This window comes from Neolewinella aurantiaca (assembly GCF_008014675.1).
GTDB classification, from domain to species: Bacteria; Bacteroidota; Bacteroidia; order Chitinophagales; family Saprospiraceae; genus Neolewinella; species Neolewinella aurantiaca.
Map to the genome: position 1 here is coordinate 1 of NZ_VOXD01000040.1, position 51,221 is coordinate 51,221.

The window sequence follows — 51,221 nt, forward strand, 5'->3', positions numbered from 1 at the left end:
AAGTGGATGGTGAACCAAACAAGCGTTTCTTGGGTCAGGAATCTGATCGACTCCAGGTAATGGATCAAGGGGGAGATTGGTCGTTTCCTTATTTTGCATGACTCAATAACGGAAAACAATCCCGGCTAGATTAATTTTATAGTATGCGTTAGCCCTGCCCCCGGCCCCTCTCCTCGGGAGAGGGGAGACGTGACAAGCGGCAAGTTCGTGATAGTAGTGCATCTCGTGATACACACGGAACTCGAGGGTAATGTGAATAACCAAATGCACAACGAAAACGCGGAGACAGGGCCCCACGCTACAAGACAGGGCCTTCCGGCCCTAAGCAAATGCTCAACCCGTTATGTTAGCGAGAGAGTAGAAGATGACCCAAGCTAACTGCTTTGGCGTTCGGCGCTGAACAGTTCAGCCAGCAGATCTGCCATCTTTGCGGACGCTTCGTTAGGGCTCATGACCTGGTACTGCTTTTTGACGTTGACCGTTTTGAAAAAGCGATCGAGGTTGAGGTAAACGGGGACAATGGCAGCGGGGGACACCTTGAGAGTGACTTCGCGTTGCGAAGCAAACGGCCCCTGGAAACCACCGACATGAAACTGGAAGCGGTTTTGCCGGACGGGGCATTCGGGGTCAGTTCCTTCGAGTTTGAAGTTGATGTAGCCGGAGCGCCAGGTCCAGTACATCCCCCTGGTTGGGTCAAGATCGCCGCCGAAGGCGCCGGATGCTGCGGTGAGACTGTCTACCCCGAGGGTGAAACTCACTTCGTCGTAGTTGAGCCCGGGGGGTGTTGCGAGCTGCAGATTTAACCCAGCGGGAGCCTCGAGATCAAGGAGGTGGTGTCGTTTGGCAGGGGTGAAAACCGTTGTGCCATCTTGAAGAAACCTAATGTCGGAGAGGTACCAACGGAGTACTTCAACCCGCCTTGCACCTGCGACCGCGCCATCATGACCTGCTGCATTATCGGCCCCCGAACGGAGCACTCGTCCGTCCAGTATCGGCCGGAAGCTCAGGGCTGTCTGTGCCGGGAGCACAGAGGTGAAGAAAAGTAAGGCGAAGAGGATACGGAGCATAATGAACCATTGAGCGGCAGGGTGGGGCTTTACCGATCGTTTTTCTTCTCGGGCCGTTCACCGTCGTTGCGTCTTCCGGGCTTCGGCTTTTGCTGTCCTCTCTTTAATACCTGCCTGATAACATGATCGATGAAGCCGGGATACTCTGAGAGTTGCTCGGGCGTGAGAATGTTTTTGACGGCGAGGAAATGATCGTAAGTAGATTGTATTTTCTGCTCTTCGAGGGAAATGATCTCCGGCGGCACGGGCTGCGAAGTAAATACAGTTGGGTCCTTTAGGGCCCCGAAGTAATTCTTCAGAATCTCGCGCTGATTCATATTGACTTGCTGCGTAATTGCCTTATGCTTTTCGACGGATTCGAAGAACTCGCTCTTTTGCTGTTCGTTGAGACCGAATGGCTCCTCGAAAGTGCCCGGGCCAAACTGGGCCGAGGGGCGGCCGAACCAAAGAAAAGCCACAAGGATCAGGTTGAGAAGAAGTAAGCCAGCGATGGTAAATTTATACAGAGTAACCTTCTCCATTAATAGTAGATTTCGTAATCTGAAATGATGGTGTTTTCGACCGCCGCCATTCCCGGAGAGGTTTCCGGCTGCGCTTGCGAGTACTGCACGATGGCAGCGACGTTGATAGCCGCCAGGATTACCGCAGCGGCAGCAAACTGGCGCCAATCGGCCAGCGCGACAACCTTTGCCTGCCCGATTTTTGCCTCGATTTTGTCGAACAACCCTTCGGGAGGGACGGCCCTCGGGAGGTTACGGAGATGATTATATGTTTTGTCTTCCATTGTTATTTAAATTGTCGCTATATGTTTTGACTTTTAGCGTTCGATTGTATTGCGCAGACTTTTCTTTGCCCGCATAAGAAGGCCTTCAACGGCTTTGAGGCTCAGCCCCATAATGTCGGCGACTTGCTGGCGGGGCAATTCTTCGACGTAACTGAGCACAAAGGCCGTTTTCTGCCGGTCGGGCAAGCGGTAGATGGCCGAAAAAATGGCCTTGTTCTCTTCCCGCTCTTCAAGTTTAGCTTCCGGATGATGAAAATCAGGCGGATCCTGCCCGGGATTGATCATCCCGAAAATGCCGCGCCTTTGCTTTTTCTTAAGCGCAGTCAGTGAAGTATTGACCGCAATCCGGTACAACCAGGTCGTTACCTGGCTTTCTGCTTTGAACCCGGCTGCAGACCGCCAAACCTTGGTAAATACATCCTGACTAACTTCTTCTGCATCCGTTTCGTTTTGAAGATAAGTGAGTGCCGTATTGTAAACACGACTACTGTGCCGGTTGTACAGCTCGCGCAGGGCCTGGGCATCGCAATTAGCGATACCGGCGATGAGGGCACGATCGGTAGTGTTGGGCATATAAGCCATGTTCGTCTGCTTCTTGGACGCCCGCAAGGTAAAAATCCTTCGCCTGAAGAGGAGGAAAGACGACTTCTTATTGGAAATTAACCTAAAACTACCTTTTGAAGGCCGACGACGAGGGAAGTTTCCTGGTCCTTAACCAGGCTAGGAGCAATTGTGTGGATTGCTTGGCTCCGACTAAAACTGTTAAAAAAAGCCGCTCACGGAAGAATTACAGGGCTTGCCTGAAAAAAAAGTGAGCGCAGAGGGCCAGTACGTAACTTTGAAAAATGTGTGATTTTAATATCGTGCCAGAATACCCGGGCAAGCCCGGAAATCATGTTCTTCTTGTCGAAAAAGACCCGCTTCAACGTTACTTGTTGGAAGTACTGCTTAGTGAAGCCGAATGGGTGGTCAGATTGGCGAAAGACCCTGAGGATGCCCTGAATTGCTGCGAGTATGACTTTTTCGATGCTGCTATCATCAACTCGCATTATTCCGAAGGACAAACGGGCTGGGCCCTGGCAAAGCGGTTTCGGGAAGACTACAATCTCCCCTGCCTGATGATTACATCTTCGCGGGTTACGGAGTTGGAGGAGCTGCCAGATTTTACCGAAAGGCAGGAGCTGCTCTTCAAGCCCTACCGGCTGATGGAATGCAGGCGGCGTTTGCAGGAATTGATCAGCCAAAGGTGATGATGGTATAGACGTATCTGCTCTCTTTTCGGGATACGCGTTGTAACGCCTTTAGTGCGGATAGTCAGTAAATACTAAGCTTTTGTCTGTGAATACGTAACTTGTGCTGATTATCGCAGTGCAAAAAAAAGATCGCAGCTGCGTTGCAGCCTATAATTAACTTGCAGTCTCCCAGCATAAATGTCCAGAATTAAATACATCATTATACTGGGCCTCTTCAGTTTTTTTCTGAATGCACAATCAACAGCAGTAAAGGTAGATGCTATACTGGCTGGCCCCAGAGACACGCACCAATTGGGGATACTGATAGAGCTGTTGGCGGATATGATCAACGCAGGGGATATTATACCTGATACGGTATTTGATCAGTCGCAGGATATGGCGTGTGAATTGGAAGATTTCTGGAGCCTTGCCGCGATCTATTCTGACCGGAGTATTTATGATCTGAATACAGGGCAGATAGAAAAAGGCCTGGTACACGTAGACGAAGCCATCGAATACGCTGAGATAAGTGAGAAGAATTACCTGATCCCGGACTGTTATGCGACCAAGATTCATCTCTTGATGATCGATGGACAGACGAAAGAAGCCGCAGAGCTGGCTTCTGGGTTAGCCAAGACATACCGCGCCGAAGGCGATTTGTACAACGAAGCCATAATTTACCAGTTGCTATCGAGCATAAGTTCGGGGTTGAGAGACCACGAACTTACCAGGTTGTACGATTCTACGGCCGTTGAACTGGCGCGGCAAAGTGGTTACGTAGACGTATTATTGTCGGTGCTGAGTACCAGGGCGGAGAACCTCAACTTACTCGGCTATCCGGAGGAGGCATTAGAGCAGTCTGAAGAGGCGTTGGCGATGGCGACGGAGCACGAAATGGAATTTGAAATCGGAAATGCCCTGAGTGCACGTGCCGTGGCGAATACCACCCTGGGGAATTACGCTACAGCCCTTGAAGACTTCGAGAAACTGACAGAATGGTACGGCGATCAGAAATTCGCCTGGGTCATGATCAGCGAGGGAATACTTCTGCAGCGGATTGGCCGGCATGACGATGCACGGGAGTTGTTACTGGAAGCCAAGACGTTGATCAAAGAAACCTCAAACGACCACCTGGCGCTGAAAAGGTGTTACCTCGCGCTGCAAACGGTAGGGTTGAGTGCTGCAGAATATGATACCGTTGTTATGTACACCAGGCTTGCGGAAATAGAGCAGGACTCACTGCAAATCGCAGAGAATATGAAAAACCTGCTGGAGCTGGAGAAAAGATACAAGACGGAAGAGAAAACAGCTGAAATCAGTAAGCAGCAGGCTGAGTTGGCACGGCAGCAAACCCAGCTTTACGTAACGATCGGAGGGCTGTTGGTCGCCCTTTTGGTGGGGGCAGGGTTTATTCTGTTCAGCTGGAACCTCAGAAAACGCAATGCTGAAAACCAACAGCTGATAAAAGAAAAGGAAATCCTGATCGGGGAAATCCATCACCGGGTAAAGAACAACCTCCAGGTTATTTCGAGCCTGCTGCAGTTGCAGCGCCGGGGCCTGGAAACCAACGATGAAAAGGGTAGGGAAGCCCTGAAAGAAAGCCAGAACCGGGTAAACTCGATGGGGCTGATTCACCGGAAGCTCTACCAGGGTACGGAGGTGACTTCAGTAGATATGGCAGCGTATCTCAAAGACCTGGGAGAAACCCTCCTCGATGCCTACCAACTGGAGGACCAGGTGGATATTTTCTACGATGTAACCGAAATTAAACTCGACGTCGACGTAGCGATACCGCTTGGTTTGATCGTAAACGAGTTGGTAACCAACTCCCTGAAGTACGCATTCCCCAACGGTAGGGAAGGTTTGATCGGGATCTCGTTGCACCCCGAAAAAAAGCAGTTGCGCCTGACAGTAAACGACGACGGTGTAGGAGCTGCCGCCGCCGCTACACGCTCCGACGGAACTTCTTTTGGCAATAACCTCATAGAACTGCTTACCGAAAAACTCAAAGGAAGGCTAACGAAACTAAGCGGACGGGGATACGGTGTGGAAATTCTGTTTCCGGGGTAAACGCGGCATTCACGAAATTAACCTGCCGCTCCGTGATTTGCTCGCAATGACTGAAAAGAGGGCTGCTCCTGAGCGGGCATTTTACTTTCCACCCGCTACCAATTGCCTGAGGGGTTTGTGCAGAAACTCGGCAGCTAAAGGGCTGCATCGGGAATTTTTATGGGCAACATTCAAACACAGATACAACATTCAATTTTGTGTGTGTATTGTACATGGATTTGGTGGCTAAATGTTTTTAATGTAATTTTAGGTGGTGTAAATGGGTGGTTAGCAAGTGGTTGGAGAATCTGTCCTTCAGCAGGAAAGAAAAGTTCAAAAAGGAGGGTCGACCTTTTTAGACCTTCAAAAAGGTTACTTTAGCCGCTACTACTCGTAATGAGTAGCACGCAGACATAGATGACACTTTATACCTAGATTCCAAAATCAATGTATTTTATTCGTTTTTCGCTACTGATCTTCAGTATGGCTTTTGCCGTACTGCTGCACGGTCAATCGTCCACCGAAGAGCGGCTGGACAGCATTCTGGCTACCCCCGCAGACACCTCTCAAGTTCGTGCACTTATCCAATTATCATATAACCTGGCGGAGACAATGTCCGACATCCCCGATCGGCTCTATGATCGTGGCATAGAACTGGGCGTAGAACTGAAAGACTACCGGGGGCTTGCAAACCTTTACAGCGAGTTGTACATCAACTGCCTCAATAATGGTGATGCCGATAAGGGCCTGCCGGCGGTGGCAGAAGCCATCAGGTATGCCGGGTTGAGTGGATTGAAGTCTATGGAAAACACCGCGAGGGTTCATGAGACCATCCTGCTTATGATGAGCGGTGCGACGAAGAAAGCCTCGGAAAAAGCTGCGGTACTGGCCAAACAGTTCAGAGCTGAGGGGAACGTAAGAAGCGCCGCCGAAGCGTACTACTTTCTCTCTACGCTCAGCTCTGGCTTCGGTGACAAAGAACTCACCCTGACCTACGACTCGCTTGCTGTGGCCCTGGCCAGGGAAAGTGAACACGACCGTACGATTGCTTCAGCAACGGCACTCGCTTCGATCAATTTCAGTATGATGGACCTGCCCGAAAAAGCCCTGGCGATGGCCGAAGAATCCGTTATTGTGTCCGAAAGGATCGGCAGTAAAACCTTACTCGATAATGCCCTTAGCGCAAGGGCGCTCGCCAATACGACGCTCGGCAACTATGATCGTGCTTACGAAGATTACAATTTGCTGCAAGTAGGGGAGGGTGATCAAAAATCGCCGTGGCGAATGACCAACAAAGGGGTTCTGTTGCAACGAACTGGCCGCCATGAGGAGGCGCGGGAATTGATCCTGGAAGCAATCAATATCCTGAAACAAACCACCAATGACCCCGTCGGGCTCAGCCGAAGCTACATGGCTTTACAAACAGTAGGCCTCAACGAAGCCCAGTACGATACCGTAGTTTGGTACGGTAAGCTCATGAAGGCTCAGGCCGATTCGTTGCAGGCAGCCGAAAACATTAGGAACCTGCGGGAGATGGAAGAAATCCATAAAACGGAGGAGAAAGAGAGGGAGATTCTTGACCAGCAAAAGGAAATTGCCAACAAGAGGATTCAACTCATCATCCTGTTCGGCGGATTGCTCGTGGCCCTGGCCGGCGTGCTAAGCTATTTCCTCCTGAGCAGAAGACTGAAAAAGAAGGTTGTAGAAAATGAACGGCTCATCTCGGAAAAGGAATTACTGGTCAGCGAAATCCACCACCGGGTGAAAAACAACCTCCAGGTAATTTCGAGTTTGTTGCAGTTGCAACGGGGCGGACTGGAAGCCAACGACGAGAAGGGCAGAGAGGCGTTACTGGAAAGCCAGAACCGGGTTAGCTCGATGGGCCTGATCCACAATAAACTTTACCAGGGAACGCAGGTAACCGCGGTCAATATGCCAGATTACATCAAGGACCTCGGAGAAACCCTGCTCGATGCTTACCGCCTTGAAGAACAGGTCGAAATTTTCTACGATGTGGAAGACATGAACCTCGACGTGGACCTGGCGATTCCCCTCGGCCTCATCATCAATGAGTTGGTTACCAACTCATTGAAGTATGCTTTCCCCGGAGGCCGCGAAGGACTTATCGAAATATCGCTGCACCACACCAACGAGGAGGTGCAACTTGCCGTGACCGATGATGGAGTAGGCGTAGCGGGAGCCTCTAAACGAAAAGACAGTACCAATTTCGGACAAAGCCTCATCGGGCTTCTCGTTGAGAAGCTGAAAGGATCGTACCGGACGTCGACGGAAAAAGGGTACGGAGTCGTGATTTCGTTCCAGAAATAAGCGATGCCCGCTAGCAGCCCGCCTGGCCGGATTACATATTATTGACCAGCGCAAGAATCTCGGCCCTTTTCGAACGGCTGATGGGGACCTTGTGCTTGCCCAGGTACACGTATCCATCTCCGATTTCGGTCACCCGATTCAGGTTCACGACGTAGGAGCGGTGACAACGGAAGAAAGCTAATTTAGGCGGAAACTGGGCGCACAGTTTTTTCAGGGTCTTGGTGGCGAGGTAACTGTGGTCTTCGGTGTGAACTTTGCAGTAGTAGTCGTCGGCTTCCAGGTAGAGAATGTCGGAAAACATCAACCGGACCAGGCGGTCTTTCACCTTGATGAACAAGCGATCGTTGTGGGCAGAGGAGGCTTCCTTTCGTTTCGTGCCCGGGGCGGGCGTACCCGGTGCCGACTGGTTGATCGCCAGCGTTATTGCGTGCTCGAGGTCCCTGGTGCGGTAGGGCTTGGAGAGAAATGCCTGAGGTTGAACGCTGCAGGCCCTGCGGAAGGTCGGATCGTCGGAGTTACTGGTCAGAAAAATTAATGGAGATTTTATGATTTTTTTCAGCCGTTTGGCTGTTTCAATCCCGTCAAGCGCGCCCGAAAGATGAACGTCCATCAGGATGAGGTCGGGGGTCCGGTTGCGTACGGCCCGAATCGCCGCTTCGCCCGAATCAACGGCTGCGAATACTTCGTACCCCATATCAATCATTCTGGCTTGGAGATCTGCAGAAATGATTGTTTCATCTTCAATGATTAAAATGCTTTTTTTGGTCATGGGAAGCCTCTTTAGGCAGAGTAAGATACTTCAAGTCTCACTTATTAATAGGTTTCATCAGGCGCAGCAGACCAGCTTAACGATAAATACACATCTGTGTTTCTCCGGCAAAAAAGAACGGAGCAGGCTTTTTAGCCTGCTCCGTTGGAAGGAAAGTACGTAAGTGCTTCTAAAAACAAGTGTTGTTCAAATTGAAGTTAAGTGTCGTAATTCAAATGCTTGCCTCAAAGCTAAGGCGGATAGTATTAACGGCACCTATGTTTTCAGGGAAGGCCGCAGAAAACTCAGGGAACGGCAACGATCTTTCAGGGAAGTGATTTTTCCGGCCGCTGAACTGTTGGCGGAGCCGGATTATGCACCAAATCTCCTGCCCCAAAAACAGAGCCGAAAGGTGCTGAGCCCCCGGATTTTCAAGCTCGTCATCACTTTATGCGTCTTGTTATTCAATAAGTTAGTGGCGCGGCCGCGGGTGCAGAGAAGGGTTAAAGGAGCCGGAGTACCAACCGCCAAAGCTCACCTGGTGCTCTGTTAATGCTCAATTTACGGGTTGGGTGCTGGTAGATTTGAGTAACGAAGCCAGTCGCCAAAAGACACCGCAGCTAACCCGGAAATCTGAGCTTGACAGAGTACTAAGGGCCGTACTACCGGACATTTCGCTTCACGGCTTTTTCGGGGTTTGGTTCCCTCTCCGCTGAGCCTTAGGCGAGCACGAAGTATTTGTATCATTACAATGCGCCAAAGTTAAGCTGGCTTGGTGGTCAGAGGAGGCGCTGCGAAGCAAACCCTGCTGGAAAGGGCGGAGGGTGAGGTGGAAAATCAAAAATGTCCGGTAGTATGACTAAGGGCATAAAAAAAGCCCCGCCGGGACGCGGGGTCCGACGGAGCTTTTGAATGCCTCAATTTAGATTAGGCAGGCGTGTTGTTACCCACAAACGGGCGGCGTTGGACGCCGTAGTGATCGTAAAGGCCATTCCAGAAATTTGTGTTGCTGGTTTCCGGCCAGTTGTTCTTATCGAACCCGGGGGCATTCTCGAGGACATCCTTCTGGACGTTGAGGACGAATTTCTCCGTCGCCTCGTTTACCGTGAAGGCTTCGAACGGGATGGCAAAGTACTTATCGCCTAGGCCGAGGAAACCGCCGAAGGTTAGTACGGCGTAATTCACGGTGCCGGTGCTCGTGTCGATCATGAGGTCTTTGATCTCACCGAGGCTTTCGCCTTTATTATTGGTTACGTTGGTTCCGGTGATGCTACTTGAACTTAAAATTGGGGAATTCATAAATCTAAAAATTTTACAGCGGGTCAAACAAAAAAATAAAATCGTTAATAAGGGTTTCAGCCCCGCTTCGTTGCTTAATACACTACTATAACAACGTCAAAGTGTTATTTGTTCAATGTGTAAAGTGTTTATTATTAATAGTGTAGGAATAACATGGTGTTTACGTCTAGGGGCAGGAAGTTTTAAGGTTGCTAAGCCAACGGCTGAAGCCGTGGCTACTATCTCTGGCAGGCCCGTGCTTTAGCCGGAGCCTTTAAAAAAAACACCGGCTGAAGCCGGGGCTACTGCAAGCACTTCAAAACCAAAACTTAACCTTCTCTCTACCTCTGATTAACGGCCGTGGGCGTCATTTACACTTCACAAATACATAACTATGAATCGTCTTTTGACCCTGCTCTTTCTAACCTTTTTTTGCACCTGCGCCAGCGCCCTGATTACCTGCGCCATTGCCGGTCCTGATGCCTGCAACGGGCTGAGCGCCCAGCCCGCCGGCCTTGAAATCAACGTACCCGACGGCCCGCTGCCGTGGACCTCGCTCGACATCGAAGCGCCCGACGGCCAGTTCCAGTTCGCCATCGTGACCGACCGCACCGGAGGCCTGCGCCCCGGCATTTTCTCCGAAGCAGTAGACAAACTCAACCTGCTGCGACCACCTTTTGTGATGAGCGTAGGAGACCTCATCACCGGTTACACCAGAGACCTCACCGAACTCAACCGGCAATGGGACGAGTTCGACGCAATGGTGAACCGCCTGGAAATGCCTTTCTTCTACGTGCCCGGCAACCACGACATCACCAACGCCGTGATGGACTCGCTGTGGACCGAACGCCTGGGACCCAAATACTACCACTTCGTCTACCAGGACGTGCTCTTCCTGTGCCTCAACTCCGAAGACCAGTACCGCGGAGCAGGCAAGGGAACCATCTCCGACCAGCAGTACGACTACATCGAAAAGGTACTCGCCGATAATGACGACGTGCGCTGGACGTTCGTCTTCCTGCACCAGCCCCTCTGGGACCAGGAAAACGCCGAACGCTGGGCCGACGTGGAAACCCTGCTGAGCAACCGCGAACACAACGTCTTTGCCGGTCACGTGCACCACTACCAGAAGTTCCAGCGCAACAACGGCCGCTACTACACCCTGGCCACCACTGGCGGCGGCAGCGGGCTGCGCGGCCCGCGCCTCGGTGAGTTCGACCACGTGAGCTGGGTAACCATGACCGCCGACGGGCCCGTAATGGCCAACATCGCCCTCGACGGCATCCATTCCGACAGCATCACCACCCGCGAGGATTACAACTTTTTTACCAACATCTACCGCAGCAATCCGGTCCGCTTCGAGCCCATCCTGGCCGGCAGCGCACCCTCCGGATCCGAACGGGTGAAAATGCAGTTCCACAACCCCGCCGACCTGCCGATGCACGTAAAGATCAACCCCGGTTTCAGCTTCGATTACCTCAGCGAACTGCCCATCGATACCCTCACCGTTCCCCCCAACAACGTGGTCGACTTCAGCTGGGAGATCCGCAGCCGCAGCGCCAGCAACCAACCCGCTGCCAACGGCAGCGTACCCCTGAAACTGGAACTGAGCTACGATTACGCCGGTAGCGAACTGACGCTGCCCCTGAAGTATATGGTCGCACCCCAAATGCGGCGTAAACTGAAGGAAGCGCATAAAGAAATAAAGATAGACGGAAGCCTGAGCGATTGGAAGCCCGAAGCTATGACGGAATCGTTCGGCACGCCGGGCACCGATGGCCACGTAAGCTGGGGCGTGAAAACCGGTAAAGACCACCTCTACTTCGCCGTGAAGGTGCAGGACGCGGACGTGGTGGTCAGGGCCAACGAAACCGCATGGCAGCAAGACTACGTCGCCGTGCTCGTCAACGCCGATCCGCTCGCCAGCAGTATGATGAACACCGGTCCGCGTTGGTACCGCGACTCGTACATCCTCCTCGCATCGCCCGATACCGACGCCGCCGCAGGCGGCAGCGCCTACCAGGACCGCTACGAGGACCATCCCGCACAGTACGTATGCCGGGCGGTGCCCGGCGGCTACGTCATGGAGGCCGCCATCCCCCTCGCGTACGTCACCGAACGACAAGGCGACAACTGGCGCAACCTGCGCATCAACATCTCCACCCAGGACGAAGACCCCGGTAAAGACTCAAAACCCCGCAACAGCTGGATGCCCGATTGGCGTGGCGCCAATAACGTCATCGGCAGCGGCCTGTTCTTTAAAGACTAAACATCCTAAAGCAATCACTTGTACTGCAAGCCGACCCAAACCCGAAAGGGGGAGGGGCGGCTTTTTTTTGGGGGGGGGGGATTTCTATGGGGTGGTGTATTTTTACAAAAACCAGAATGCAATGTCCCAACCCAGTCTATTCCCCGAACCAGAGAAGCAAAAAAAGCTGGGCCATGCGGAGCTCACTTACAAGAACGCTTCCTCCATTATTACCAAAGCCTCCGGCTTTGTCGACAGCTACGACTTTACGATCAATCCTTATTCTGGCTGCTCATTTGGTTGTACTTATTGTTACGCTGCTTTCTTTAGTCGTAACAGTGAAAAAATGGACAATTGGGGTTATTGGGTTGACGTTAAGGAGAATGCACTGGCTTTGCTCCGAAAGAAGCGTAAAAAGCCGATGGACGGAAGCCGAATTTATATGAGTACGGTAACCGATCCGTATCAGCCTATTGAAAAGAAGCTGGAAACCACCCGCGAAATTTTAAAGGAGTTACGAGACTACCATAATGTCCGTCTGGTAATCCAGACCCGTGCAGCTCTGGTCACTCGTGATATTGACATCTTTAAGGGTTTTGAGACTTTGCAGGTCAATATGACCGTCACAACCGACAGTGAACGTGTTCGCAAGGCCTTTGAGCCGCTTTGCCCCAGCAATAAGGTTCGGTTAAAAGCTATTCAGGAAGTTCACGATGCAGGAATACGTAGCTGCATAACGATAACTCCTTTGCTACCCGTTGAAGACCCTGAACAGTTTGCGCAGGATTTGAAAGCCACCGGTATCGATAATTTCATAATCCAGGGGTTTCACCGCAAGAAAGGACGATTCGTAAAGGGAACTCGTGACGCAGCGACGACAATTTTGGACGAATTCAACTGGGGCGAGGAGGAGTATCAAAGAGTTTTACGTATATTTAGGCGATATATACCAAGTATTGGAATAGGGCAAGAGGGGTTTAAATCAATTTGATTAACCCACCATTTAGAGATGACACCAGATAAACTTATCAATTGGGTTGTCGGTCAAAAAGATCGGATCGAAACCGCTATTGTAACTTCCGTAGACACCTTTTTGGAAAAACGCAGAATAACCCATGGCTATTCTAACGTCGTGTATGACCTCCGACAAACCCAGGAAGAAAGCACCTTACTCGCAAAAGGAGGCGATTTTTGCTATGACCGTTTTACTACTGGAGCACTTTACGGACTGTTCTATCAGGGGCGGCGAATAAATACCTCCCTTAAGTTTGCAGCCGGATTTGTCTGTGAGGCCATCACCGATAAGAAACCGATTGAAATATTTGACCTTGGGGCTGGCGCGGGGGCTGTTCACCTCGCGGTCGCGCTTTGTGTTGAAGGGGCCATACAGATGGGGGTAACAGCCTTACCTGCGATCAGAATCATTAACATCGATATCAGCCCCGTGATGTTAGACTTCGCGGCCAATTACTCCGCTCCCGCCTTTAATCAACTGTTTCCCGAGGGCTTCGGTCATGTGATAGCGGAGTACGAAAGTGTTAGCTGGACAAATAGCATGGGAGTTGAAATCGTCAATCCATACATCGTTGCCAGCTATGTGTTTGACCATTCCGACAACAAAGAAGCGGTCGCAAAAACTTTTCGCGACATCGTCGAAAAGTTTGATCCTGAACAGGTCGTGCTTACCACCAGTTGGAAAAAGCAGGAGTTGGTAGAAAGCTTCGCCCAAGATGAGCAGTTGAGTAAAAAGTTCATCTACGAAAAAATACCGTTCAAGTGGGACTTGCCTATCAAAGGTCCTATGTCTACCCTACAAGACTATCGTAAGGAATTGAACGCAATGCATGGAGCAGGTCTGATTAACCACGATCTTGTAACCTGGAACGAAAAAAGCTTCTATGGTGCCATCTTTCGCCGCCGTCAGGCCAGAATGGCTATCGCCTTCGAAGAGAGCGATACGTCTCCGGTAAACAAGTTAGACCTTTACCAATCGAGGGTCAAGATTCGCCGTGACCTGGTGCTAAGCCAGACACAGCTTAAAGCTGCTAAGCCCGATGGCCGGCCAACAATAATCCTTGGCTCCGCTGGCTCTGGAAAAAGTGTCGTCATTACGGAACGCATCAAGGAAATAGTAGAGCAGCAGAGTTATAACCCCAGGCTATCTATCTTGCTTACTACCTTTAACAAATCACTGGTCTCGTACCTGATAGATTGGCTACGAAACTTGCTAGACGACGATAAATACCGTTTTTTGGGTAATTCAGAAAACGGTCGCTTCCGCTTCACCGGCAGCACTATTGATAATATCCGAGTACTCAACTTTGATAAACTACCGACTCAGATAGGTGGGATTGGAGGTAATCTCGAAACAGGAAAATTCGGCCTGCGCCGCCGAATGGAAGAAGCCGTCAACAGGGTAGTGGAGCGAAGAAGCCTCGACCGGACCAGGTACAAAAAGATTCTTGACCCGGACTTCCTACACCTGGAGTACATCCGGGTAGTTTACGGGCTGCTTTATCTGGATCTGGAAGAGTACCAGAAAAGCGAACGAACGGGCAGAGGAGCCACCCCGCGTCTGCTGTACAATTCCACTGAGCGAAGCATTATCTGGGACTGCGTAAAGGAATACCTGGTGATCCTGAACGATGGCATGCCAGGTTTTTCCACTACAGACACCATTTACACCCGTCGCCAAAAGCTGTATCGCGGATTGGAGCACGACCTTCCCGCCCGGTTCACTCATATCTTTGTCGATGAATTTCAGGATTGTACGCTAGCTGATTACCAACTTTTTTATGGCCTGGCTAAAGACCTCAACGAAGTTGTGCTAACCGGAGACTACGCTCAGGCGGTTCATTTAGGAGCCTCCAGCCAGGCACCAAGAGCTATGGAAATATTCCAGGAGGGTAAGCCGGCAATGAAACGACGGAATATCCACCACCTCAAAGGGTCATACCGGCTGCCCTTCAGAATCACCGAATGTTTACGTCCTCTCTCAGAGCACATCAATAACAGCCGTTCGGATGTTGATGTTAACATCATAAACCCCTACCGTGGCGCGCCACCGGGAGCAAGACCAATCCTTGTGTATGCATCCTCAGAAGAGCAGATGATGACGAAGTTGTCCTGGATACACCATCACTACCAAATATTTAATTTCGAAGGCTTTGGTGCGGATGGTAAACGCTTCATCACCATTCTGGAGAACGATCAGCCATTGTGCGACCGGATTAACAACAAGTACGCAGATCTGGCCACCACCGATACCATCCTTCGCCTCAAAGGCATGGAAAAAGACTGTATAGTATGGTCTACCAGGGTACCGGTAAACACCCCCGGCGACGAAGACTACTTCGTCTACACCATTCTTACCCGCACCCGGTCCATCCTGATCATTGCCATGTTCGATGAAACCATTCCCCGTTACCGGGAGATCGTGAAACTCTTCCCAAAAGACCGGCTTATGATCTGGGATGAGGAAACAGAGCAGTATTATCAAAAAGAAATCCTGAATCTCCCCGCTGCGGAAGTGATGGCATAACCCGGATTTTCAACTTGTGCACTTCTGGTGCACAAGTGGCTCCTACCTTTGTAAGGTCATGAGAAACGAACTACGGTAAAGCGGTTGCCTCCTATGGGAGGGACACTCCGACGCGTTTTCCGTATTTATTTCTTAGCCCGTCCGGAAATCACCTGAAACCCAAATCTTATGAAATCAATCCTGTCACTCTTTTTAATCACCTTCCCCTTACTGCTTGCTTGTCAGACAATGCCCAGGTTTGATCTTGAAGGAGTAGCAACTATTGAGGTCTCATCCGCAATGGAACTACAGAACGACGCTTACCGCAATGCGGCGAAATCTTACTATGACCAGCACAACTTCGTGCCGGTACCTGGCAGAGCCGTATTTCAGCAGTCGGGTGTTAACGAAAGAAAGCAAGATGCACTTGCCTTGTACACGCGCATCATTCACGAAACGAAGCGGGGAGCCAAAGGAGACTTTCCCCGACTCGGGGAGGACCCGGAAATGAGCCTGCAGGACATTGAAGAAATAAATGCGGTCATGAAAGAGCAAATGATGGCACCGCAGCCGATGGGAATTAAAATTACCAAATGGCTCGGCACTAATATCGTAAACCTGAACGGTCAGTACGCGCTCCATATCGCTTACGAGCGTCAGATGAAGTCAAACCCGGTTGTCCGGGTAGATCGATACAGTTTTTTCAACGATGACCTGCTACAGGTTCTTACTATGTCTTACCGTAAAACAGAAGAAGACCGCTGGAAGAAGATTCATGAGCAGGCATTAGCATCTTACCGGGTAGTCAGGTAGACCTGAAAATCCATTTCATCCTTTTTTCATTCCTGCTGATTGGTCAGCAATCAATAAACAACACTAGTTTATGAGCACTGTTATTAAGATCATCCTTACGGGGGTGATCCTTTTTGTATCTCTCGCCCTGGCCGGGGTATCGCGAGAACTGGCTGGCACCTCATTGATCGGCGTGGCCGTTCTGTTTGGGGCTTATGCGGCCATCAAAGCGGTTTGGGCCTACGGTAAGGAAGAGATTCTTGAAGATGATGCACTCCCGACAACAGAAGTCGAAACTCACACCCTCGATAAATCCTGATCACGTGGAGTTCATCGATTACTACCATATACTTGATATTACCCCTTCCGCAACTACGGAAGAGATCGGTGTAGCGTTCAAAAGGCAGGCCATCAAATGGCACCCCGATAAAAACCCGGGGACGGATACAACCGAAAGGATGCAGCGAATCAACGAAGCTCGGCTCATCCTGACGGACGAGGATGCCCGCAGGCGTTATGATGCAGAATACAACCGTCATGTACGGGAGGATTCCGCTAATAGCCGCACTACGGCCGGCAGGGGAGGAGCTTCTTACCAGGCATCGCGGCAAGGTGTAACGGATGACGACCTCGCCCGCTGGATGGAAAATGCGCGCCGGCAATCCGTTGACCTTGCCCGACAGACTGCTAAAGACTTCGCCGGTATGTCCAAAGTCGCCGCTAAGGAGGGAGCTAAGGCTTTTGGGATGCATATGGCAGGGTATGTTCTATCCGGGTTGTTCTTTATGTTGTTATTTGCGATGATGAATGGTTGTAATTAGCCGAAGACTCTTTATTCCTTCCGTACCTTGTGGCCATCATCTAAACATCTCTAATCAAGAATCAGGAATCAAATACCCCGTACCCCCTCTCCTTCACCGCCGCAGCCCTCTTACCCGAAGAGTCTGCAACACTGGCGGGCCTGTTCCTGGAACGCCAGGACTGGGAAGAGGTGTACGACGAAATAGATACCAATGCCTTGTTCAACCGGCAGAAAGCCGCCACCCGCCGTCGCTTATTCAACGAGCTCAGCCTGCGGCTGAGAACGCTGGCCGGAGAAGAACTGAAGCTGCTTACCGACGGCAGCGACGAAACCCGCCGCCTCCTGCTCTGGCAGGCCGTTTGCCGGGCTTATCCCTTTGTCGGCAATTTTGTGCGCAAAACGTTGCGACCGAAAATTAAGGTGTTCGACTACCGCCTCCTCCACTCCGATTATCAGAGTTTCTTCCGGGAAGAAGCCGAACAATACCCCCGCCTGGAAGAACTGGCAGAATCTACCCGGGAAAAAATTCAGTCCCGGCTGTTCTATTTTCTCGAACAAGTCGGTATCCTTACGCCGGGAGACGAGCCGAGCATTCATCCCCTGCTCGTTCCCACTTTTCTTTGCACCTGCGTCAGCGCCCAAAATCCCACTTACCTGGAATTCTGGTTGCTCTCCGACGCAGAAATAAACCGTTACACCACCGCCCGTGTCTGAATACCAATTACAGGAAAATTTTGAAAAAGCGTTTCGCCAGATCAGCCATCCCCGTTTTCTCGGTATGGAAGCGATCGGGGGCGAAGTACCTTTTTACGTGTTTTCCTACGACGCTGAACTGGAACTGACCGCCCGCCGCAGTACCGACGCCCTGGCCCGACGCATGAACCAGGCCGGCCACCCGGTCAGAGATATTAACCTGTTCGACCTCTGCCACGAATTGCTGAAAGAACGGATCGACCTGGATGATCTTTACGAACTCGAAGCTGAAGACGACCCGGTCATATTCATGGAAACCCTGCAGTCGCTGCTCGACCTGCCCTCCACGCTCATTCCCGCTATTGTCGAAAAAATAAACGATCCAGTGCACCCGAAGCCAAAAGTTTTGTTCCTTCGGGGAGTAGGGCAGGTGTACCCTTTTTTGCGCACCCACTCCTTGCTGCATAACCTGCAGGCGCACGTAACGGATATCCCAACCGTGCTGTTCTTTCCCGGAACCTACACCGGAACTTCGCTCGAATTATTCGGACGACTGAAAAACGATAATTATTACCGTGCTTTCCACCTCAATAATCTCAACCTTACCCAGTAAATGTCTACCACCCAACGCCTGTCTGATCTCTTCACTTACGATATTAACCGCACCATCGAAGGTGTCATTAAAGCCGATGACGAGAGCCACCTCCGGCAGGAAGTGCAGGAATTCGTGATCACCAAAGAAGTAGCCCAGAAACTCGAGCGACAGTTCTTCGATGCCTACAATGATACCGGCGGCACCAACGGTGTGTGGATCTCCGGCTTCTACGGCTCCGGTAAGTCGCATCTGCTCAAGATGCTCTCCGTACTGCTCGAAAACCGGGTCGTCGATGACATCGAAACCGGCCGCCGCTTCGCCGATAAGGTCCGGGAGGATAACCCCCTGCTGGCCGCCTCCATCGAAAAGGCCGCCCGCATCCCCGCCCGCAGCATCCGCTTCAACATCGATCAAAAGGCCATCCTGAACAGTACCGGTAAAGACCAGGCCGACGCCGTACTCGCCGTATTCATGTCCGTTTTCAACGAAATGCGCGGCTACTTCCCCCGCCTGGCCTGGCTCGCCGACCTGGAACGGCGCATGGACCGCGAAGGCATCTTCGCCGACTTCAAAACCACCTTCCGCGAGCAAACCGGAAAAGACTGGGATACCGAGCGCTACCAGGTCGCCCTGGTGCGCAGCAAGTTCGCCAAAGCGTATGCGGCGGTGACCGCAGGTGCAGTGGACGACGGAAAGGCAGTGTGGGAATCGGCCCGCTCCGACTACAACCTCACCATCGAGCGCTTCGCCGAGGAAGTCAACGATTACCTCAGCCAGCAAGCCCCGGGCTTCCGCCTCAACTTCTTCGTCGACGAAGTGGGCCAGTACATCGGCGACGACACCAAGCTGATGACCAACCTGCAAACCATCGCCGAAAGCCTCTACACCCGCTGCAACGGTAACGCCTGGGTCTTCGTCACCAGCCAGGAAGACATCGAAGCCGTGCTCGGTGGCCTCAAAGACAAGCAGAGTCAGGATTTCTCCAAGATTCAGGCCCGCTTCAAGTGTAAGCTCAACCTCACCAGCCAGAACGTGGACGAGGTCATCGAGCTGCGCCTCCTCAAAAAAACGGACGCCGGCGAAGCGCTCCTCACCCCCATCTACGAGCAGGAACACAAAAACTTTGCCACCGTACTCAGTTTCCACGAAGGCGGAACGGAGTTCCGCGTGGCCGACTCCAAAGAAGAGTACCTGCGCAAATACCCCTTCCAGCCCTTCCACTTCGGGCTGCTGCAGGATTGTATCCGCGCCCTCTCGCGCCAGAACGCCCTGATGGGTAAGCACGCCTCGGTCGGCGAACGCTCCCTGCTCTCCATTTTTCAGGACGTGGTGAAGAAGATGGACGCCGACGGCCTGCCCATCGGTAACCTGCCTTCCTTCGACCGCGCCTTCGACGGGCTGCAGCCCATCCTGAAGGGCGAGGTGCAGGCCAGCCTCAATACCGCCATCAATAACCTCGGCGAAGACAGCTTCGAGGTGCGCGTACTCAAGATCCTCTTCCTGGTCAAGTACGTCAAAAACTTCGAAGCCACGCCCCACCACATCACGGCCCTGCTGACCGAGAACTTCCGCCAGGATCAGAAAGCCCTCGAGCAGGACGTACAAACCGCCCTCAACAAACTCACCCGCCAGAGCTACCTGCTGCGCAACGGTACGAAGTACGAATTCCTGACCGACGATGAGAAGGACATCGAGCAGGAAATCCACAACACAGAAGTGGACGCCGTGAAGGTCAATGACTTCCTCGGCCGGATGATCTTCGAGGAAGTGATCAAAGACACCACCGTCACCTACCCCGACAACAAACAGAAGTTCGGCTTCAACCGCAAACTCGACGACGGCCCCTTCGGCCGGCAAACCAACGAGCTCGTGCTCAACGTCATCACCGCCCGCCACCCCAACTTCAGCAGCCCAACACTGCTGATGGCCCACAGCCTCGATAAACCCGAAGCCTACTTCGTGCTCTCGGCCGAAGACCGGCTGATGGACGACGTGCAGATGCACCTGAAAACCGACACTTACCTACGCCAGACCGGCACCCCGGAAGGCGAGAAAGGCCTCATCGTGCAGCGCCGCGCCCAGGAAAACCACAAGCGCCGCGACGAAATCATCGATCAGATCAAGGCCGCCGTAGGGCGGGCCGACATCCTCCTCTCCGGTCAGGCCGTGAAGGACATCGGGGTGGGGGAGGCCCGCAACCGCGTGACCCAGGCCCTGCAGAAACTGATCACCAAAACCTACCACAGCCTGCGCCTGCTGCCGCGCGACTTCAGCTACGACGACGCCACCAACGCCCTGCTGCGCCCCGCCGCTGAGCTGGCCGGCGAGAGCGGCAACATTGGCCCCGCCGAGGAGGAAATGCTCACTTTCGTGCGCCGCCAGGCCACGGCCAACCACCGCGTAACGGCCAAAAGCCTGCTGGAGCGCTTCGGCACCAAACCCTACGGCTGGAGCGAAGGCAGCACCGCCACCATCCTGGCCCGCCTCATTGCCGGCAACAAGTTGGAAGCCCGCGCCGACGGCCGCGACCTCGATAACCGCGCCGCCGCCGACTACCTGAGTAGTAACCGCCGCGTGGACAGCCTGATGGTAAGCCCCCTGGCCGACATCAGCGCCCGTGACGTAGGCCGCCTCAAGCGCCTCCACCAGGAACTGTTCAACAAAAGCAACCCCGGCCGCGAAGCTAAAGAAGTGGCCGAAGCCTTCCGCGATGCCCTCCGCGAAGAACAACTCCAACTGCGCGGTCTGCTCGGGAAAAAGGACGACTTCCCCTTCGTGGACCAGCTCCAGCCCTACGCCGAAGCCCTCGATGCCTTCGTGAAGCTGCGCTACAACGAAGTTTTCCAGCAACTCGATAAGCTGGATACCGACCTGGCCGACCTGCGCGAAGACCGCTACGCCCCCATCAAGGCCTTCATTGACGGCGACCAGGGAGATATTTACGCCAAAATCGGGAAGTTCCTCGCCACCGGCCGCGAAAACTACCGCCACCTGCCCCCCGAACTGATCCAACCCCTGCAGCAGCTGCAGCAGGAGGAAAAACCCTACCGCCGCGGCGTAATGAGCCAGGCCAAAGCCCAACTCGACGCCGCCTTCGACGCCGTGCGCGACCGCCTGGAGCAGGACCGCCGGCAGGTAAAAATGCTGCTGGACGGCAAAGCCGCCGAGCTCAAAGCCATGGAGGAATACGCCGACCTGACCGATACCGAAAAGCTGAACCTCGAGGAGCACCTCGGCCGCCACGAACGCCAGCTGACCGCCGAGCGCACCATCAGCGGCCTGCGGCAGGCCCTGCGCGATTTCGAAGAACACACCTTCGGCCAGCTGGTGAACCAGGTGGCAGCGCTCAGCGCCGCCCACCGCCGCCCGCCCCCTGCTGCTCCCCCTTTGGGGGCCGGGGGGCAACCTTACCCTGCACCCGCGTCCGCGCCCGCACCAAAAGCAGAAGAGCCCAAACCACAATACACCCCGCTGCCCCCCAGCCGCGAACTCCGCGACCGCGCCGGGCTCAAATCTTCACTCATCAAAGAGGAGGAAGAGCTGGAACGCTACCTCAACGCCCTGCGCGAAGCGGGCCGCGCCATCCTGGAACGGGGAGACGGAATACGACTTTAACCTGGCCTGAACTGGTTGAGACGCTGTGCGTCGAACTTTATCCGACGCCTCCAACATCGGTAGCACTACCCATTACCCACTACCAACTACCTACTAAAGATGAATACCTCCCTCCTCAAAAATTTCGCCCAGCAAGCCCGCACCCAACTCATCGCCCAGGTGGAAGTGCAGCTGGACCGCGCCCTGAACGCCACCGGTGCCCTGGCTCAGGAGTTTGCCGCGCCCATCAAGGCCCTCAACGACGGGATCAGCCGCCACGGCCGCGCCCACGTGGTGGAGGAAGCCGCCTACCTGTGGTTCAACCGCTTCGTGGCCCTGCGCTTCATGGACGTGAACCACTACGCCGACCTGCGCGCCGTGAGCCCCGCCACCGAGGCCGACGCCCTGCCCGAACTGCTGCAACTCGCCAAAGCCGGCCAGCTGCCCGACGACCTGCAGGTGAACCACGCCCGCCTCAACGACCTGCTCGACGGCCGCCTGCCCAGCACCAACCCCGAAGCCGAGGTCTACCGCATCCTGCTGCGCGCCGAGTGTAACCGCCGCCACACCCAGCTGCCCTTCCTCTTCGAGCGCATCACCGATTACTCCGAACTGCTGCTGCCCGCCGACCTGCTCAGCCAGCAAAGCATCCTGCACCAGCTGCGCGAAACCCTCACGCCCGCGGTCTGCGAAGACAACGAAGAAGTCATCGGCTGGCTCTACCAGTTTTACATCTCCGAGAAAAAAGACGCCGTCTTCGCCGCCAAAGGCAAGGTGAAAAAGGCCGACATCCCCGCCGTTACCCAACTCTTCACCCCCCGCTGGATCGTGGAGTACATGGTGCAAAACACCCTCGGCAAACTCTGGCTGCAAAGCCACCCCGATAGTAGCCTGCGGGAGTTTATGCCGTATTATCTGGAGAGTGCCGAAACCCCCTCCCCAACCCCTCCCCACGGGGGAGGGACCAGTGAAAACGCTGAGCGTTTTTTGCTGTCTGAATCGCTCAGCGATTCCACGTCTCCCCTCCCCCGTGGGGAGGGGCCGGGGGAGGGGGTTCACGAGCAAAGCGAGCTCTTCCCAGCGGCAGCTAACCGCCAAAGGCAGCCGCGAAGCGAATCAAATATCGCCAATCGCCAATCGCCAATCGCCAATCGGCCAACGTTAACTCCCCAGGAACTAACCCTCGCTGACCAAGCTTGCGGTAGTGGCCACATCCTCCTCTACGCCTTCGAGCTGCTCACCCGCATCTACGAAGAGTCCGGCTACGCCAAAAGCGAGATCCCCGGCCTCATCCTGGCCCACAACCTCACCGGTTTCGAGATCGACGAGCGCGCCGCCCAGCTGGCCGCCTTCACCCTCATGATGCGCGCCCGCCGCTACCACCGCCGCGCCCTGCGCCAGGGGCTGCGCCCCAACATCGTCCGCTTCCGGGACCTCACCCTTACCGGAGAGCGCGAACTGCCCGCCCTGCTGGCCGATCACGGCATCCCCGCCAGCAAGGAACTGCTGCACGACCTCACGCTGATGCAGCAGGCCACCAATTTCGGTTCCCTCATCACGCCCACCGCCACTACCGAAGAAATTCAGGCGGCGCGGACGCAGGTGCAAAGTAAGTTGGGAGGTGCCGACCTCTTCGCCACCAATGCCCTCCAACAACTCGACACCGCCCTGCACCAGCTGGCCGAACTGAGCCGGAAGTTCTGGTGCGTGGTGGATAACCCGCCGTACCACTCAAGTACTGATATGAACGCTAACTTATTGAAGTTTGTAAAGTTCTATTATCCACGTAGTTCACGAGACTTAATGACTTGTTTTATGGAACGTGGTTTATCCGCTTTAAAGATTGATGGTTTTATGGGATTGATAAACCAGCAAAGTTGGATGTTTGGGAGTAGCTTAGAAAAGCTACGTTTACATATTTTCAAAAATTTTCAAATCGATACTATGGTCCATCTAGGACCAAGAGCTTTTCCGGAAATAGGAGGAGAAGTTGTCCAAAGCACTGCGTTTACGATTCAATTACGAGAGCCTAGCAATAAAGGCTTATACTTACGCTTGGTTAATGATAGGTCAACTCTTGAAAAAGAAGCTAAAACACGAGAGATTGCAAAAACTAGAATTGGTAATTATGCATTTACAGTTGATCAGAGTGACTTTGTCAAACTGCCGGGAACAGTTATGGGTTATTGGTTGAGTAACAAACTTCGCAATTCCTTAGCAAGTGATAATACTCTAGATGATATTGGAATTACACGAAGAGGTTTGCAGACAGGAAGGGCTCCAAGATTTATTCGGTATTGGTATGAAGTCAGCAACCAGGATTTTGTCCCTGCTTCAGAATATGAACTATTAGCTAACGGTAAAGGGAAATGGTTCGTGTTTAATAGTGGAGGTGAATTTACTAAGTGGTACGGCAATATGGATCAAGTCGTCTTGTGGAAAGATAGCGGAGTAGAAATCAAAGCATTTCCAAAGTCGATTGTACCGAGTGAGCATTTGTATGGACTCGAAGCAGTTACATGGAATAAAATTACATCGAATAAACTAGGATTTAAAATAAATGAAAAAGGCGTTATTCCAGGAGACGCTAGTCCTGCTTTTTTCTTGGAAAGTGATGGGAGTATTTTCGAGATTGCTGCCGCTTTAAACTCAAAAGTAAATACATTCTTTCTCAAGTTGTACTCTCCTACTCTAAATGCTCAAGTTGGAGATATTAAGAAGCTTCCTATTAGGATCAATGATAGAAGAGAAGTACGCAAGCTTGCGGGATTAGCTTACAGTCATTCTAGAAAGGACTGGCATAACAAAGAATATGGTTATGAATATAATGGGGGTGTACAGGTAGCAGATAAATATGTTAGGAATTTTTTGCAGGACTTAGTGAAGGAAAGGAGAAATGATTTCTTATCACTCCATCGAGTTGAAGAAGAACTAAATGGAAGATTTATTAAATCCTTTGATCTGCAAGAAGAATATGATCTTAATGTCCCCCTCCAAGACATCACCATCCTCCAACAAGAACTCGACCGCAAAGCCCTCGCCGCCCTCAACGACCAACTCAAGCGCGACCCCGACACCGGCCTCGTCACCAACTACGACGAGCTGGAGTTGCCCTTTAAGCGGGACATCATTATGCAGCAGTTTGTCAGCTACGCGGTGGGTTGCATGCTGGGGCGGTACAGTCTGGATAAGGAGGGCTTGATTTTGGCCAACGCCGGCGATACGCTGCAAGAATACGCCGAGAAAGTTGGCAAAGGCGAAGCGGAGTGGACCTTTGCGCCCGACGAAGACGGCATATTGCCCGTGCTGGCCGGGGAGTACTTTCCGGACGACATTGTGGGGCGTTTCCGCGTCTTTTTGCGGGCGGCTTTCGGGGAGGCGCACTTCGTGGAAAACCTGGCCTTCGTGGAAGAATGCCTGGGTAAAGACATCCGTAGCTACTTCGTCAAAGACTTTTACAAAGACCACGTCAAGCGCTACAAAAAGCGGCCCATCTACTGGATGTTCCAGAGTCCGGGCAAGCACTTCCGGGCGCTGGTGTACCTGCACCGCTACCAGCCCGACACCGTCGGCCGCCTGCTGAACGACTACCTGCGGCCCTTCATCGACCGCCTCACCACCGAGCGGGACAACGCGCAGCAGGTCAAAGACGACGCGGGCAGCACGGCGGCGGCCATCGCCCAGGCCCGCAAAACGATCGAGTACGCCAACGCCGCCCTGCGCGACTGCGAGGCCTACCAGAAAGACCTCCTCGAGCTGGCCCGCCGCCGCATCCCCCTCGACCTCGACGACGGGGTGCTGGTCAACTACAACAAAATGGGCGACGCCGTGGAAACCATCACGGGGGTGAATGACGCTAAGGGGCGGAAGAAGGTGATGGGGTTTGATTGGGTGGAGTGGGAGTGGTAGGAGGGGGCTTGACGCCGCCCTGAAATTTTCTATTGTTTTCAATAAAGTAAGGTATGTTAGAATCAACAATTGACCCCTTTTGGGCAGAAGACTTTCCTTGGATATTACTTGGTCTATGGCTATTTTATAGCTTTTTGGCTATTGTCTTCAGAGGGGTTAGAAACCTGAACTATTACATCTACGAGTCCATTCCATCGACGTTTGTAACCCTCGGGCTACTGGGTACATTTGGAGGGGTTGCTTATGGTTTGTACAAGTTTGATACTTCTCCTGATTTGATCAAGGAAAGCATTCAGCTTTTGCTAGATGGCCTTAAGACAGCCATGTACACCACAATCGCAGGGGTGAGTTTGTCGGTAATTTTTGGAAAGATAATCCAGATTCAGTTGAAGGGGAAAAGGGTAAAGATGCCCGAGAGTCCAGAATTACTTGAACTGAGGGAGTTAAATAAAAGCTTTGGCGAATTCCAGGAGTCAATGCTCCATAATCAGCGCAATGCGCTTAAAGATGGCTTAGAGACTGTTCTTCAGCAGTTCAATGAAATCATGGATGATTTTGTCACGCAGCTGGTTGAGAAAAATTTCGAAGAACTTAGTGGTGCTGTAAAGCAATTAACGGACTGGCAGATTGAGCATCGGGCAGATGTGGCAGCATTACTCGTGTATTACCGGGAGTTGACATCTAACCACACTGTTTTGGTTGAAAACACGGAGGAGTGGATAAAGATGATGGACCAAGTTGCCGGTCAATCGAGTAAGTTGCAAAATGTGATCGATGAATTCAACGAGGCATTTAGCGAAAAAGGGAACCTGTCACAGATATTACGTGATGTCAGAACGTCTACCGGAGAACTTCAGGTCGTTACAGGAGAGTTCGGGAAACTTGCAGTTTCATTAAATGAGACTACCACGGGAATGCAGGTTACTGGCGATAAAATTGATAGTTGGACGGATTCCGTTAAACAAGTTTCGGATGCTTCCGGTCAAATGGTAGCCAATGTAAGCAGCTTGAGAACCATAGACCACGAACGTTTGGCAAAACTCTTCGCTTCAATTGATGAGCTTTTCTTGAAATATATGGAGGATTTAGACCGCCGTATTGAAAATGTTGTTACTGATGCTGAGTAAACAAAATGAGGAATCGAACTGGATATCGGTAGCAGACCTGATGACAGCTTTGATGGTCATCTTCATGTTCATTGCGATCAATTATATCCTGCAGGTGATTGATCACACTTTCGTAGAAGAAGAGATCTACAATAAACTGGAAGAGGTTTTCGAGGAGGAAATCGAGCAAGAGGAGATTGAGCTGGGCCCGGACGGAACGATCCGTTTTAAAGCCGAGCCGGGTAAGAACCTGTTCGCACCGAATCAGTCAAGAATCAGCCCTGAGTTTCAAGAAGCGCTGGATAACTTCATTCCTAAATACTGGGAGGTGCTGACTTCTGATACTACTTACTTCAAGTACATCAAAGAGATAAGAATTGAGGGTCACACAGATACTGTGCCTCCATACGGGCAATTTGAAGACAGCTACATCTATAACCTTAATTTGTCATCCCGGAGAGCATCTTCAGTGCTTGATTATTTAAGACAAAACCAAGTTTATCAGGATGCGACACCCGAGGAGAAAAGACGAATGAATTTTCTTTTTACTTCTATTGGCTTTTCTTTTTCGAGAGCGTTAAACGATCAGAAAGAATACGTTTATTCAAGTTCCAATAAGCAGGTGAACAACGAATTTAGTCGTCGGGTAGAGTTTCGAATTGTAACCTCAAACGAGGAATTAATTGACGCGATAAAAGAGCGTGATGGACAAAAAGAATGAATTTACGGACTTCTCAGAAGGTAAGGCTGCAAAGTTTCTGGAAAAAAAGCACGGCTTGGTTTTTAACCTTACGGAGCCTGAACTTGAACTGGTTGATAACCTGAAGATCGATCGGAAAAACGTTGAAGAGCTATCAAACGGAGCTTTTACATATAGTAACGGCGACGAACAAGTACTACTCTTTTGGTACACAAGAAAACGATACATCCCTAAAAATGGGAAGCCAAAGTCATGGCCGGTTTATCACATAGTGAACTGTCGCACTATGCAGGAATACAGCCGGTTTGCTCAGGCAAATAAAATGCCGGTAACGATCATGGACCGTGGTCAGCCGGTGTCTCGAGAACTGGTGTTATGTAAAAACTGTCGGAACGAAATATTTCAAAAAAACTTCTTTACCCGTTATGGGTCTGTCAGTGAGAGGTGGTACGACGTGGTTCTGACAATTGTCGAAAATACCCCGCCAGAAGAGATGGTTTATTTGTCCAACGGTTATGCGGCGCTTTGGCCTCAGATTAGTACTGCCTACCGGGAAAGTGTTGGTTGGTATTGTGAGTCGCCTGACTGTCGGATTTGTTTATCCGAGCCAGATCAGCGTAATTTCCTACACACGCACCATTTAAAAGGTACAAAGAATAATCGGCGGGAGAATCTTCAGGCTCTGTGCTTTCTATGTCACGCTCTAGAGCATGAGGAAAAGATGATGAGAGGTAAGGGCTCGTTCAAGGTAGAAAGTTTTGTGGACCTGTTCAGGAGTAAGCTCAGTCTGGGTAAGGTGGCCAGATTTGATCAGTTTATTAAGGATCGGAATAATAAGTTTGCCTGATGACAACCTTTTATGCACTCACTGCTCTTTGATTGATAAACTGCGTTCATGAACCACCACCTAAACCTCTTCACCTTCTTCAACGACAGCAAAGCTGAACACCTAGAGAATAATCTATCGAGAGCTTTTGCTTTATGCCTGCTTCACGATCCGCTCTTTCTGGATCGGGTGTTGGGTAAGGTACTGACGGCAGAGGATTATCAGCTGCTAAGCCAGGAATCGTGGACAAGTCGGGACATTGATATTGACGTACAACTTGTGGCCAGTTCCTTTGAAGGCTACCGAAAATTATACGCTGTGGGCGCCAGCCCACAGGAGATGAACATTGAGCTTATCGATGAATATGCGGCCGGCGGTGCGGCCGATCCGGTTACGGATGTTTCGGTGGCGTTGGGGGACATACTCATCATCTTCGAGTTTAAGGTCAGCAGGGTAGACCCCGGCCAGCAACTGAAGGGGCAGGCGGAAGCCATCAGCCGCTTTGGCACGGCAGACCCACCGGAGGTGGTTTATGCTGACTTCAACTGGGGTAAAATCATTGCTGTAGCAGAAAGTGTTTTAGGTTTCATGGGTAAACTGGGCACTGGCAGTGCTTTAACCCGGGACTTTGTGCAGCTGTTGGAATCGCGCTACGCGGAGTGGTTCCCGCCGCGACCGATGAATCGGGTGGCGTTTCCGGCCTCAGACGCCTCGTCTGAGTTTAAGCAGCTTCATCAACGACTTAATCTGATCAAGGAGGAGCTCGCAAAAGCGGGCGGGTACGGTTTCGAAACCTACAAAGGCACCTATGCCCGTACCGTACTCCGGGTAAACTGGGGCTGGACACGGGAGGTGCTAATTGATTTTACCAGCGGAACGGAGGACAAATATATCAGGCTGGCCATCTACGCCGGGGAAACGAAAAGACAGGGCTGGGAGTTGTTTGGTAAAGGATTGTCGTTTGACCAGTTGACGAGCCCGGTTGCTGGTGCTACTCTGGTCGTTCGCCCTTATCTGAAATTCCGGCACTTCAACTCAGCAATTGCGGAGTTGTTCCTTAGCCCGGAAGAATCCAGACGAACGCACACGCTGGAATTTCATACCAGACGTGCCGGTCGCTACCCCAAAGAGCGTTGGCCGGAGCTGGAAGCGGTACTTACGGATCACCTTCCTGGCTGGCGCAGTCAGTGTGCGTACGATGCCCAGGTAACGGAGTCTAACCGGAGCTATGTTGACTTTTCCGCCGGCGTTTTACTGGAACTGCTGATCCCCTACGAAGAGGCAGAGCGTCATGATACAGGAAAGCCTGAGCGCGCCGTGGCTTTCTTTCGGAAGTGTATTGACGGAATGCGGGAGATGGTGGAACTAAAAAATGGAAACCATGAGTAAATCAGCAGCCTTACCCCTCACCTTTAATTTGCCGCCGCAGCTTCACTCCTTGATAAGTGGACCTTTCTATTCCGTTGCGGAGTGGCAGGCCATAAGCAAGACTTTGAAGAAGAAGGCCGGTCTGTACACCTTTTGGTGGGTGGGTGATCCTGCGGTTTTACGGGGCGATCAGTTGGTGAAATTCGTCGGCCCGGCCGGAGAAAATGGTGGAACGCACGAGAGTTGCTTTACGATCCGGCCGGAAAACCTGCTGCTGCAAACGGAGCATACCTGCCTTTACGTGGGTAAGTCAACCAATCTGCAGGCCAGGATTCGACAGCACTTGCTATGGCGTGGAAATTCGGACGTCTTTCTGGCTAAGAAGCAAGCGGACGGAAGCGTACGCCGGACAAGCTTATATGATAAACCGGTCAGCATAATTTATAAGAAGAATACCTCCTGTCAGTTTCGTGCGGGGATGGAATATCTTTTTAGGCAGGAGTCTGTAGAGGACCCGGAGACCGTCCGGCGGATGATTCGGGACCACGTGCGAATCAGTTATTTGCCCATTTCCGATGGTGCTGAGCGTACCGACGCCTTCAAACGCCGCTTCTATTGGGAAGACTTACTGATTGGAGTATTGCAGCCCTGGTTTAATTTGGATGGGGAGCGGTAGATACAACTATTCCTGCATTTAGAGCGTTCATTTTTCATGAACGCGACAACATTCCTGAACAGGATGTCTGAAAAGGACATCACCGATCGTTGCCTGATGCACCTCCGACGGCAACTCGGAGATCGTATAGAAGTAACGTTGGAAGAGCTTGAACTGAAAACGGGCAACCGTCGGTACGACAGTAAAATCAGGATCGGTAATATCGAAGTCTTCGTTGAAGTTAAAGGACAGCTGAACGGCATAAGGCCAATACTCAATTTTTCAAAATTGCACCCGGTTGGCGGGCTTCCATTACTTTTTTTGTTGCCTCACCTCGAATTAAAGCACCGCCTCGAACTAGAGGAAAATAACATTAACTACATCGACACCGCTGGCAACTGCAACGTTGATCTACCAGGGGTAAAGCTACTTGTTAATGTCCGTGATGATGCTCCGGTGGATCCACCTTACTCTGGCGTAGCGTTTCAGCGTAAGGGCGTGATTTTGCTGTACCACTTTTTGGTCGCTCCTCAATTAGTTGGTGCCAGTTACCGCACCATAAGTGAGCAAACGGGCGTATCCACCGGCGCCATCTCCGGAATTTTAGACGATTTGCGGAAGCAGGGATTCCTGATTGAGGTTGAGGGTAAACGAACACTGCATAACCTCCGGGGACTTATCGAACGCTGGGCGTACGCATACCTTTGGGTTTTGCGTCCCTCTTTGCATCGGGGCTACTTCCGGTCGCGAGACGGAGACTTGATCGAGCGGGCGCAACTATCGGGCATTAACGACCGGTTATTGCTTGGGGGGCAGTACGCTGTCATGATGCTTGGTGATTACTTGAGCTCTGAAAATACGGTAATCTACTCCAGCCTGCGCCTCAGCGAACTAAGTAAGCGTTACGGCCTACGTCCGGTTGGCAAAGACCAGAGTGAAACGGATACAGAGTTGTTGAGCCCTTTCTGGCATTTTGAGGTTTCGCCTCAGGAGACCTGGCACCAATCTTTCACAGCGGACATACTCACTTATGCTGACCTATTATTAAGCCATGACAGCCGGGTACTGGAAGCGGCGCAAAAATACCTGAACCATGAAATACGTGATCGATTCCAAAACGCTGGCCTTCAATGGTAGGGGAGTAGTTGAGCTTTTTCAAGTTATGAATCAGGTTTGTACGGAGCAGGAGACTGACTATCTGGTGGTTGGTGCTTTTGCCAGGGATTTGCTTCTGCATAACATTTTTGGTAAAAAGGCCGGGATTCTAACCAGGGATATTGACTTCGGTATCGTTCTGCCAGATTGGACCGGCTTTCAACAGATCACACAACGACTTACCCAAAAGCATGGCTTCGAACAAGGAAAGTTTCCCCACATTTTTGTTACACCGGATGGCCTTCCAACTGATCTCCTGCCATTCGGTCAGGTGGAAGACGACCGAGGTATTAGCTTTCCCGAAGTAGATCACTTTAGAATAAATATGATGGGCTTCTCCGAGGCTTGGGATACACGACTTCAAATTAGCCTTGATAATAAGGTCGAGTTCCATATTCCTACGCCAGAGGCACTAATTCTGTTAAAGTTAATGGCCTGGAAAGACCGTACGCCAAACCCCGTAGCACTTAAGCATGTCACAGACATTTCTCTTATCATTGATAGCTACTTCGACGCGATGACTGACGCACTCGATGTTGATCCCGCGTTCGATGACCTTTATGATTTGGCTGGGGAGGCCTTTGAGCCTAACTGGTATGCGGCGGTGGCAATCGGACGTAAAATGAGCAGTATGATTACTGGTTATCCGGAAACCCGCGAGACCATACTGGCGATTTTAGCCGACATTGCGGACAATGATAAAGGCAAGTTTTTCCGAAGCCGGATGGCACAAGTACTGCGGGTTGAGGATGACGTTACAAACGGCATCGTAAAACGTATTCGCGACGAAATAGAGCGATGAAAAACTACTTACCTTCGCCCCATGTCCACCCTTAACCAACGCCTCCACAAACTCTTCCACGAAGACGACCACCGTATCGTCCTCTGGTACGGTAATGACAGCAGCGAAATGACCGCTGAGTTTGAAGCCATGGAATTGGCTGGAGTAACTAAACTGAACGTCCAAAACCAGGCACTGAAAACCAAATTTTCGGTTCAGGTAGAGCAAACGGACGATAAGGATAAGTTCCTTCTCTTCTCTCCTGGGAAAGTACCGGAGAGCGACGCTGATAACTGGCTTCTGGACCTTCAACTCGCCTACCCGTTATTCAGTACCGATGAGTATGCTATATACCGGGATGAGCTAAAGCTTGACCGGACGGCCGACAAAATTCTGAAAACTTACCGGACTTTTTTTGCCAGCAAAGAACGACGCGAATTACTGCGGCAACGCCTGCCTTCGAAGGTGGCCAGCGACCGGGAACTAGAACTCGGAATGTTGGGAGCTTTGCTACGATGTGAGCCCCGAATAACGGAAATTTTTCTCGCCCTCATCAGCGCTTATGTTGAGCAGGATCGGAAGGAACTATCGGCAGCTGCCATCCGGAAACTCAGCCAGCGGGAAGCCGTGGAGAAAGAGATTACCGATCATGGGTTGGATCAGCCACTCTGGGAATATGCGGAGAGGACCTACGGTTACCAGAGCGATGATCCGGGAATTGAAGACTTTGTAAAAGCTTTGTTCGTCAGTAGGCTCTCAGAACTGTTACCGGGGCAGCCGCGGCGGGTACGCCGCGAAGCAGACCTTTTGCTGGACCGTTGGCAAGACAGTGAGCGCACCCGGCCAACCTACGAACTGGTGGCCCGCAGGCTGGGAGGTGAGTGGAGTATTGCCAGCAAAATGGCCGGATTATCCCTGAAGGACCTCCAGCGTGCTGATCTTTTCGTGGAAATTGACCAACGTTTGCTCAGTGGCTTACGGGATGAAATCCTTTCGGGGGAAGTATCTGCCGATGAGGTAAATGCACTGATCAACGATCGGGAAGGGACTTTTTGGTTTGAAGGGTATACTCATCACTACGCCGCCCTGAGGGCGGCCGCTACCTTCCTTGCCCTTCAAGGTTCCCTGCACCTGCGCCCCGGCGCCCGGGATAGCCTGATCGACTATACTGGACAACAATGTAAGATCGATCAGGCCTACCGGCAGTTTCATTATCATCTCCGATACGTTAGTGATCCGTTACTGCAACCTCTGGTGGAGCCATTGGAGCGACATTACACTACCGGATTCCTACATAAATTAAATCAACACTGGCAGCAACAACTTGATGCCGAAGGCTTTCCTCCGCCGGGTTTGCCAATTGCCCACCAGCGGGATTTCTGGAAAACCAACATCGAACCTTACGTGAAGCGGGGAAATCGAATTTTTGTAATTATCTCTGACGGCCTTCGCTACGAGTCCGCCGCAGAGTTATCGGGCTGGTTGCCCACACTCGGCCGTTACCGTACGGAGTTGGAACCAATGCTGGCCGCAGCTCCTACTTTTACCCAACTTGGTATGGCGGCTTTGCTGCCTCATAAGGAATTACAACTCCGCGGAGACGGAATGGTAAGTGCTGACGGCCAAAGTGCCCAGGGAACGGCTAACCGCGATAAAATCCTTAAAGCCGCAGCAAATAGTCGCGCGATAGCCATCACCGCTTCGGACCTTGTACGTGACTATTCCGCACGCGATGCCGGCCGTGCCTGGGTGAAGAACTATGATGTTATTTACATTTACCACAACCTCATTGATCAGGCAGGAGAAAAGGAAGAAGACCAACTGTTCGTACGCACCCAGAAGTGTTTCGAGGAAATTGAGCAGCTACTGACCATCATTGCCCGTATGAATGGCAATAATATCATTGTTACGGCCGACCATGGTTATCTCTTCCAGCATTCTCCACTGGAAGACAGTGATTACGCCAGCTACAAGGTTTTGGGAGATGATCAGAAATACAACCGGCGATTTGTGCTGGGGGCAAACCTGGAAAAAGATTCTGCTGCCATGCACTTTACTGCTGGAGAACTAGGGCTTAAGGGAGATCTGGAAATTGTAATTCCACGCTCAGTTCACCGACTTCGCCGATCGGGTAGTGGCAGCCGTTACGTACACGGTGGGCTGAGCCTGCAGGAACTCGTTGTGCCCATGTTGCGTGTAAGCCTGGGCCGTACCGCAAACGATGATGCACTCCCCGTAGATGTGGAAGTAATTGCCGGTAATGGGCATATCACGAACAATGAATACAGCGTGCGTTTCTTTCAGAAACAGGCTGTGGGAGGGAAGCGAGGTGAACGTCGTCTCCGGATTGGTTTTTACGATGCTGATGAAAAGCTCATCTCCGACGAAAAAAATATCGTTTTTAACAGCGAAGCCGTTGAGGAACGAAATCGAGAAACCCGCCTGCGGTTCCGCTTTGGTGCCGACGCTGGTACCGGAGGACAAAGACCGGTTAAACTGCGCCTGCGGGACCCTTCCGGGGTAATTGTCTTCGAACATCCTTTTACCCTGGATATTACCTTCGGAAGTGATTTTGATTTGTGATTTTCTCGCAGTATACTCAAAATTGAAGATTCTTCCTGGCTAGTAAATAGTCTAACCAAACACTGATAATGACCCCCTTCGACCAACGCATAAACGACGCCTTCCCCGGCAAAGTAGTCCGTAAAGACCTTACCTCGTTGGTAAAGGGTAATGCCGTAGTCCCCACTTTCGTCCTGGAGTATCTGCTAGGGCAGTACTGTGCTACCGACGAAGAGGATACCATCAGGGAAGGGGTGGAAATGGTGAAGAAAATTCTCGGGAAGCACTATGTCCATCGTGAGCAAGCCGAACTCATCAAATCACAAATTCGTGATCGGGGAACCTACCGCGTTATCGACCGTCTCAGTGTGGAGTTAGATGATCGCCAGGATGTTCATGTAGCTACTTTTACCAACCTCGGACTCAAACGGGTTCCTCTTCGGGACGAGTGGGTTCGCCGATTCCCAAAACTACTCACCGGAGGTGTATGGTGTCTCATCGATGTGGCTTACGAAAGCAGGGAAGAACGCGATGCAGTTCCCTGGCTCGTCGAAAATGTGAAACCCATCCAGCTCTCCAAATTCGACTTCGTCGATTACCTCTTGGGCCGCGATAAATTCACCACCGAAGAATGGATGGATGTTTTGATGCAAAGCATCGGTTTTAACCCGGAGCACTTTGGTCGGCGCAACAAAATGCTTCAACTCACCCGGCTTATCTCGTTCACGGAGAGGAACTTCAACTTTATCGAGCTCGGGCCCAAGGGTACGGGTAAAAGCCATGTGTTTTCCGAGTTCTCACCCCACGGTATGCTTATTTCCGGCGGTGAAGTAACGCTGGCCAAGCTCTTTGTCAACAATGCCAGTGGTAAAATCGGACTTGTTGGTTACTGGGACTCCGTCGCCTTCGATGAATTCGCCGGCCCGGAAAAACGCATCCCCCAGAATCTGGTCGACGTCATGAAGAATTACATGGCCAACAAAACCTTCAGCCGGGGGCGGGAATCACTGGGAGCAGAAGCCAGTATGGCCTTCATTGGTAACACCAAGCGGTCGGTGAACTACATGCTCAAGCACACTGACTTATTCGAGCAGCTACCTAAAGCTTACTACGATACTGCCTTTCTGGATCGCCTGCACTTTTACCTGCCAGGGTGGGAAGTAGACATCATCCGCGGAGAGATGTTTACCGCGGGCTTCGGCTTCATTGTCGACTACCTCGCCGAGATCCTACGCTTCCTGCGCTCCGAAGATTTTGGTACCTATTACCAAAAATATTTCTCTCTCGATGCCACCATTGCTACCCGCGACCGCACCGCTATCCATAAGACCTTCGGCGGGCTGATGAAAGTACTTTTTCCCGGCGGTGAGTGCACAAAGGAGGAAGTGCGTGAGTTGCTGGAATTTGCCATAGAAGGCCGCCGCCGCGTCAAGCTCCAACTGATGAAGATGGACGAAACCTTCCGCGAACGGGAAGTCCGCTTCGTCTACCTGGACAAGGAAACAGAGACGGAGCACGAAGTGATCACCCTGGAAGAACTCCAGTACGATCGGGCGCTTTCAGGGGCGCGGACGCAGGTGCAAAGCAAAGATGAAAAGAGCAGGGTGGAGAAGCCCGGCACCGTTGATCCGGAAGCTGTGGAGTCTTTGGCTACAGCGCCCGTTGAGGCCCAGGAACCGGAACGACTCCCCACCGGCATCAACATCGTCGTCAAAGAAAACCAGCGCGGTGTCAGCTACGAAAACCTCTTCGGCGATTACCTCAAAGGCGTGTCTGAGATTCACATTGTCGATCCCTACATCCGACACTTCTATCAGGTGAAAAATCTCCACGAGCTCTGCCGCCTCGTTTACCGCCAAAAAGAACCGGGTGATGAGGTCTGTATTCATCTCATCACCAACGCTAAACCCGAAGAACACGCCGAAGTTGAAAAGCTGCTCTGCCAGCTGGAATCCAGCCTCTTCGCCTCCGGCATTGACCTTTCCTTCGACATCCAACCCGACCGCGCCCAGCACGACCGCTACATCGAAACCGATACCGGCTATAAAATCATCCTGGGTAGGGGACTCGATATCTTTCAACCGTATGATCTAAATGATCATTTTGCACTGGCGAATACGGTGCAGGAGGAACGGAGTTGTAAAGGGTTTGAGGTGACGATTGTAGGGTAGAAAACAACTTTAAGGAAGAAATTATGCTAGACACAGTTTTTGATATTATTCTTCAAAGGATTAACAATCTTAGGAACTCAGTAGAAGTAGTTTCAAAGTTCGCGAATACCCTATGGGTCGTAGTGGCAGATGATGAGGAGACCATGAAACTTGTCTTCAAGCAAGATGGGAAGCTAATGATTTCACGGAAAGGCACTGTTAGTGAAGGTCACTATGAGCCTTTACTGGTTGCTAACTCCATCGTTATTACGATCAATGGAGAATCACGTCTTTATAATCATGTTTACACGGATGAAGGGTTAATGTTCCTTCAACTGGACGATGGAGAATCGAGTCCTTTTGTGATGATCAATAATAATCTGCTGAAAGGGAGGTCCCCGAAGGAGTATTTGCAGGAGGCTTATGTTGAGCCTCAAAAGGCTAAAGAGCTTAAAGCTACATTAGCTCTAACTTATTTTACCAGCGCTTGGAAAGGCACAAATAGGGTGAAAATCTACAGGAGCCAAACATCCAATCGTTACTTTGCCTACCATAATGAGGAGATTTTAAAACAAGGGAAGTACACTTTTGAAAACAATCCTACCTCCATTCTCGTCATAAAAGAACTGGGAGAGATAGAGATGTTTTACACCATCCAGCATTACAAGCAAAAAGATGGCTCAGAACTAGTCATACATAGTAAACCTGTAGACGGTATTATCAACGGCTGTAAGGCATTCGTTAATGATGCTCCTGCACCGGATGGGCGTTACCGCTTATCCTGGTTGAAATCGGTTAACGTAAAAAGTGGTGTAGTTACCGATTAAAAGATGGCCACCAATAAACTCGCTTCCCTTCGCTATCTCGCCCTCGACCGATGCTTCTCCAATCCCGGCCGGAAGTACTACATCGAAGACCTCATCGAGGCCTGTAATCAGGCGATCTATGAGGCTACGGGTTCTCATGATGGGGTAAAACGCCGTCAGGTCTATGACGATATTACTTTCATGGAAAGTGAACAGGGCTATGCGGTACCACTTGTTCGTTATAAGGATGGGCGTAGAAAATTTTTCCGCTATGAAGACACCTCCTTCACTATCCGCCAACGCAGTGTCAATCAGGCAGAAGTGGAACAGATTGCCGAAACATTGGCCATCCTCTCTCGCTTTAAGGGAATGCCGCAGTTTGAATGGCTCGATGAAATAAAAATCCGCCTTGAATCCGCCTTCGGAATGACAAGTACCACGGAGGCATGTGTCAGCTTTCAAGAGAACCCCTACCTCAAAGGGCTTCGCTATTTTGCCGATCTTTTTGCGGCCATCTCTCAAAAGAAACCTCTTCTTGTCAGTTACCAAGGATTTAAACAACCGGAACCTGCCGACTTGCCTTTTCATCCCTGGCACCTCAAGCAGTACAACAACCGCTGGTTCGTACTGGGGCACAATGAAACTTTTGGCGGCTTGTCCATTCTGGCGCTCGACCGGATACAGGAGTTAAAGCCAGCATCATTTCCATTTCTGGAGAATAAGTCCTACGATTTCGAGGAGTACTTCGATGATGTGATTGGTGTCTCTTTTCCCATGGATCAGGCAGTTGAAAGGGTTCTGTTAAAAATTGATAATGATCTATGGCCATACATTGAAAGCAAACCGTTGCATGGCTCTCAAAAAGTAAAGTCCAGGGCACCGGAAGGTGTAATCGTCGAACTGAAAGTGTTCTTGAATTATGAGCTACGGGCTACGCTCTTTTCTTACCTGAAGGGTATTGAGGTGCTGGAACCGAAAAGCCTTCGTCGCGACCTGATCAAAGACCTGAACATTGGCTTAGCGAAGTATTCGTGAACGTGTCCCCCCCCATCACCCCACCACCTCCCAAAACCCGTCCTTATACCCATCGCTGATGGGGATGTGTTCTCCGGCGATTACTGCGCGGTTGCGTTCGATGAAGTCGATCTTATCGAGGGCGACGGCGTGGGAGCGGTGTGTGCGGACGAACCGGTCGCCGGGGAGTGCTTCGATGAGGGTGCTGAGGTTTTCGAGGGTCATTATTTTCTCCTGGGCCGTATGGATGACGACGTAATTGCTCATGCTCTCGAGCCGCAGGATGCTGTCGTAATCGATGCGGACGGTCTTATGTCCGCTCTTTACGAAAATGTAGGTGCGTTCTTCGGCGGGGGGCGGAGCCCCCGCTGCTGAGCTCATGTTTTTCTTCACCTTCTCTACGGCAAGGAGGAAGCGGTCGAGGCTGATGGGTTTGAGGAGATAGTCGGTTACCTGGAAGTCGTAGCTCTTCAGGGCGTATTCTTCGTAGGCGGTGGTGAGGACGATCTGGTACTTGTCGCGGGTGATCTTCATCAGCTGCAGGCCCGTGAGTTCGGGCATCTGAATGTCGAGGAAGAGGAGGTCGACTTTGTTTTCCGACAGGAAGTGAAGTGCTTCGATGGGGTTAGAGAAAGTTCCGGCTACGGTGAGGTCGGCGCTGCGTTCGGCGTAGGCGGCAAGGAGTTGCCCCGCCAGGGGCTCGTCGTCGATGATGAGGCAGTTAATCATGAGGTGGGTATTTGCAGGTGAGCGCGGTAGGTGTCGGCAGACTTACTTGCGTCCATCGTCGCGCGGTCGCCGTAGAGCAGTGACAATCGCTTACGGAGGTTCTCGATGCCGATGCCGCCGTCCTGTGGTTTTCTTTTATCGCCGTAGTGGTTGGTGACGGCGTAAGTCAGGGTGGTGGCATCCGCCCGGAGATCGATGCTGAGCGGTTGCCGGAGATCGCCGTGTTTGAAGGCGTTCTCGGCGAAGGTGATCAGCAGGAGCGGGGGCACTTCAGCAAGGGTATCGTCGTCGGGCAGGTTCAGGCTTATGTCCGGTTCAAAGTCGAGCCTCAGCTTCTCCAGTTCGATGAAGTTGACGAGGTGTTCGACCTCCTTCCGCAGGGGAACCCGCTCAGCTTTTTCGTAAAGTCCGTACCGGAGCATCACGGTGAGCCGTTCGATGACGCGCAGGGCTTTATCTGACCGCTGAAAAAACAGACTGTACACGTTGTTGAGGGTGTTGAACAGAAAATGGGGATTGATCTGAGACCGCAGAAAGGCCAGTTCGGTCCGCTGGTTTTCCACAATGAGGGCTTGCTTTTGTTGTTCGCGCAGTTGGGTGGTTTGCAGCAGAAAAACAACCGCGCCGATGGCGCCGTGGAGGATAAGATAGTACAGGTTGTCGAGATAATAGGTGAGCAACGACGTGCCCAGTGGGTAATTGCGGAAACCGATGGTAACGGGCGCCACGACTTCCTCAATGATGTACCGGAAGCCAGCTGCTACCAGTGTTCCGGCAAGCAGCCACGCTGCGAGTACGTACCACGGCCGGTCGTACTTCTTGCGCAGGATGGCGTAGGGCACCGCCGCGTAAACAAACAGGATGACAAACGACGCCAGGGTAAGCAGCAGGTCATGCGGAGCCAGTAGTTCCCGGAGGCTGTCCAGACTCCGGTCCATCAGCAGATCCTGCACCAGATAGTAAAAAACACAGAAGATGATGTGCCAGCGAATCAACTGGCCGTACCCTTTATCCATGCCCCTAAGATAGCAGACTGAGAAACAAGTTGCCGGATTCCACTCAAACGTGGTGGTTGCCCAGGACCGGAGTTCCGTCTCTTGTGGCACAGGGGTTCACCCCTGTGTTTTGATATTACTACTCTACATTTTTGATTTTCCCCCTCTCCCCCCGCCCTCTCCAACAAGCTTCGCCTAAGGCTCAGCGGAGAGGGAGCCAAAAATGTAGAGTAATGTGGTTTTAATCATGCTCAGCGTTTTCGCTAATACTCACTGTTTTTGACAGTACGCTTTGTCCATAGTCTCTGTCTTCATTGTCGCAATTCGATATTCACGTTGACGAATCCGCCGTTCAGCAGTGTGAACCGGGGCTTTGAAAGTGCGGATGGATCCAACGGCCGTTTACCCGACTCATCAATCGAATTGCCGGATTCATCAATCGCAGTTGCGATCGGCAGCAAAGCACCCGACCATTGTAAGCATCAAAAGCAACCGCCATGAAAAACGTACTAACCTTTCTCCTTCTTTGCTGCTTTCCTTTCTTCGGCTCCGCCCAGGACCTTACCAAGACCATTGTCGGGCAAGACATGGCCCGGATAATCCGGGCCTTCGAGATCTATCACACCAACGCCTACCACTACGCAGACTCCGCGGCGATTGCCGCGTACCGCGATGAACTGCTGGCCGCGCTGCCCGCTGCGCCCACGAAAATGGAGGCGTACCGCGCGCTCAATCAGCTGGTTTGTGCCTTCGGCGACGGCCACTCCCGGCTGTGGGACCAGGAGGTCCGCACTGCCTACCAGTCTGCAGGGGGCACCTACTTTCCTTTAGCGATCGACGTTCGGGAGAACGGCCTGTTCGTCCGCCGCGCCTTCGGCGCGGCAGGGGAGGACCTCGTTGGTCAGGAGATCACCGCCATCAACGGCCGGCCGGGCCACGAGATCACCGCCGCGCTTTCTGCCCACGCCAGCCGGGAAACACCGGCGCTGGACCGGGTGCTGCTTTCCAACGATTTCCCCCGCTATTTCTGGCTCGCTTACGGTGACGGGCCTGTTGCATACAACATCACCCTCAACGATGGTTCCGTCCGTAGCCTGCAGGGCGTCGAACGGGCAGCGACCCTGCGTAAGGACACCGACGGACCGGTGGTAGAAACGAAATTGCTGACCGATGAGGTCGCTTACCTCCGCATTCGTCACTTCGAGGGAGCTCCGAAAACCTTTGGTGGCTACTTCAAGGATGCGTTCGAAACGATCAACGACAGCGGAGCGAAATCCCTCATCCTCGATCTGCGCGGCCACGACGGGGGCGATTCCCGTGTGGGGGCCAGGCTGGCCCGCTACCTGAGCCCGGAACCCTTCCGGACCTTTGCCTATTCTGAATGGAAAGTGACCCCTGCTTTCAGGGAGAACTTCAAAAACCTCTACCTGCCGGGCGGGGTGCAGTGGGCGATGCCGGTGTTGAAGCTGCTGAACCCGCACCTCAAGGCGATCTTCTCCGCCACAGACAACGAAAATGCACGGGTAGAATATCCAATTATCAAACCCTACGGACAGGCGCGGGCCTTCAGCGGCGAAGTGATTCTGCTGATGGACGGAAACACCTTCAGCGCAGGTACCTGTTTCGCTGCATTATTTAAAGATTACCGCATGGGGACCATCATCGGGCAGGAGAGCGGCAACCTCGCTAACTTCCACGCCGATGGCCTGATCCGGGTAGGACTGGAGAGCTTCCGGGGCAACGTCCAGATTTCCAATAGCTACCTGGTGCGGCCCAATGGCAACGAAGCAGCCACACCGGTTCAGCCAGACATTGCACTCGACCCCGCCACGGATGCATTGAGCTATGCGCTGGAGCACCTCGTCGGCCGCAACGCGGCCGCCAGGCGCCGATGTGCTTTCTCCGGGAAAACTGTCTTTGCACCTGCGTCCGCGCCGGATGATTGTTGGCATTGCCCGGGAGCCGACTAAGGAAAGGGCAGTACCGCACGCTGTTGGGGTGAATCCGGGATTCAGTTTAAAGCGAATCGCGGTCCAGAAGTAAAAACGGGTTTTTCACCTTGTCCTGCCGTCTTTTCGAGATCATTTCTGCGGTCATCCGGCCCATTTCGGCAAAATTGGTGGAAACAGTGGTGATGCCCAGCAGGTCTTTGAGTGGGGTTTCGTTGTAGGAAATGATGCCGATGTCCTGGCCCGGTTGCAACCCCTGGTCTCTGGCGGCTTTGACGAGGTGGACGAGGTCGGTTTCGGGGATGGTCAGGTAAAGGGTTCCCGGCTCCAGGGGCATATCTTCTTCGATTTCCTCGATAACGGCGAAGGGCAGTTTGGCTTCGACGCAGAACTTCCTGAAACCATGAAGGATTCGCTTCGGGTATGGATAAACCGAGCGGGTAGGATAGGTGATGACGAGCTTGCTGTAACGGGAAATCTTGTCGCGCCCTTGCTGCAGCGCTTCGTAGATGTCGCTTTCGAAATCCTGATAGACCTCGGCGAAGTTCCCCTCCAGCGTAGTCAGGTGGTTGTCGAGCACGACGAGTTTGTGCTTCGGGATGCGGTTCAGAGCAAGGGTTACTTTGTCGGTCGTACTGGCGTGCTTAAGCGAGGTGGTTTTGAAGTGCGGCATGATCACGTAGTAATCATAGGCATTCTCGGCCTGCCGCAGCAGATTGAGGAACAGCGATTCATCACAGTGGTAAATATGAAGATCGGTGTGGGTCGTTTCACCGATTGCACTGATGAAGGAGTTGTAAATCCTCATCTTGTAAACGCTGAGCTTATTGACCAGAAAGAGAACATTGGTCCGCGAGATCAGGGGCGTACTGGTAACGTAATACCCCTTGCCCTTCACGGAGGTAATGATGCTCCGTTCTTTCAGGATGTTGTACGCCTTTTCTACAGTATCCCGCGACAGAGAGAACTCCTCGCTCAGCATATTGATGGAGGGGATTTTCTCGTTCAGCTTAAGTTTGCCCGCAGAAATATTGTCGATGATGCTGTCCACGATCTGCCGGTACTTGGGTTTCCGGGACTTTTCATCGATCGAAATGTGGGCTAATATCTTCATATTCTGCTTGCAATGCTTAGAGGTGAGAAGTTAAGCCAAAAGGCCTTTCCACGTTGGGCAATTTTACGAAGAATAAACCACTATACTCGGTCTGTTCACGAAGGTTGATGTTTTCGTATGCCGTTTTTCCCGGTTCATCAGGGCTTTGGGCGGTATGGTTGGAAGCTTTTGTCTACCAGGCGCCATTTCCGGTTGGGGTTGGCAGGGGCAGACGATGGGGCTTCCGCTACATCGCTGCGAGTTTCTCCATTATTTTTTTCTGGAACTGCGCCCGCAGTTCACTGATGGCGGTTTCTTCGTAGAGGTCGTTCCACTCCAGCGGGTCTGCCTCGAGGTCGTAGAACTCGCCGGCGATGATGTCGGAAGTGGTGTATTCGTGCGGATCGGCTTTACGGTTGAAGACAAGGATGAGTTTGTTTGTGGCGGTACGCCACATGAAGGCGGCTTCGCCCGGGCGTTCGTGCAGGGCGGAGAAGTTTCCTTCGCGCTTCGGGGCGTCCAGCAGGTTGAAGCCAGGCAGTTCGGTACTGGGCTCAACGCCTGCGGCGGCGAGCAGGGTGGGGAGCACATCAACCAGGTCGACGGGTCGATTGTCGGTGCTGCCGCGTTTCAGGTTTTCGGGCAGGGCCGATCCGGTAATGATCAGCGGCACGCGTACGCTCGCTTCGTAGAGGCAGTATTTATTGAAGCGGTAGTAATGCTCGCCGAGCATCTCGCCGTGGTCGGCGGTATAAACAATAATGGCGTTGTTCAGGATACCTTTCTCTCCCAGTTCGCGGAGGGTTCGCCCCAGCATATCGTCGATCCAGGTGATGTTGGCGTAGTAGCGCATCGTCATTAGTTTCCACTCTTCCGAGCCGGCGTTTTTCCAGAAGCCTTCGTACATCTCCCTGCGGTTCACACCACTGCTGTGGGGGCTGTAGTCGGCCACCCAGGGAGGTTGTACGGCGTAGGTGATCTCGTCGAGGTCGTACTTCTCTTCGTAGCCGGCGGGCGGGTTGTGGCCGGCGTGGGGTTTCATATAACTGAGGTAGAAGAACAGCGGGCGCTCGTCTTCGCGCTGGCGGATGTACCTGATGGCCTGCTCGTTGATCCAGCCGTCGCGGTGGTCTCCTTCGGGCAGTTGGCTCGTGAAGCCGAGGTACCCGATGTTGTTTTCCTCTCCGGGCCCCATCGGCTTTATTTCAGCGTCGTAGCGGGCTTTGGCTGCGCTGTCGACCTGGGCCATCGTGATCCCCCCCGTTTCCGGAATTTCGGAGGTGAAGCGTGTTTCGAATCCCCGGGTGTTGGTGCGGTGTTTGCCCCAGTGCGTTTTCCCGAAACCGGCGGTTTCGTAGCCTGCGTCTTTGAAGTACTGCGGCATCGGTTTACCCGGCATCGCGTCGTCTTTCACTCCGCCGCTGTTCCGGAATACGCCGGTCTGGCTGGGGTACATCCCGAACATAATCGAGTTGCGGCTCGGTACGCACATCGGTGCCTGGCACACAGCCTGGTTGAAGGAAATACCGTCGTCGATCATGCCGTCCAGGGTCGGCGTGATCACCTGCGGATTCACTTTTCCGATGGCATCCCAACGGTGCTGATCGTCCATGATGAAGATCACATTGGGGCGCGTATCGGGTGCGGGGGCATCTTGTCCGGTGTTGTCCGTGTTTTGGGCGCGGTCGCAGGTGCAAAGCAGGAGTAATAGGAGCAGGGGGAGGTAACGCATCGTTGGTTCGTTAGTGAGTTGAACGTTTAGTTTGTTGACGGGTGGGGATGTCGAGCGGATCATCCGCTAAGTCTCCGGTCCGCTTTCGCCAGGCATCCAGTACGTCAGCCAGTTCGTTTTTCTTTTTGGCGTAGTCCGTGTTTTCAGCCAGGTTGTTGGTCTGGAACGGGTCGTTGTCCATGTCGTAAAGCTCCTCCGTTGGCCGACCGGCTTCGAGCGTACGCAGAAGTTGGTACGCCTCCGGGTGAGATTGCCCGGCAGCAATGGTGGCTTCGTAGGAGTGGTTGCCCCAGCCTTTAATGGCCTTTAGGTCGGCGGGGAGCTCGTAGATCTTGCCGGGCAGCAGGTTGCGCAGGTAGTACCAGCGTCCGTCGAATACCATCCTGGTAGGGTAGTGTTCCGCCCGCGTCGGTCCGTGGGAGTTGTGCTCACCGAAGACGTACTTCCGGTAAACCGCATTCGGAGAGTGCCCCAGCAAGGGGATGAAACTACGCCCCTGTACGGTTTCGGGTACAGGTAGTTTAAGGAATTCTAAAATGCTGGGCATTAGGTCAGTAAGCGAAATGAGCGCATCGTTACATGAGCCGGTGTCAGGTGCCGGTGGTCCACTAACTATCAACGGGACGTGAAGCCCCGCATAGTAGGCCGAAGCCTTGGCCCTGTGATACGCCTGCCCCTGGTCTCCGGTAAAGATGATGAGGGTGTTTTCCAGCAGACCCCGCTCCCGCAGTACTTCTATGATGGATCCGGTACAGGCATCTGCCAGTTGTACGCATCCGAGGTACTCCGCCCAGTCGGCGCGCATCGCCGGAGTATCGGCCAGGTCTCCGGGTACGACGACCGAGTCCGGGTTTACCCGGTACTCCGGGAACTGCTCCAAATGCTGGAAGAACGGTCGGTGCGGCGGACTGATGTTCGCCTGAAAGAAGAACGGTTTATCGCCCGCGGCGTCGATGAACTCCCCGATTACCTCGCGGTATTTTGCCGGGTCGTTGTGTACCGGGTTCCGGGCGGAATAGGGGAACTTCCACGGCGGGCTCATGTGGAATTTCTGGGTGATGGCCGTGAAGTAACCCGCTTCGTGGAGCACTTCCGGCAAGGTCTTGATGTACTCATGGATGCCCACTTTGTCTACTACCGTTGCGTTTCGCCCGAAGGCTTCGTCGGGGTCGCGGAGGGTTGGCGTAATGGTATTACGCCAGTGCCCGTTGGCGTGCGGAAACATCCCCGTATTGATCGAACTCCGGCTGGGGGAACAGGACGGTACGGCGGCAAATGCGTTGGTGAAGAGCACTGCGTTTTCTGCCAGCGCGTCGATGTTGGGCGTCCGCAGGCCCGGCGTGCCGAGCGCGGAGAGGTGGGCTCCTTGATCATCGGTCAGGATCAGAACTACGTTCTGAACCGCTGTCTCAGCAACTGGCTGTTGTCTCGTACCCGAACAAGTAGTCAGAATCAGCACGAGCATCAGGCCCGTCAGCGTTCGCAGCAAAGTATGTACAGTACCGGTCATCGGGGGGGGGGTATTGGAGTTGGTTATTGAATCTGAGTTCCCAGTGTCCTGTCTACCCTCAAATTGATGGTAGAGCACTGGTAGGTGTCCGGGGCTGGGAGGGCGCTCAGACCGGAGTTCAGCCGCAGCTGAATGAGGATTTTTGAGCAAAGCTGTGAGAACCGAAAAGGTGGCGCAGGTTGCCACCGCATTCAGGTTTGATGGATTATACCCAACCACTTTGACTTAGGTATATCAGGTCAGGTGAAATACTTCCCGCAAAGACCTGGTTTCCGGGCTATTGTCCTCGTTGGTTCGCATCAGGGGCGCCATGCTTTCCCACCACCGCCGGCAAACCTCGGTTGTAGCGATGGCTGCCCAGCGTTCTTCGGATTCGATCTCGGCGTAGCCGAAGAGCGTGGTGTTGTCGTCGGCCAGGTGGATGCTGTAATTGCTTACCCCGTGTTCGCGGAGCAGGGTGGCCAATTCCGGCCAGATCGGATTGTGGCGGGAGACGTACTCGGCAACTTTGTCGGGGTAAACTTGCAGGATGAAGGCTTTCCTTTGCATAGCTATCGGTTGTTGGAATTTAGTAAGTAACGGTAGTTGAAGCGGGCGTTCGGGGCACAGTCTCCCTGATCGTAGAATGACATAGGGTCGTTGAAACTCTCCTTCGCGTCTGCCCACTTAAATTCAAGGCTTTTGCCGGGGTTTGGCAGGTGAACTTTAGACAGGCTGAGCTCAAGTTCGTTGCCCGTGAGGGCGTAGGGGAGGGTAGCGATCTGTGTCCAACGGGTAGAGGAGACCGCTTTTTCAATGATCAACTGCGGATCTTCGCCGATGGTTACGCTGCTTCTCATGATGCGGTAATCGTACCCCAAAGCACCCGGCGGGGTTTGGCTGGTTTTAAGGTAGAGCGTAAGCCCGTGGGGAAGCTGCCCGCCGGAGAAACCCGCGGCGGTGCGCAGGTAGAAACTGAGGGTGTCGTTTGTTTCAACGAGCCGGCTTTCGAGCAGGTCGTTACGACCTGAGGCATTGGTGTAGGCATCAATACTGCCCCAGCCGGGGTGGTGCCGGTCGGTGATGTCTCCGGTGTGATCGTGGTAGACGTGGAGGGCATCGTCCCAGTCATTGAAAGATCCATCGAGGATGATCCGGGCTGGATCAACTGCACTTTGTACCAGCGGCCGCGCCCCTTTAAACTTCCGGATACCGTCAATCATCTGGTAATAGTAATTGTCGCCAAAGCCGCCCTTCATCGGCTCGATGTCGCGGCTGAATTCCTCATTGTACTGGTCCACAAAGAAGGTTTCCCCTTTTTTGATCGGCTTGCCCATAATCTCTTTGGCGCGTCCGTCGGTAAAGCGCATTGCCACCCACTCATTCCAGCCGGTAATGAAGACGAACTCCGGGTCTACCTCCAGGGCGCGTTTCCACTGTTCGGCAAAGAACCAGCCCGCACCGGAATCGATACTGTCAGCCGGCGGCTGACTACCGTGGTGAAAACTCCGCCCGATATTGGAGATCGGATGCTGCGCCGTAGAAACGACGATCTGTTCCGGCGTGTCGGGGTTGTCGTGCCAGCCATAATTCTGCGGATAGTGATCGATCCACGGCCATTTGTCTTTGCCATCGCCGAACCATTCCTGACCCTCCGTCCAGGCCCAAGACCGACGAAAGTTGAAAAAACGGGCAATCTCGGTCGGCAGGCCTTCCGGATTGCCCATCAGGAGCGGCTTGCCTTTCCACCGGAACCACAGGTCTTCGTACAGGCCGCGCTCGTAGAAGCCTGCGTAGAGTTTTTCCGTTGTCTCGACGTGCCTGGTATTGGTAAGGAAGGCCACCTTTGGCACCGCCCAGCCTTGTTGTTGCAAACGGGAGAATACGGTACATATTTTCAGGGCTATGGGGAGGTAGACCACGGCGTTGGTGACGTCGAAAACAATCACGTCTACGCCCGCATCGCTCAGTAACTGAGCGTGGCGGGTGATGACCCACTCGTCGTCGCTGAGGTAGTAGCCAAAATAAGGTTCTCCCCAGTGGTGAAAGGCCAGCTCCGGACCGTACTGCGGTTCGTCCGGGTGCTCGGCGAGTATTTTACTGATGTCGTAGGGGCTTTTGTAATCTTTGCCGGCTTCTTTTGGCATTACGCCTTCTGATTGAATCGGGCTGCTGTGCTTGTCGTGTCCGTGCGCACCGAGCCAGGTGAAGTAGAAAATACCAACGTATTTTTCTTTGTCCAGGTCGCCGACTTCGGCGTTGCCGGGCAGGCTGCGGCCCAGGGCATCGGTCGCCGCCCAGGTGTCCGCTTTCTGGGGGGAGATTAGGGTGGGGGAGGAATGCTGTGCACAAAGGCACGCCGAAAATAAGCAGGATGTTATCAGAATTAATCGATGCATTGCTTGGGTATATTGGGTTGAGCGCCTCTGGCGCGATTTGGTGACGGATTAATAGCGCCAGAGGCGCTCAACCCACTTATTTTATCTGCTTCATTCCTACTGGCAAGTCAACCACAGACTGCACCTTACCGTCTACTCCCTTAAAGTGCATAACCCGAATCAGCCCGTGTTTAGTAGGGTAGGTGCCTTTGGCGTATTTGAGGTCGCCGAGGTGGGGGTTGATTTTTACTGCGTCGCCACCTTCCAACAGGGTAATGCCGAGCACGTGCTGGCTCATCCAGGCGGTTGGCCCTGAGGCCCAGCCGTGGCAGAAGCTGTGGCGATAGCCTACGTAGCAGAACTCACCGAAGTCGCCGTGGATGTCATCCTTTCCGGCGGGGACGAGCTCGTCGATGCGAACAGCATTACGGCTGTCGTTGATGTCGAAGTCTTCCCAGAAGGTTGTTGCCCCGAGGTCAAGCATCCCACCCCAGTACTGCCGGATAACGTCCATCGCACCAGCGTGATCGCCGGCATTGGCCATCGCTTCGAGCATGTAGTAGCCGTAGAATGTGGACATGTTCTGAACGCCGTCTTTCCTGAGGATGTCTTTGTTGATCTGCTGCGCGTCGACCAGCCCCGCCAGGGCCATCATGGCGGCGGCTTGTTTGGTAGTATTGCCTTCGGGAATGTGCTTACGCAGGCGCAGGGCAACGTTGGCGTATTTCTTCTGCAGGTCAGGTTTTCCGAGGGTCGCCATCATGTCGCTTCCGGCGTCGAAAGTCAGGATCATCATCGATTGCAGGCCGGCGTGGACGGCCTTTTTGTCGGGGCTGGTCGGCCAGTCGAGGAAGCGGCCGCCGTTGAGAATTTCGCCGTTGTTCTCGTCGATGAAGGTCTCCAGTTGGTCCAGCAGCCCAATCATGTAGGCTTCCTGTTCTTTGAGGTAGTCGAGGTCGCCGTAGTTGTCGAACCACTGTTTATGGATGATGAGCCACCACATGGAGTAGCTGCTGATGGTATTCATCCATTGCGGGAGCGGATGCTGGTCGCGCGCCAGGTCGAGACTACGGGGCACGACGTTGTTGTTGCCGAAAACGGAGGCTACGGTCATGATCTCCGGGTGAAGGTCCCCAACCCATACAAGGCGGTCACGTTTGATGCCGTCCCACAGGTAATCCTGCATGTTGAGGTGCACGGTGTAAGCGCCTACCCGCCATATTTCGTTGAGGCGTTCGTCGCTGCTTTCGAAACTTCCGAGGTAGGGTATGTCGCGGTAAACGAAGGCCGCCTGGACGGCGTACAGCGGCATGTTCACGCCTTCGTCCACCAGATCGATCCGTACGAAGCGGAAGCCGGTTTCTCCTACTTCGATGCTGCCGAGCCACGGTACTTCGATGATAAAATCCCGGAGGCTGTGCTCGTTGGTCGCGTTCCGTTTTCCGCCGACGTTGGACATTGCCTCCATCGCCGATTCACCGAAGCGAACACGGACTTTGACGGGTTCTTTGCCGGGTTTAATACCCATACTTATCTTGATGCCGCCGTGCAGTTCCCGTCCGTAATCGAGCAGGATACCGGGTTTGTGCTCGGCGGTACTGATCAGTCGCAATAACTTAGGATCGTTCACCGCCACCTGTCCGTTGCTCTTTTTTAGCAAAAGTTCGGGGTGCTGGATGAATTTACCGCTGTCGTCCGACTGCCAAACGATTCGTGTGGGCGTCAGGTAGGTTTTCGTCATTGGAGAACGGTGTGCGTTCTCGCTTTCCTGTTGGGTAAAAACAGGAGGTAGCGTCACGTTTTGGGCGCGGACGCAGGTGCATACATGAAGTACGAGGAGCAGGGTGAAAAGCTTTTGCATAATGATCGATCAGAGAAACTGAAATAATGGTTGAAAGGTAGCCCTCTGTTGCAGTGGTTCTATCCTGTACCTTCCGGGTGTCAACTAATCTTTGCGCTACCCCTACTCCCGGGATAGTTCAATTAAGTGTGTCTGGGTTAATGAATAGTCTCTAGCAAGGCGAAGCCTTGCTACGAGCGCGCGTTCCGCGCCGCGAAGTCGGAGGCCGGAGGCCGGAGACTTCGCGGCGCGGA

39 protein-coding genes are annotated in these 51,221 nt (G+C 52.7%); 25 read left to right on the forward strand and 14 right to left on the reverse strand.

The window, feature by feature from the left end; all coding sequences use genetic code 11:
* Positions 1–374: 374 nt before the first annotated feature.
* Genes FUA23_RS19440 through FUA23_RS19455 form a run of 4 tightly spaced genes read right to left on the reverse strand, consistent with a single transcriptional unit; the run spans position 375 to position 2,424 of the window.
* Positions 375–1,067, reverse strand: coding sequence for an MbnP family protein (locus FUA23_RS19440; protein WP_147932441.1), 693 nt, complete (start codon positions 1,065–1,067; stop codon positions 375–377).
* Positions 1,068–1,096: 29 nt separating this feature from the next.
* Positions 1,097–1,588 (reverse strand): hypothetical protein, encoded by a 492-nt coding sequence (locus FUA23_RS19445; RefSeq protein WP_147932442.1) that lies wholly within the window; start codon positions 1,586–1,588, stop codon positions 1,097–1,099.
* Positions 1,588–1,851 (reverse strand): hypothetical protein, encoded by a 264-nt coding sequence (locus FUA23_RS19450; protein ID WP_147932443.1) that lies wholly within the window; start codon positions 1,849–1,851, stop codon positions 1,588–1,590. Before FUA23_RS19450 ends, FUA23_RS19445 begins: the two co-directional genes overlap by 1 nt.
* A 33-nt stretch (positions 1,852–1,884) precedes the next feature.
* Positions 1,885–2,424 carry an RNA polymerase sigma factor gene (locus FUA23_RS19455; RefSeq protein ID WP_147932444.1) on the reverse strand — a complete coding sequence of 180 codons (540 nt, stop codon included), beginning with the start codon at positions 2,422–2,424 and terminating at the stop codon, positions 1,885–1,887.
* A gap of 272 nt (positions 2,425–2,696) precedes the next feature.
* Between FUA23_RS19455 and FUA23_RS19460 the strand changes: the two genes are divergently transcribed.
* The 3 genes from FUA23_RS19460 to FUA23_RS19470 all read left to right on the forward strand — a co-directional run bounded on the left by FUA23_RS19460 (position 2,697) and on the right by FUA23_RS19470 (position 7,460).
* Positions 2,697–3,101: a response regulator gene (locus FUA23_RS19460; RefSeq protein ID WP_147932445.1), complete on the forward strand. Its 405-nt coding sequence runs from the start codon at positions 2,697–2,699 to the stop codon at positions 3,099–3,101.
* Between the two features lie 180 nt (positions 3,102–3,281).
* Positions 3,282–5,153 carry a sensor histidine kinase gene (locus FUA23_RS19465; protein WP_147932446.1) on the forward strand — a complete coding sequence of 624 codons (1,872 nt, stop codon included), beginning with the start codon at positions 3,282–3,284 and terminating at the stop codon, positions 5,151–5,153.
* 426 nt (positions 5,154–5,579) lie between these two features.
* Entirely contained in the window at positions 5,580–7,460 is a 1,881-nt protein-coding gene (locus FUA23_RS19470) for a sensor histidine kinase (protein WP_246144382.1), read from the forward strand.
* A gap of 31 nt (positions 7,461–7,491) precedes the next feature.
* Here FUA23_RS19470 and FUA23_RS19475 read toward each other — a convergent pair whose 3' ends face one another.
* Positions 7,492–8,229, reverse strand: coding sequence for a LytR/AlgR family response regulator transcription factor (locus tag FUA23_RS19475; RefSeq protein WP_147932447.1), 738 nt, complete (start codon positions 8,227–8,229; stop codon positions 7,492–7,494).
* Between the two features lie 906 nt (positions 8,230–9,135).
* Positions 9,136–9,507 carry a PRC-barrel domain-containing protein gene (locus FUA23_RS19480; RefSeq protein ID WP_147932448.1) on the reverse strand — a complete coding sequence of 124 codons (372 nt, stop codon included), beginning with the start codon at positions 9,505–9,507 and terminating at the stop codon, positions 9,136–9,138.
* 373 nt (positions 9,508–9,880) lie between these two features.
* Here FUA23_RS19480 and FUA23_RS19485 point away from each other — a divergent pair, with 373 nt between their 5' ends.
* The 21 genes from FUA23_RS19485 to FUA23_RS19585 all read left to right on the forward strand — a co-directional run bounded on the left by FUA23_RS19485 (position 9,881) and on the right by FUA23_RS19585 (position 38,783).
* The gene (locus FUA23_RS19485) at positions 9,881–11,755 is read left to right on the forward strand and encodes a metallophosphoesterase (protein ID WP_147932449.1); all 1,875 of its coding nucleotides are present in this window, start codon (positions 9,881–9,883) and stop codon (positions 11,753–11,755) included.
* 121 nt (positions 11,756–11,876) lie between these two features.
* Positions 11,877–12,725, forward strand: coding sequence for an SPL family radical SAM protein (locus FUA23_RS19490; protein ID WP_147932450.1), 849 nt, complete (start codon positions 11,877–11,879; stop codon positions 12,723–12,725).
* Positions 12,726–12,743: 18 nt separating this feature from the next.
* Entirely contained in the window at positions 12,744–15,275 is a 2,532-nt protein-coding gene (locus FUA23_RS19495; RefSeq protein WP_147932451.1) for a UvrD-helicase domain-containing protein, read from the forward strand.
* 168 nt (positions 15,276–15,443) lie between these two features.
* Positions 15,444–16,067 (forward strand): hypothetical protein, encoded by a 624-nt coding sequence (locus FUA23_RS19500; protein WP_147932452.1) that lies wholly within the window; start codon positions 15,444–15,446, stop codon positions 16,065–16,067.
* A 70-nt stretch (positions 16,068–16,137) separates the two neighbouring features.
* Positions 16,138–16,365 carry a hypothetical protein gene (locus tag FUA23_RS19505; RefSeq protein ID WP_147932453.1) on the forward strand — a complete coding sequence of 76 codons (228 nt, stop codon included), beginning with the start codon at positions 16,138–16,140 and terminating at the stop codon, positions 16,363–16,365.
* 4 nt (positions 16,366–16,369) lie between these two features.
* On the forward strand, positions 16,370–16,867 hold the full coding sequence (locus FUA23_RS19510; RefSeq protein WP_187271138.1) for a J domain-containing protein: 498 nt from the start codon (positions 16,370–16,372) through the stop codon (positions 16,865–16,867).
* A 53-nt stretch (positions 16,868–16,920) separates the two neighbouring features.
* Positions 16,921–17,562, forward strand: coding sequence for a DUF1819 family protein (locus FUA23_RS19515; RefSeq protein WP_147932455.1), 642 nt, complete (start codon positions 16,921–16,923; stop codon positions 17,560–17,562).
* Complete coding sequence (locus FUA23_RS19520) at positions 17,555–18,154, forward strand: DUF1788 domain-containing protein (protein ID WP_147932456.1); 600 nt, start codon at positions 17,555–17,557, stop codon at positions 18,152–18,154. The genes FUA23_RS19515 and FUA23_RS19520 overlap by 8 nt, the downstream gene beginning before the upstream one ends.
* Positions 18,155–21,751, forward strand: a complete 3,597-nt coding sequence (brxC, locus tag FUA23_RS19525; protein ID WP_147932457.1) for a BREX system P-loop protein BrxC — start codon at positions 18,155–18,157, stop codon at positions 21,749–21,751. It abuts the gene before it with no gap.
* 99 nt (positions 21,752–21,850) lie between these two features.
* Entirely contained in the window at positions 21,851–25,639 is a 3,789-nt protein-coding gene (gene pglX, locus FUA23_RS19530) for a BREX-1 system adenine-specific DNA-methyltransferase PglX (protein WP_147932458.1), read from the forward strand.
* A gap of 53 nt (positions 25,640–25,692) precedes the next feature.
* Entirely contained in the window at positions 25,693–26,766 is a 1,074-nt protein-coding gene (locus FUA23_RS19535) for a hypothetical protein (protein ID WP_147932459.1), read from the forward strand.
* Positions 26,756–27,466 (forward strand): OmpA/MotB family protein, encoded by a 711-nt coding sequence (locus FUA23_RS19540; protein ID WP_187271139.1) that lies wholly within the window; start codon positions 26,756–26,758, stop codon positions 27,464–27,466. Before FUA23_RS19535 ends, FUA23_RS19540 begins: the two co-directional genes overlap by 11 nt.
* On the forward strand, positions 27,450–28,292 hold the full coding sequence (locus tag FUA23_RS19545; protein WP_147932461.1) for an HNH endonuclease: 843 nt from the start codon (positions 27,450–27,452) through the stop codon (positions 28,290–28,292). The genes FUA23_RS19540 and FUA23_RS19545 overlap by 17 nt, the downstream gene beginning before the upstream one ends.
* 48 nt (positions 28,293–28,340) lie before the next feature.
* On the forward strand, positions 28,341–29,660 hold the full coding sequence (locus FUA23_RS19550; RefSeq protein ID WP_147932462.1) for a hypothetical protein: 1,320 nt from the start codon (positions 28,341–28,343) through the stop codon (positions 29,658–29,660).
* Complete coding sequence (locus tag FUA23_RS19555) at positions 29,653–30,315, forward strand: GIY-YIG nuclease family protein (protein WP_147932463.1); 663 nt, start codon at positions 29,653–29,655, stop codon at positions 30,313–30,315. The genes FUA23_RS19550 and FUA23_RS19555 overlap by 8 nt, the downstream gene beginning before the upstream one ends.
* A gap of 63 nt (positions 30,316–30,378) precedes the next feature.
* Positions 30,379–31,431 carry a type IV toxin-antitoxin system AbiEi family antitoxin gene (locus FUA23_RS19560; protein WP_187271140.1) on the forward strand — a complete coding sequence of 351 codons (1,053 nt, stop codon included), beginning with the start codon at positions 30,379–30,381 and terminating at the stop codon, positions 31,429–31,431.
* Positions 31,388–32,251, forward strand: coding sequence for a nucleotidyl transferase AbiEii/AbiGii toxin family protein (locus FUA23_RS19565; protein ID WP_147932465.1), 864 nt, complete (start codon positions 31,388–31,390; stop codon positions 32,249–32,251). Before FUA23_RS19560 ends, FUA23_RS19565 begins: the two co-directional genes overlap by 44 nt.
* A gap of 21 nt (positions 32,252–32,272) precedes the next feature.
* Positions 32,273–34,813, forward strand: coding sequence for a BREX-1 system phosphatase PglZ type A (gene pglZ, locus FUA23_RS19570; RefSeq protein WP_147932466.1), 2,541 nt, complete (start codon positions 32,273–32,275; stop codon positions 34,811–34,813).
* A gap of 68 nt (positions 34,814–34,881) precedes the next feature.
* Positions 34,882–36,963 carry a BREX system Lon protease-like protein BrxL gene (gene brxL / locus FUA23_RS19575; protein WP_147932467.1) on the forward strand — a complete coding sequence of 694 codons (2,082 nt, stop codon included), beginning with the start codon at positions 34,882–34,884 and terminating at the stop codon, positions 36,961–36,963.
* Between the two features lie 23 nt (positions 36,964–36,986).
* On the forward strand, positions 36,987–37,769 hold the full coding sequence (locus FUA23_RS19580; RefSeq protein WP_147932468.1) for a hypothetical protein: 783 nt from the start codon (positions 36,987–36,989) through the stop codon (positions 37,767–37,769).
* Between the two features lie 3 nt (positions 37,770–37,772).
* A complete protein-coding gene (locus FUA23_RS19585; RefSeq protein ID WP_147932469.1) occupies positions 37,773–38,783 on the forward strand; it encodes a helix-turn-helix transcriptional regulator in 1,011 nt (336 codons plus the stop codon).
* Positions 38,784–38,798: 15 nt separating this feature from the next.
* On the opposite strand, the gene FUA23_RS19590 is transcribed toward FUA23_RS19585, so the two are convergent.
* A complete protein-coding gene (locus FUA23_RS19590) occupies positions 38,799–39,491 on the reverse strand; it encodes a LytR/AlgR family response regulator transcription factor (protein WP_147932470.1) in 693 nt (230 codons plus the stop codon).
* Positions 39,488–40,507: a sensor histidine kinase gene (locus tag FUA23_RS19595; protein ID WP_147932471.1), complete on the reverse strand. Its 1,020-nt coding sequence runs from the start codon at positions 40,505–40,507 to the stop codon at positions 39,488–39,490. The genes FUA23_RS19590 and FUA23_RS19595 overlap by 4 nt, the downstream gene beginning before the upstream one ends.
* A gap of 476 nt (positions 40,508–40,983) precedes the next feature.
* On the opposite strand from FUA23_RS19595, the gene FUA23_RS19600 reads away from it, so the two are divergent.
* Positions 40,984–42,456, forward strand: a complete 1,473-nt coding sequence (locus tag FUA23_RS19600; protein ID WP_147932472.1) for a S41 family peptidase — start codon at positions 40,984–40,986, stop codon at positions 42,454–42,456.
* A gap of 46 nt (positions 42,457–42,502) precedes the next feature.
* Here the strand turns inward: FUA23_RS19600 and FUA23_RS19605 are convergent, their stop codons facing one another.
* From FUA23_RS19605 to FUA23_RS19630, 6 genes are all read right to left on the reverse strand, one after another.
* Positions 42,503–43,549: a GntR family transcriptional regulator gene (locus FUA23_RS19605; protein WP_147932473.1), complete on the reverse strand. Its 1,047-nt coding sequence runs from the start codon at positions 43,547–43,549 to the stop codon at positions 42,503–42,505.
* 226 nt (positions 43,550–43,775) lie between these two features.
* Entirely contained in the window at positions 43,776–45,260 is a 1,485-nt protein-coding gene (locus FUA23_RS19610) for a sulfatase family protein (RefSeq protein ID WP_187271141.1), read from the reverse strand.
* A gap of 10 nt (positions 45,261–45,270) precedes the next feature.
* A complete protein-coding gene (locus FUA23_RS19615; RefSeq protein ID WP_147932475.1) occupies positions 45,271–46,770 on the reverse strand; it encodes a sulfatase family protein in 1,500 nt (499 codons plus the stop codon).
* Positions 46,771–47,004: 234 nt separating this feature from the next.
* Positions 47,005–47,319 (reverse strand): L-rhamnose mutarotase, encoded by a 315-nt coding sequence (rhaM, locus tag FUA23_RS19620; RefSeq protein WP_147932476.1) that lies wholly within the window; start codon positions 47,317–47,319, stop codon positions 47,005–47,007.
* A gap of 2 nt (positions 47,320–47,321) precedes the next feature.
* A complete protein-coding gene (locus FUA23_RS19625; RefSeq protein WP_147932477.1) occupies positions 47,322–49,148 on the reverse strand; it encodes a glycoside hydrolase family 71/99 protein in 1,827 nt (608 codons plus the stop codon).
* Between the two features lie 76 nt (positions 49,149–49,224).
* Positions 49,225–50,988, reverse strand: a complete 1,764-nt coding sequence (locus tag FUA23_RS19630) for an alpha-L-rhamnosidase-related protein (protein ID WP_147932478.1) — start codon at positions 50,986–50,988, stop codon at positions 49,225–49,227.
* Positions 50,989–51,221 lie beyond the last annotated feature (233 nt).

Bases quoted from the DNA above. Each gene is read 5' to 3' on its own strand.
- FUA23_RS19565 (WP_147932465.1), top strand. From the start codon at position 31,388: ATGAAATACGTGATCGATTCCAAAACGCTGGCCTTCAATGGTAGGGGA.
- FUA23_RS19490 (WP_147932450.1), top strand. From the start codon at position 11,877: ATGTCCCAACCCAGTCTATTCCCCGAACCAGAGAAGCAAAAAAAGCTG.
- FUA23_RS19605 (WP_147932473.1), bottom strand. From the start codon at position 43,549: ATGAAGATATTAGCCCACATTTCGATCGATGAAAAGTCCCGGAAACCC.
- FUA23_RS19545 (WP_147932461.1), top strand. From the start codon at position 27,450: ATGGACAAAAAGAATGAATTTACGGACTTCTCAGAAGGTAAGGCTGCA.
- FUA23_RS19585 (WP_147932469.1), top strand. From the start codon at position 37,773: ATGGCCACCAATAAACTCGCTTCCCTTCGCTATCTCGCCCTCGACCGA.
- FUA23_RS19535 (WP_147932459.1), top strand. From the start codon at position 25,693: ATGTTAGAATCAACAATTGACCCCTTTTGGGCAGAAGACTTTCCTTGG.
- FUA23_RS19475 (WP_147932447.1), bottom strand. From the start codon at position 8,229: ATGACCAAAAAAAGCATTTTAATCATTGAAGATGAAACAATCATTTCT.
- FUA23_RS19450 (WP_147932443.1), bottom strand. From the start codon at position 1,851: ATGGAAGACAAAACATATAATCATCTCCGTAACCTCCCGAGGGCCGTC.
- brxC (WP_147932457.1), top strand. From the start codon at position 18,155: ATGTCTACCACCCAACGCCTGTCTGATCTCTTCACTTACGATATTAAC.
- pglX (WP_147932458.1), top strand. From the start codon at position 21,851: ATGAATACCTCCCTCCTCAAAAATTTCGCCCAGCAAGCCCGCACCCAA.
- FUA23_RS19485 (WP_147932449.1), top strand. From the start codon at position 9,881: ATGAATCGTCTTTTGACCCTGCTCTTTCTAACCTTTTTTTGCACCTGC.
- FUA23_RS19495 (WP_147932451.1), top strand. From the start codon at position 12,744: ATGACACCAGATAAACTTATCAATTGGGTTGTCGGTCAAAAAGATCGG.
- FUA23_RS19445 (WP_147932442.1), bottom strand. From the start codon at position 1,588: ATGGAGAAGGTTACTCTGTATAAATTTACCATCGCTGGCTTACTTCTT.
- pglZ (WP_147932466.1), top strand. From the start codon at position 32,273: ATGTCCACCCTTAACCAACGCCTCCACAAACTCTTCCACGAAGACGAC.
- FUA23_RS19600 (WP_147932472.1), top strand. From the start codon at position 40,984: ATGAAAAACGTACTAACCTTTCTCCTTCTTTGCTGCTTTCCTTTCTTC.
- FUA23_RS19610 (WP_187271141.1), bottom strand. From the start codon at position 45,260: ATGCGTTACCTCCCCCTGCTCCTATTACTCCTGCTTTGCACCTGCGAC.
- FUA23_RS19460 (WP_147932445.1), top strand. From the start codon at position 2,697: ATGTGTGATTTTAATATCGTGCCAGAATACCCGGGCAAGCCCGGAAAT.
- FUA23_RS19630 (WP_147932478.1), bottom strand. From the start codon at position 50,988: ATGCAAAAGCTTTTCACCCTGCTCCTCGTACTTCATGTATGCACCTGC.
- FUA23_RS19580 (WP_147932468.1), top strand. From the start codon at position 36,987: ATGCTAGACACAGTTTTTGATATTATTCTTCAAAGGATTAACAATCTT.
- FUA23_RS19500 (WP_147932452.1), top strand. From the start codon at position 15,444: ATGAAATCAATCCTGTCACTCTTTTTAATCACCTTCCCCTTACTGCTT.
- FUA23_RS19455 (WP_147932444.1), bottom strand. From the start codon at position 2,424: ATGCCCAACACTACCGATCGTGCCCTCATCGCCGGTATCGCTAATTGC.
- FUA23_RS19615 (WP_147932475.1), bottom strand. From the start codon at position 46,770: ATGACCGGTACTGTACATACTTTGCTGCGAACGCTGACGGGCCTGATG.
- FUA23_RS19560 (WP_187271140.1), top strand. From the start codon at position 30,379: ATGTCTGAAAAGGACATCACCGATCGTTGCCTGATGCACCTCCGACGG.
- FUA23_RS19595 (WP_147932471.1), bottom strand. From the start codon at position 40,507: ATGGATAAAGGGTACGGCCAGTTGATTCGCTGGCACATCATCTTCTGT.
- FUA23_RS19625 (WP_147932477.1), bottom strand. From the start codon at position 49,148: ATGCATCGATTAATTCTGATAACATCCTGCTTATTTTCGGCGTGCCTT.
- FUA23_RS19555 (WP_147932463.1), top strand. From the start codon at position 29,653: ATGAGTAAATCAGCAGCCTTACCCCTCACCTTTAATTTGCCGCCGCAG.
- brxL (WP_147932467.1), top strand. From the start codon at position 34,882: ATGACCCCCTTCGACCAACGCATAAACGACGCCTTCCCCGGCAAAGTA.
- FUA23_RS19440 (WP_147932441.1), bottom strand. From the start codon at position 1,067: ATGCTCCGTATCCTCTTCGCCTTACTTTTCTTCACCTCTGTGCTCCCG.
- FUA23_RS19540 (WP_187271139.1), top strand. From the start codon at position 26,756: ATGCTGAGTAAACAAAATGAGGAATCGAACTGGATATCGGTAGCAGAC.
- FUA23_RS19505 (WP_147932453.1), top strand. From the start codon at position 16,138: ATGAGCACTGTTATTAAGATCATCCTTACGGGGGTGATCCTTTTTGTA.
- FUA23_RS19465 (WP_147932446.1), top strand. From the start codon at position 3,282: ATGTCCAGAATTAAATACATCATTATACTGGGCCTCTTCAGTTTTTTT.
- rhaM (WP_147932476.1), bottom strand. From the start codon at position 47,319: ATGCAAAGGAAAGCCTTCATCCTGCAAGTTTACCCCGACAAAGTTGCC.
- FUA23_RS19470 (WP_246144382.1), top strand. From the start codon at position 5,580: ATGTATTTTATTCGTTTTTCGCTACTGATCTTCAGTATGGCTTTTGCC.
- FUA23_RS19590 (WP_147932470.1), bottom strand. From the start codon at position 39,491: ATGATTAACTGCCTCATCATCGACGACGAGCCCCTGGCGGGGCAACTC.
- FUA23_RS19480 (WP_147932448.1), bottom strand. From the start codon at position 9,507: ATGAATTCCCCAATTTTAAGTTCAAGTAGCATCACCGGAACCAACGTA.
- FUA23_RS19550 (WP_147932462.1), top strand. From the start codon at position 28,341: ATGAACCACCACCTAAACCTCTTCACCTTCTTCAACGACAGCAAAGCT.